The sequence below is a fragment of the Enterobacter chuandaensis genome, assembly GCF_039718975.1.
GTDB lineage: Bacteria > Pseudomonadota > Gammaproteobacteria > Enterobacterales > Enterobacteriaceae > Enterobacter > Enterobacter chuandaensis.
Map to the genome: position 1 here is coordinate 1541902 of NZ_CP097173.1, position 55802 is coordinate 1597703.

The following is a 55802-nucleotide window of genomic DNA, read 5'->3' on the forward strand; positions in this document are numbered from 1 at the left end:
AAAACCCTTCGAGGGCTTATTGAGTCGAAAGGGATCAGAGTCGTGTCGTTGGATTTACCTACAAGTCACCAGCTTTTAAATGTTCAGGACGAATTCACCGCCCGTATGTTTGAAGCAATGAATTCAATGATGCTGGATATGTTGGCTGCGATCAGCCGAAAAGACTACGAAGATCGCCGCAGACGGCAAATGCAGGGTATTGAAAAGGCCAAAAATGAGAAAAAGTATCGAGGCCGCCCGGTAGATGAGAGTCTGCACAGCAAAGTACAAGAGCTACTGTCTGACGGAAAAAGCTGGAACAAAATTCAGGCGTTAATCGGTTGTTCCAGAGCGACTATCGCGAAAGTGGCTAAAAATTCTTCTGCTACAGAAGGATGATAGTCAACGATAGGTGGAGAAGGTCAGTACTGGCCGTATTGAGGACGGATATAGCGGAAGGGGGGAGAGTAAGGGTTTGCCCAGAGTGTTGTATCCCGAATCCTTTCGATATCCAGATGCTACCTAAGAGCTTTTACTCTTCATCCGTAAAATGGATATCATAACGCCCATAGCCACCTTCATGCCCTGATGAACAGTAAGCCAAAAGAAGGACTATCAGCAAAATCACAATTGTATTACCGATGTTTCGTTTATCTTTCATTTTGGCTTACCCTGCGTACTTACCAACCCCAAGAAGTTGTTGTCTTATGGGGCCTATGTCTAGTGTGCTCTGTACGTGTCGCCGTAATAACTACTTTCCCTGTTTCCTTTGAAACAATGTCATAAACATCAATTTCAGTTTCACCCATTGATCCTTTAGTTCTACTGCTTTTATGAACGTAGTTGTACTGATCTTTCGGGTAGTCTCGCTCGAATTGTTCTTCAGTCATAGCCATTCACCTAATCCCCGCACACAAACTGTACAAGAGTATTTTATGGCTAGATTTACAAAAAAGTAACTTGGATTGCACATAAAAATGATGACTTAAGTTATTAAGATAAACAGCTGACTCAAGATGATGGTTAAAGGGTTGATGCGAATGAGATGTACGAGGTAATTACGATTGAGTATTAAAAATGTGACAGTGAACAAGTGATGCACAATATATTGTATCTATAATTGTGAATTGCACCATATGGTGTGTTTTGCACAGCAGGTAACTTGTATGGGTAAGAACCAACATGTTGTACCCCACAATGGGGCTTGGGCTGTCAGAGGGGCAGGAAATGGAAAAGTTACATCAACCCATAGCACACAGCAGGAGGCGATAGATGCTGGTCGTGCTATTGCCCGAAATCAAGGCAGTGAACTTGTGATTCATCGTCCCAATGGTCAAATTCGTGATAGTGATTCACACGGTAAAGATCCATTCCCTCCAAAGGGATGATGCTCAAGGGTAACAAAAAGAGGCCAATGGCCTCTTTTTCCATATATTTCAGTTAGTAAAGCAAGGCGTGTGTTTAGAGGGCATAATTTATTTTTTGATTTTTTGGGCAGCCCAGGGAGACGAAGCCGATTTTCGGCTGGTGCGTAACATTGCTCATAGGTTAAAAATTCATCAATAATGGAGTTATCAGGGCGGGATTTTACAGCGTATCGCGGGGGATTTATACACTCTTTGCAAGGCGGATGCGCCAGGCAGAGGTTGTAACATTGTAAATAATGTTAATCAGTTAAGAATAATTGATCTCAGGCATTAAACTGTACAAAAAATGACCTTATCCTGAATGTGCAACATGGCTGACAGAGGAGGAAATAGCATGACCGTTGACAGACTGAAACGCGATCTGCTTAACAAGCTGATCAATGCCCGAATCGACCTGGCCGCCTATTTACAGCTCAGGAAGGCAAAAGGCTATATGTCAGTCAGCGAAAGCGAACATCTGCGTGATAATCTGTTTGAACTGTGTAATTTCATGCGTGAAAAAGCACCGACCCTGAAGGCGGAATGCGGCGAAAGTGAGCTAATGGCGCTGCGTCGCTCCGCTGAGGTGCTCTCCATTGCAGGGGTATGTCTGATGAACGGACGCCACGACTGCCCGACGTTTATCGCTGTGAACGCGGAGAAGCTTGAAAACTGCCTGACAACGCTCTCTCTTTGCATCATGTGTCTGAACAAGCACGAGACGCTTGAACAGCACTGAGCCCGGGGGGAGGCAACTCCCCCTTCTGATTAAGCTTTTGTAAAAGTGCTAACGCGGCCGGAGCTTGTGGCTAATCTTTATGCCATATGCCGATAAAGGAGCGCGTTATGCCTCGATCCTCGCTGATTTTTCTGCCTGCTTTGTTCATTCCGTTTTCACTTCTTGCTGCGCCCGAGGCGGTGAAGGTCGAGGTGCTGCAAAACCGACTCGATCACCCCTGGTCGATGGCGTTTCTGCCGGACAATAAAGGGTTGCTGGTGACGCTGAGAGGCGGCCAGCTCAAACGCTGGCAGGCCGGGAAAGGGCTTTCCGATCCGATTGTCGGCGTGCCGAAGGTCTGGGCGAACGGCCAGGGAGGACTGCTGGACGTGGTGCTGGCACCGGATTTTGAAAAGTCGCGCCGCGTCTGGCTGAGCTACGCCGAAGCGGGGAATGACGGCAAAGCCGGAACGGCGGTGGGCTATGGCCGCCTGAGCGACGATCTTTCCCGCATTGAGGGATTCCAGGTGGTGTTCCGCCAGATGCCGAAACTCTCCACCGGGAATCATTTCGGCGGACGTATGGTCTTTGACGGCAAAGGCGCTCTTTTTATTGCTCTCGGCGAGAACAACCAGCGCCCGACGGCGCAGGATCTGGATAAGTTGCAGGGTAAAGTGGTGCGCCTCACCGAAGACGGCAAAGTGCCGCCGGACAACCCGTTTGTGAACACCTCTGGCGCGCGGCCTGAAATCTGGTCTTATGGCATTCGCAACCCGCAGGGGATGGCGATGAACCCGTGGAGCGACACGTTGTGGCTGAACGAGCACGGCCCGCGCGGCGGGGATGAGATCAACATCCCGGAGAAGGGCAAAAATTACGGTTGGCCGCTGGCGACGCACGGCATCAACTACAGTGGGCTGAAAATTCCGGAAGCCAAAGGCGAACACGTTGAGGGAACCGAGAAGCCGCTGTTTGTCTGGAAAGTGTCACCCGCGGTCAGCGGCATGGCGTTTTACAACAGCGACGTTTTCCCACAGTGGAAAAACAAGCTGTTTATTGGGGCGCTGAAGGAAAAGGACGTGATCGTACTGAGCGTGGACGGCAATAAGGTGACGGAAGACGGGCGAATCCTGGGCGACCGGAATCAACGTATTCGCGATGTGCGGGTGGGGCCGGATGGCTATCTGTATGTCCTGACCGACGAAACGGACGGGCAACTGTTAAAAGTCAGCCCGTCCGGTGCGTAATCAGGTGACCGGGATCATCACCACGTTACGGTACGCCGGGCGCTCGCTGAGCTGATTAAGCCAGCGGTCAAGGTTCGGGCGCGGCGTCCATTTCAGGCCGAGGTTGGTCAGGTTCCAGACAAACGGCGCCACGGCAATGTCGCCCACGCCGAATGCATCGCCGGAGAACCATTTATGCTTCGCCAGCTCATCGTCCATCATCGCAAACAGGTTTTCGCAGGCATCCTGAGCGGCATGAATGGCGGGGTAGTCGCGCTCGGCTTCAGGGGTTCTGACGAGCCCCATCAGGATCACGCGGTGGGTGGGTGACAGCGTCTGGTTCGCCCAGTCCATCCATTTCTCACCCTGCGCGCGCTGCGCCGGGTTTTCTACCCACAGGCGGCCAAGACCGTACTGGGCGGCGAGGTAACGCACAATGGTGTTGGACTCCCAAAGCGTCGCGTCGGTTTCATCATCGCGCAACAGCGGCACCAGGCCGTTCGGGTTCATCGCCAGATAGTCGGCCTCTTTGTTCACGCCAAACGACATGCCAGCCATGATTTGGTTGAACGGTAAATCCAGTTCCTCCAGCGTCCAGAGCACTTTCTTAACGTTGGTCGAATTATTCCTGCCCCACAGCGTAATCATATTTACTCCTGATGAGTGTGAATCCGGTTCAGCTTTTTGCCATGGTGAGATAAACCTAACAATTACGCAACAGAAGACAAAAAAATCGCCTGAATCAAAGCGTAAATGAATGTTATTGCATAAACTTTAATAACTTTACCCTCGTTGGGTTTCTTTAACCGTTTTAGTGCGCTATTACTCATCGCTTCTTGCGACACGGTGATGTGACGTAATTTTTGAATGGACACTCGGGTGGCATTTATGACGCGAAAAATGACTTCTCTGCGCAGCCTGGCGGCAGGCTCTGCGCTCTTTCTCCTGTTTGCACCAGCACTCCACGCAGCGGAACAGGCTGCGCCCGAAGCGCCCCCGGTGGATGCGCGCGCCTGGATCCTGATGGACTACTCCAGTGGTAAAGTGCTGGCGGAAGGCAATGCGGATGAGAAACTCGATCCGGCCAGCCTGACCAAAATCATGACCAGCTATGTGGTCGGCCAGGCGTTGAAAGCGGGCAAGATTAAGCTGGACGACATGGTCACCATCGGAAAGGACGCCTGGGCGACCGGCAACCCGGCGCTGCGGGGCTCGTCGGTAATGTTCCTGAAGCCTGGCGATCAGGTCTCCGTCTCCGATCTGAACAAAGGGGTAATCATTCAGTCGGGAAATGATGCGTGTATCGCGCTGGCCGACTACGTTGCCGGCAGTCAGGATTCTTTCATTGGTTTGATGAATGGCTATGCGCAGAAACTCGGCTTAACCAACACCACCTTCAAAACTGTCCACGGCCTGGATGCGCCGGGACAGTTCAGCACCGCGCGCGACATGGCGCTGCTGGGGAAAGCGCTAATCCACGACGTGCCGGATGAATACGCCATCCACAAAGAGAAAGAGTTTACCTTCAACAAAATTCGCCAGCCGAACCGCAACCGCCTGCTGTGGAGCAGCAACGTCAACGTGGACGGGATGAAGACCGGCACCACGGCGGGCGCGGGCTACAACCTGGTGGCCTCCGCAACGCAGGGCGACATGCGCCTGATCTCGGTGGTGCTGGGCACCAAAACCGACCGCATCCGCTTTAACGAGTCAGAAAAACTGCTGACCTGGGGCTTCCGCTTCTATGAAACCGTGACGCCGATTAAACCGGATGCCACGTTCGTCAGCCAGCGCGTCTGGTTTGGAGACAAGAGCGAGGTGAATCTGGGCGCGGGTGAAGCAGGCTCGGTGACCATTCCGCGCGGTCAGCTGAAAAACCTGAAGGCCAGCTATACCCTGACCGACCCGCAGCTCACCGCGCCGCTGAAAAAAGGCCAGGTGGTCGGGACGATTGATTTCCAGCTAAACGGTAAGTCGATTGAACAGCGTCCGCTGATTGTGATGGAAGCGGTGGAAGAGGGCGGCTTCTTCAGCCGGATGTGGGATTTCGTGTTGATGAAATTCCATAGCTGGTTTGGCAGCTGGTTTAGTTAAACCGGTTTTCTCCCTCTCCCTGTGGGAGAGGGCCGGGGTGAGGGCGTCAGGCCGCACCCCTCTTAATACATCAACTTCACCTGCTGCGCCTTTGCATGGGCCACAATCTCGTCGTCCGGGCGGCAATCGCTGACGATAGCGTCAAACTGCGCCAGCTCGCCCATTCTTGCCGAACGCACCTTACCAAACTTGCTGTGATCGACCACCAGCACATGATACTGCGCGGCGTTTAACGCCCAGTGCTTGACCGGCAGCTCCTCCAGGTTAAAGCAGGTTGCGCCCTGGCGCACGTTCACGCCTGCGGCAGAATAAAACGCGATGTCCGGGCAGAGATTGCTGAGCGTGTCCTGCAGGTTAAGCGGCTTAAAGATGGCGTTGCTGGCGTGAAACTCGCCGCCGCAGAGGATCACCCGGCACTCGGGTTTCTCCTGAAGCGCCAGAAAGGTGTTCAGGGAGTAGCACACGGCGGTAAAGGGGATGCTGCTGTCGATGGCTTCGATAATCCACGGCGTGGTAGTGCCGCAGTCAAAAAACAGCGTCTGGTGTGGCTGTACCAGCGATGCCGCAAGACGTGCGGCTTTGCGCTTCTCTTCCACCAGTCGCGTTTTCTGGTCGCTGATCAGATAATGGCTGGCGCTGCGCGGCTCAAGGACGATGTACCCGCCCAACAGCACCACGGGAGCGCTGTCGCTGTTTAGATCCCGACGAATGGTCATCTCTGAGACGCCGAGGAGGTTGGCGGCTTCCTTAAGATGCAGCTTATCGCTGCGCTTCAGCGCCTGTAGCAGCTGAGCAATGCGGTCATCGCGACGTGTTTCCATAGTTCCTCGGGATAAAAAAGTGAGCCCCCGCAGGGCGGGGGCTCAGTGTAACCTGTCCGGTTGGGGTTAGTCACGTATCCAGCCTTTGCGGATCGGGATGGCAAAAATGGCGCGATACAGCGAAGAGAGCCCCCGGTAGAGCGCCTCACCGAAGAGATTCCACAGGATAGCCGCGCTCACGCAGCCAATCAGCCCTACCAGGAAACCGCCGACCATATCCAGCGGCCAGTGGACGCCAAGATAGACGCGCGACCAGGCGATCGCCGCCGCGACCACCATCAGCACCGCACCCGACCACAGGCGATGCCAGAACAGGAAAGCCAGCGCAAAGGTGAAGATAACCGTACCGTGATCGCTCGGGAAGGAGTCATCCGGCGCGTGGTGCAGGAAGGTATAGCCAACGTGATCGACAAAAGGACGATCGTGCGGGAACGCGTGGCCGAGAATATAGCTGACCAGCACGCTTACCCCAAGCGCCATCGCGACTTTGATCACCAGCTGGCGCTGTGCCTTAACCTGGCTGCGCGGCCCCCACAGCCAGAGAATGGCGGCCAGCGCAGGCACGATGCTGATAAGGTCTTTCGCCAGAAAGGTGGCAAAATCAATCATCCACTCTGGCGAGGCCGGGGTGGCGTTGATCAGATAAAACAGCTGATAATTCAGATTCTCTAGCATAGCGTAATCACTCTTTTGCAAACCGGGTGGAAACCAGCCCGTAGACCGCCACCTGGGAAAACCAGACCCACCACCCGGCCCACAGGTTGTGAGAGAAAAAATGTGCCCCGCGCATCACCTGGCCGAAGCCCATCGCCAGACCCAGAAGCGCGCCAAGGACCACAAAGCTCCAGGCGAGACGCGGACGCTCGCGCCAGAAGGCAAAAAACAGCCCCATCACCATAAAACCGCTGGAGGAATGACCACCAGGGAAACAGCGCCCCGGGCCGCTGTCTGCCGGAACGGCACTGAACAGGGGGTAAGACACGGCCTTACCGCCATATTCCACCAGATCCCACGGGCAGCTGTGGTGGCTGATGCTTTTCAGCACGCCAACTACCAGCGCGCCAAGCCCCATCAGCAGCGCGGCGGTGACCAGCCTTGCGTTACGTTTATAAGCGCCGTAAAGCAGCGCCACGGCAGCCATGGCAATGGCAATGTACTTCGCCAGACGATGGTTCAGCAGATCCAGCAGGTGGTCTTTCTGCAGCGGGAAAGTCTGTGTCGCCGCGTCATACCAAAACCCGGTGATCCATCTGTCGAGCGCTTCATCGCGCGATAGCCACGTAAACACCACGGCAAGCGCTATCAGCACCAAAAGCTGATAACCATAAAAGCGGGACGGTAGGCGGTAAAGTTGTTTTGTCTTATTTGTCTGTAAGTTAGACAATTCTGAACGGCTGAAAGTGAGTGCCATAATTAGGGGTCATTGACGAGTAATCGCGCTATCATAAATCTGTCAACTTAAGGAAACCTTAAACGAAGACGATATGTGCTTTATTTCTGTTTCTCCTCGATAAATCACTATCTCGGGCTGCGGCATTTCATTACACTCGTCGCGATTTTGTCATTATAAAGAGATTGCATGTTAAACCGTTCTTCTTCTGGTTCACGTCTGGGTCGTCAGGCGTTGCTTTTCCCTCTGTGTCTGGTGCTCTACGAATTCTCTACCTATATCGGCAACGATATGATCCAGCCCGGTATGCTGGCCGTTGTGGAGCAGTACAACGCGGGAATTGAGTGGGTACCAACCTCCATGACCGCCTATCTGGCCGGCGGCATGTTTTTGCAGTGGCTGTTAGGCCCGCTGTCGGATCGTATTGGCCGCCGTCCGGTGATGCTGACGGGCGTGGTGTGGTTTATCGTCACCTGCCTCGCCACGCTGCTGGCGCAAAACATTGAACAATTTACTCTGCTGCGCTTCCTGCAGGGTGTGAGCCTGTGCTTTATCGGCGCCGTGGGGTATGCCGCTATTCAGGAGTCGTTTGAAGAGGCGGTGTGTATCAAAATCACCGCGCTGATGGCGAACGTAGCGCTGATCGCCCCCTTGCTCGGGCCGCTGGTGGGGGCCGCGTGGGTGCACGTTGCGCCGTGGGAAGGGATGTTTGTGCTCTTCGCCGTTTTCGCCGCCATCGCGTTCTTTGGTTTGCACCGCGCGATGCCGGAAACCGCTACCCGCATCGGCGAGAAACTTTCGCTCAAAGAGCTGGGTCGGGATTACAAAGAAGTGCTGAAGAATGGCCGCTTTGTGGCGGGTGCGCTGGCGACAGGATTCGTTAGCCTGCCGCTGCTGGCGTGGATCGCGCAGTCACCGGTTATTATCATCAGCGGTGAAAAGCTCAGCAGCTACGAATATGGCCTGCTGCAGGTGCCGATTTTCGGGGCGTTGATTATCGGTAACCTGGTGCTGGCCCGTCAGACGTCGCGCCGTACCGTACGTTCACTGATTATCATGGGCGGCTGGCCAATTGCGGCAGGGCTGATTCTGGCCGCGGTGGCGACCGTTGCGTCATCTCACGCCTACCTGTGGATGACGGCGGGGCTCAGCATTTATGCCTTCGGGATTGGCGTGGCGAACGCCGGGCTGGTGCGCCTGACGCTGTTTGCCAGCGAGATGAGCAAAGGTACGGTGTCCGCGGCGATGGGCATGCTGCAGATGCTGATTTTTACCGTCGGTATTGAAGTGAGCAAGCACGCTTACGCGATGGGCGGCAACGGGTTGTTCAGCCTGTTTAACCTCGCCAACGGCGTGCTGTGGGTTGGCTTGATGCTGGTGTTCCTGAAGGACAAACGCGTCGGCAACGCCCTGCAACCATAATCTTTTTTCCCTCTCCCCTTTGGGGAGAGGGTTAGGGTGAGGTCACCAGACGTTATCAATTAAACGGCGCTTCTCCCTCCAACACCTTCTCAATCACGTTTAAAACGCCTTCCTCGTTATTATGCGGCGCTTCAAAACGCGCCACCGCTTTAATATGCGGTTTGGCATTGGCCATCGCAAAACTAAACCCGGACTGACGCAGCATCTCCACGTCGTTGCCGCTGTCACCGAAGGCCACCACTTCGCTGTCCTCGATGCCCCAGCGCTTTTGCAGGATCCGCAGGCCGTTAGCCTTATGCACCCCGGGGATAATCAGGTCAATGCTGCCGTGACCGGTGGTGACGGGCACCATGATGTCACTCAGCTTTTCATGCAGCAGCGCCTGAATGCGCGGAATTTCGTCATCGGAAACGTTGAGCCCGAACTTGAAGAAAATGTCGTTCAGGTTGTCGAAATCCTGCACCCTTTCGAGGCGATGATAATATTTTGACGCGATATCGATGAACAAATCGTCATAGGCTTTTAACGTGTAGGCGCTGCCTTTCCCGCAGGCAATAATCTCTATACCGGGCACGTCGTTTAATACCGTCGCGACGGTATCAAAATGTTCTTTTGTCAGCTCGCCGTTGAACACATCTTCCCCGGCATCGACCACCCAACCGCCGTTTTCGGCGACGAACGCAATTTCATGCGCAATCTCCGGGAAAAAGGAGATCAGCTGGTAATACTGGTTGCCGCTGGCGACCACGAAGCGAATGCCTTGCGCCTTCATGCGCGCATACTGCGCCAGAAAGCGCGGGCGGTTATAGGTCTTGGCATCACTCAGGAATGTGCCATCCATGTCGACGGCGATCAGTTTAACGCTCATATCCCTTCTCCATTGACGTTTGTTCCGTTTCCGGCTTTGCCACCGCGCGCGCCACCAGCGCCGCGATAATCACTAACCCTAACACCACCAGCATGGCGCTGCGCAGCCCGTAGTGCTCACCCAGGAAACCGAGCAGCGGCGGCCCGACCAGGAAGGCGAGATAGCCCGTGGTTGCCACCACGCTGACGCGGGTCGGGGCATCCGGGCCGGTGTCGCTGGCGGCCGAAATAGTCAGCGGGAAGCCGAGCGAGGCACCCAGTCCCCAGAGGATCACCGAGACTCCGGCAATCCAGTCCACGTCCACAAAGATGATCATCGCAATGCCCAGGCCGCCGAGCAGGGCGCTGGCGCGCACCACCGCCACGCGGCTGTAGCGGTCGATAAACCAGCCACCGGTGAAGCGCCCAACGGTCATCCCCAGCGTAAACCCGGCGTAAATCAGCGAGCCGGAGGTCGGGCTAAAGCCGTGGCCGTCCACCATCAGCAGCGGCAGCCAGTCGTTGGCAGAACCCTCCGCGAACGCCATCGCCAGCACCACCACGCCAATCAGCATCAGCTGGAAATCGCGGTAGAAGGGCAGCCCTTTTTCGGCCGAATGGTGTTCATCAGAGGCGTTCTTGCCAGTACCGTTCGGGATCGCCCGGATGCAGGTCAGAATCGGAATGATGCACACCAGCGCCGCCAGCAGGATATGCAGATTTGCGCTCATGCCAAAGGCCGTCAGCGCCATCCCCACGCCCGCACCCGCGAGCGTGCCGAGGCTGTAAAAGCCGTGCATCATCGGCAGCACGGTTTTGTTCATCTCGCGCTCTACCGCCGCTCCTTCAACGTTGATAGCAACTTCAGCCGAACCGAAGCTGCCGCCAAATACCGTCAGCCCCATGGCAAACAGAACCGGCGAGGCAAACCACAGCGCCACGCTCAGCACCATCATCCCGAAGACCGCGCAGCACATGGTGGTGCGGATCACCGCCCGCGTGCCAAAGCGCTTCACCAGCCACGCGGAGCAGAGTATGCCGCTCATGGAGCCAATCGACAGGCCGAACAGCACGATGCCCATCTCCGCGGTAGAGACGGACAAAATATCGCGAATGGCCGGCGTACGCGTGGCCCAGGAGGCCATCAGCAGACCGGGAATAAAGAAGAACATAAACAATGCCCACATGCGTAATCGCAGGGCGTTGCGGGGAGAGGTCAGCGTCATTGGGGTAGCACCAGAAGTACAACAGTAGCGACAACACTAGCAAGTTTGTGTACATTTGTACACAAACCGGATGAGGAATTTATGAGCAGACCACCGAACGATCCGCATCGACGTGAAAAAATTCTTCAGGCGACGCTGGACGCCATTGCCGAACACGGGATTCACGCCGTCACGCACCGTAAAATCGCCAGCTGCGCGGGCGTGCCGCTGGGGTCAATGACCTACTATTTCGACGGTATGGAGCCGCTGCTGGAGGAGGCCTTCACGTGGTTTACCCGGCAGATGTCGCAGCAGTACCGGGATTTCTTCGCAGGTGTCACCGGTCCGGAAATGGCGTGTGAATCCATCACCACGCTGATCCACAGCTCGCAGGTGACCACGCCGCACAACATGGCGCTGATGTATCAGCTCTACGCTTTTATGCACCGCAGCGCAGCGCTCAAAACGGTGATGCAGGACTGGATGAAGATGAGCCAGACCACGCTGGAGCAGTGGTTCGACCCGGTCACCACCCGCGCGCTGGACGCGTTTATCGAAGGGATGACGCTGCACTATGTGACCGACCGCGAGCCGTTAAGCCGGGAGGAAATTCGGGCGATGGTGGGGAGAATTGCGGGCGAGGGGAACCCTTAGGGATCGCTCGCCCTGTCAGTTTACCTGCGTTCTATTTTTTTCCCGCTGGCGTCCACGACGGCTTCGCCATCCTCTTTGGTAAACGCTCCTTTCTGCGCGTCCGGCAGAATATCGAGGACGACTTCAGACGGGCGGCAGAGGCGGGTGCCCAGCGGCGTCACCACGATCGGACGGTTAATCAGGATCGGGTGTTGCAGCATGAAGTCGATAAGCTGGTCGTCTGTGAAGTTATCTTCAGCAAGGCCGAGCTGTTCATACGGCTCCACGTTTTTGCGCAGCAGATCCCGCACCGAAATGCCCATATCGGCAATCAGGGTGGTCAGCTTATCGCGCGACGGCGGGGTGTCCAGATAGAGGATAATCTCCGGCTCCGTGCCGCTGTTGCGGATCATCTCCAGCGTATTGCGCGAGGTGCCGCAGGTGGGGTTGTGATAAATGGTGATGTGGCTCATATCAGTGGCTCATTACTGTGTGAAGGAAAGACGTAGCGCCAGCGCGGCGAGCGTCACAAACAGGACCGGCAGCGTCATGATGATGCCCGTCCGGAAATAGTAGCCCCAGGTAATCGTCATGTTTTTCTGCGCCAGTACATGGAGCCAGAGCAGGGTGGCGAGGCTGCCGATAGGCGTGATTTTCGGTCCCAGATCGCAGCCAATCACGTTGGCGTAAATCATCGCGTCCTTGAGCAATCCTGTTGCCGTGCTGCCCTCAATGGAGAGCGCGCCAATCAGCACCGTGGGCATATTGTTCATTATGGATGACAGGAACGCGGTGATGAACCCGGTTCCCAGCGTGGTGGCCCACAGCCCGTGCCCGGCCAGGCTATTCAGCACGCCTGTGAGAGAGTCCGTCAGCCCGGCATTACGCAGGCCATACACCACCAGATACATCCCAAGCGAGAAGATAACAATTTGCCACGGTGCGCCGCGCAGCACTTTTCCGGTGTTTATTGCATGTCCCCGCTTTGCGACAGCGAATAAAATCAACGCGCCGACGGTGGCGATGGCGCTGACCGGAATGCCGAGAGGTTCAAGCACAAAGAAGCCGACGAGCAGAAGCAGCAGCACAACCCAGCCCGTTCTGAACGTTGGGAGATCGTGAATGGCCCGCGCGGGCTCATGTAGTTTCGCCAGGTCATATTCCGGAGGAATTTCCTTGCGGAAGAAGAGGTGCAGCATCACCAGCGTTGCGGCAATCGCGGCGATATCAACGGGGATCATCACCGAGGCGTATTCGCTGAACCCCAGCTTAAAGAAGTCTGCCGACACGATGTTGACCAGGTTCGACACAATCAGCGGCAGGCTGGCGGTATCGGCGATAAAACCTGCCGCCATCACAAACGCCAGCGTGGCCTGCTTGCTGAAACCCAGCGCCAGCAGCATGGCGATGACGATTGGCGTCAGGATCAGCGCCGCACCGTCATTGGCAAACAGCGCCGCCACTGCCGCACCCAGCAGCACGATATACGTAAACAGCAATCGCCCGTGACCATTTCCCCAGCGGGCGACGTGCAGCGCCGCCCACTTGAAAAAGCCGGACTCATCCAGCAGCAGGCTGATGATGATGACGGCGATAAACGTTGCCGTGGCGTTCCAGACGATATTCCACACCACAGGTATATCGTTAATGTGAATCACGCCGCTGACCAGCGCCAGCACGGCACCGATGGTCGCGCTCCAGCCGATACTGAGCCCCCTGGGCTGCCAGATGACCAGTACCAGCGTAAACAGAAAAATAGCCTCTGCCAGAAACATCGCTTACTCCGTTATATCTGTTTTTGTGAATGTGTTTTGTTTAGCACGAACCCGGAAGCCGGTTTTTCAGCTTCAAGCGCGTTTCTTCCCGCAGGCAGTTCCAGCTGGTGTCGATAACGGCTGCCGCCCACGCAGGCATGTTGGGAGAGAGACGGTAATGGACCCATTTTCCCTCGCGACGATCGATAACCAGCCCGGACTCGCGCAGCAGCGCCATATGGCGGGAGACTTTAGGCTGCGACTCGGAGATCGCGGAGCAGAGATCGCAGACGCACAGTTCGCCTGCTTCGCGAAGCAGCATGACGATGGCGAGCCGCGTTTCGTCGGAGAGGGTTTTGAAGAGCTGGAGGGGGTGGAGCATGATCAAACCTGCGAGTAGTTAATACATATTCGATAAATCATATATATTTGATGTGGGGGATGGAAGAGAGGATGAGACCAGGCTGCTGTTAAACAGAAAAAATCGTCTGGAATCGCTAATGAGCTTTGGTTATTCTTTGTGCGGGACAGGATGACTAAGGATGAGATATGGACGCTAAACAGGTTGCATTAGGGATTCTCGATGGGATCTCCTCCATACCAAATACCGCTTACCTGGGTGTTGTAAGAAGCTGGGAGGGAAGCGGATTTGCCGGGGATAGCGCTAAACAAAGAAACCAGGCTGAGACGGAGCGTTTTTTCTATATGCTCAAAAGTCTGGGTAATGCTGAGTCACCTTTACGCAGACTGATTACTATTGTTTTCACATCCTTCTATAAAAAACTCAATGATGAAGGTAAAGAGGCTGTAAACAATAAACTGGGTTATGGAGCCGGAAGTGTTGGTGGGCGAACCGCTGGACAAATCGTACTGGCACAGACAACCGCGAGTCTGATGTTGAATCGTCTGGCGATTGATCAGGCGTACAAACATTTTATCCGGTTTAGTGCTTCAGCAGCGTTAAACGTCGTGATGTTCCAGGGGATTATTGAAGAGTCAGCCAGAGCATCAAGAAGGATGCAAACCAAATATCCGACTACTTACGCCATGGTGTCAAAAGAGAACCTGGATATGGTCTACTTCCTCGTTGAACAACAGCTAGAGCCTTACCTCGTGTTTATTGAAGGGCATCCTCTTGATTGCAAAGGAATACAGAATGAAATTTGTAAAATCGTTAATGTCCCACGCAATTGAGGGAACCATCACCTTTCTGGCTGTGATTTTTGCGATGGGGTCTTTCTTCTGGTTTGAAAGTACATGGTTGAAGTTGGCTGGCTGTATAGGTGCATTAATCGTTGGTTATGTGCTTTCGTATGGAGCGGCAAAAATCAGAGGTGGATGATTTGTTGGCTCAACAACCAGCGCGGGAGCCATCCGGAGCACCGGAGCGAAAGCGGACACGCTGAACGGCAAATACTCTCCGGTGATTGGCAAATAAGCATTTAAAACATGAGCCCGCGCAAGCGGGTTTTTTATGCCCATCCCCCTGGCGGGAGTGTCTCTTCTCTATCCTCACAAATAGACTTTACCACGCGCAACCAGCACCGCTCTGGTGTGTTCTATCCTTTCAGGCAGTCAGCGCTACCCTTGAAGTAGATCGTACCCACAGCAGGGCGCTGGCGCGTAACAGCATGGCAAAAAAATCTTTCGCAGACAAAAATCGCACTACACCGCACCCACCTGCGGTTATAGATCATAAAAATTTTTCAGTTTTATTTTTCTACAAACCAGACCGCCAGACCGCGTCAATGCTAGCGGCTTTGCGGGAAGCCAGAACTGAAAAAAATTAAGTATTTCCCAGTTGGAAATAAATGCATACGTCAATAACAATTAACCCATTGATTTTTTTTGCTTAATTTTGGTTTTGCTTGTTAAGTGTTTATATTTCAAAACTACGTTTAGAATGATTTATAACCGCGCCACCAGCGCTGGCGCGGATAAAATTATTTAATAACAGTGCAGGCAACTGAACACTATGACAAAATTACAGTTTAAGTTAACTGCTAAGCGCAGAGTTCTTCACTGATTTTAGCAAGTAATTCAGCCCTTTCATCAATAAATTTCTCATAGTCGTCATTAAATAAAGACGCTGGAATTAGATGAGATTCTAAAATCTTTGAAACATCACCTGTCATTTTCTGTCTGTAAACACTTGGTCTTTCCCCGCCAATTAATCTATTGTTTGCCCTGGAAATGAAGCAGAAGTTTGCTAGGCAATTCTCATTATAGGCGTTTTGCGCACTGTCTCTTAAAAATGCTTTCGGCGTTAAGTGATGGAACTCCCTTCTATTACAGGTTCTAAGTTTTTCTTCAAGTCCAATATTAGTTCCATCAATAAAGTTTATCGGATTGTGTCTTGCTAGTATGAGAATGAATGTGCTTGTTAATACAGTCTTTAATGTAAACTTCTCTTTTTTAAATTTATCTGGACTAATTGCTACAGTAAAATCACCCAAATGGCTAGGCTGCCCATTTTTCAATTTGAGAATTTCTTCAATATCTTGGCCCAAGTTTCTCATCGTGCCATGACTATACCGTTGAGAAAAACTGACTCTCCAAAACCATCGAGAAAGGATTTTTCTTTGATCATTAGTATAGCTGTGTTCACGGTTGCCAGGTACAGCAAAGAAAGTGGCTAATGGAACAAGTATATATTGATAAGGAAGATTATCGATGGAGTGTACTTTTAACTCAGACTTTAGGAAATCTAGTGCTCCCTTTATGCCGTTAATGACTTCACTAAATCTCTCTCTTACAACAGCTCCATTCAAAGTGACTAAACTCTCAGGCTGACATGAGTTTGCAAGTACTGCTGCTGTACAACGAAGTAATAAACTGATGTTGTCTGATAACTCAGAAAATCCGTAGCTTTCTAATTCCTCGATAAGATCTTCAAATTGACTTTGTAATTGAAAATCTTCACTCCATGTCCATGCCGAAAGGAGTTGCAGAGTATCTAAAGGAATGCCTTGCCTATTGATACGCTCAAAAATAATAGCAACTTTTTCTTTTTCTTCTGTTCTAAAAGATTGGACAGGAATTCTAGCCTCTTTAAAAACGGATTGCATGGCATCTATTTTAACAGCTATAGCTTCTGGTAAATCTCTTGTTCTTTGCCTGTACTCAACAGTGGCGAATAAACAGTTGAGCGGGAAATGCTTTGTAAGATCTACTTCTTCTGGGGAAAGAGCCAAAAATTGACTTTCTTGTACATCTCCTTCTTGGGTGTAATCAAAATATATATCTTTCCAATCACTACCAGCATCTCTTGATAATTCTGTTTGGAAGACACCAAAAATTGAAGTGATTCGTTGTTGACCATCTAACACATAATCTATTGGAAAGTCAGCTGCTGGCTCTGGGAGAGTGAAGGGGCCTAAATTTCTCTCTGTCCTTAAGGCTTCTCTAGTTCTCCAATACAGTAAAGAGCCAAAAGGATATCCTTTATAAATACTATCTATAAGAAAAGAGACGCGATCAGGATCCCACACGAAGCCGCGTTGGAAAGCTGGAATTCGAATTTGCCCACGGCTAACTGCTTCAACAATTTCTCTAATCGTTTGATTTTCCATTACTTATCCTTAGTAAGTACACATGGTCAACTCGTAAACTATAACCATTGTGTATATTTGCTTGTGCAATCACTTTGTATGGACCAAAGAACAATCGAATCAGCATAAGCGAAACCGTGTCGCCATATTGTCGCCATATACTGGAGGGGAGGCTGCAAGCACTTAATCCATAAGTGATAAAGTAACAGACAACAAAAAACCCATCAACCTTGAACCAAAACGGCGGGGTTGATGGGCTCCACAAATTGGGGACATCAAAGAAAAGCAGTGGCACTAGTTATGACTGCCCCCTGCTAAAAAAGTTCTGCGCGTTACAAAAATTTTTTCATTACGCGCAAACTTAAGAGTTATCCGAGTCCAGGCCAGATGATGATAATCAGCGTACCCGCCAGCGTCAGCAGCACGTTGGCGATAGCGTAGGTGCCTGCATACCCCAGCGCCGGGATGTTGCTGCGCGCGGTATCGCTGATGATTTCCATTGCCGGGGCACAGGTACGCGCCCCCATCATCGCCCCGAAGAGCAGGGCGCGGTTCATGCGCAGCACGTAGGCGCCGAACAGGAAGCAGATAACGACCGGCACCAGGCTGACGATAAGGCCGGACACCAGCATCTGCCAGCCGACGGCGCCCAGGCTGTGGCCGATGCCGCTGCCCGCGCTCAGGCCGACGCCCGCCATAAACACCATCAGACCGAACTCTTTCACCATGTTCAGCGCGCCCTGCGGAATGTAGCCGAAGGTCGGATGATTGGCACGCAGGAAGCCCAACATGATCCCGGCGAACAGCAGACCGGCGGCGTTACCGATGCCGAAGCTGAAGTTGCTGAACTGGAAGGTGATCATCCCGATCATCAGGCCAACAATGAAGAAGGCGCAGAAGGCCAGCAGGTCGGTGACCTGGCTGTGAATGGAGATAAAGCCGATGCGATCGGCAACGGTTTTCACGCGTCGCGCGTCGCCGCTGACCTGCAGAACGTCGCCTTTGTTGAGCACGACGTTGTCGTCGATAGGCATTTCAATCTGGCTGCGGATCACGCGGTTGAGGAAGCAGCCGTGGTCGGTCAGCTTCAGCTGCGCCAGACGGCGGCCCACGGCGTTGTGGTTTTTCACCACAATCTCTTCGGTGACGATGCGCATGTCGAGCAGGTCGCGGTCGAACACCTCTTTGCCGTTACGGAAGCTCGGGTCGAGACGGGCGTGCGCGTCCGGGTAACCCACCAGCGCGATGTCGTCGCCCATCTGCAACACCGCGTCGCCATCCGGGTTCGCCAGAATGCCGTTGCGGCGGATGCGTTCGATGTAGCAGCCCGTCTGGCGGTAAATCCCCAGCTCGCGAAGATTTTTGCCGTCTGCCCATGCCACCAGCTCTGGCCCGACACGATAGGCGCGGATCACCGGGAGATAGACTTTACGTTTGGAATCGGTATCCAGGCCGCGCTCGCGGGCGATTTGCTGGGCGCTGGTCTGCAGATCCTGGTGCTGCAGTTTTGGCAGGTAGCGCGCGCCAACGATCAGGCTCACCAGACCAATCAGGTAGGTCAGGGCATAACCCAGGCTCAGGTGGTCGAGGGCGGTAGAGAGCTGTGCGCCCGCCATGCCGGAATGGCGCAGGGTATCACCGGCGCCCACGAGCACGGGGGTGGAGGTCATGGAGCCTGCCAGCATACCGGCCGTTAACCCGATATCCCAGCCAAACAGTTTGCCCAGCCCTAACGCGATCAGCAGCGCGCTGCCGACCATCACCAGCGCCAGCATCAGATAATTTTTGCCGTCGCGGAAGAAAATTGAAAAAAAGTTAGGTCCCGCTTCTACGCCAACGCAAAAAATAAACAGCATAAAACCTAAGTTCAGCGCGTCCGTGTTAATGCTGAAATGCTGCTGGCCTAATAATAAGGAGACGACTAAAACGCCAATGGAATTACCGAGTTGAACCGAACCCAGGCGCAATTTACCCAGGCAAAGACCCAGCGCCAGTACCACAAATAATAACAGGATGTAATTCCCATTTAACAAGTCTGCGACGTTTATATTCACGGAGGCTAACTTCTTGTTTACCAGTAAGTTGTTGAATGAAAGGACTTTTTGGGCTACTGTTTTCTGGGTCAGGGAATGGCGTTAACGCTCCCTGTTTCCTGCTTTATTCCCTAAAACATTAGCTGGCGTGTAGTTTAATCGCATTAGCTACTGACAGCTACTGATTATCGCATCACCCTGTGCGTACTTTGGCATGGATTGCCGCACTGCTTTATCTGACTGGGCGTCTACCCGACGAATGTGTATTTGATAGAGATAAGTCAGGAGGATAGTTTGAATATGAAACGAAACTGGGCGGGGGTGATCAGCTGTTTTTTGCTGTTCACGGTAGTTTGTATGTCGCTCGCATTTAATGTGAAGGGCGCGTTCAGGGCGTCCGGGCACCCGGAACTGGGGTTGCTCTTCTTCACGCTGCCGGGGGCTGCCGCCAGTTTTCTCTCCCGTAAAGGGGAGGTGGTGAAACCGCTGCTTGGCGCCATGCTCGCAGCGCCGCTGTGTCTGCTGATGATGCGCCTGATGTATATTTCAACGCGGAGTTTCTGGCAGGAGCTGGCGTGGTTGCTGAGCGGCGTATTCTGGTGCGCGCTTGGCGCGCTGTGCTACCTGTTTGTGCGCAGCCTGGTTCAGCACCGACGGCACCGCAAATAAAAACGCCCTCACGGTGAGGGCGTCTTTTTCATTACTGCTCGGCAAACAGGCCCAGATGTTCTTTGGCGTAGGCCTCAAAGTCTGTGCAACCGCCGATGTGTTTCTGATCGAGGAAGATCTGCGGCACGGTTTCAACCGGCTTACCGACGGTTTTTTCCAGATCGGCTTTGGTGATGCCTTCCGCGTGGATGTCTACATAGCGGAAGTTGAAGTCATCGCGCTCTGCGGTCAGTTTCTCAGCCAGCTCTTTCGCGCGCACACAGTAAGGGCACCCTGGACGACCAAAAATTACTGCAAACATTTCTCTCTCCTCAAAAAACAAGCCTGACGGCGAATGACACGTATAGTGCCCCATAACCCGCCGTCATTAAAGAAGGTTTCGCCTGTCGTTATAATATCTATGAGCTATGTTTCGCCAATTACACCGCGCATATCATTGCCTATACTGGCTGCCATACGTATTAAGCAAGACAAAGAGAGACAAGATGACGCCAACCATAGAACTGCTCCAGTCCCACCGCTTCATTCGCCACTTTACCGATGAGCCGATTACCGAGGCGCAGCGTAATGCGATTATCGACAGCGCAAGAGCCACCTCCAGTTCCAGCTTTTTGCAGTGCAGCTCGATTATCCGCATCACCGACCCTGCCATGCGCGAGCAGCTGGTCACGCTGACCGGCGGGCAGAAGCATGTGGCCCAGGCGGCAGAGTTCTGGGTGTTTTGCGCCGATTTTAACCGCCACCTGCAGATCTGCCCGGAAGCCGAGCTGGGGCTGGCGGAACAGCTGCTGCTGGGCGTGGTGGATACCGCGCTGATGGCGCAAAACGCCTTTACGGCGGCGGAGTCGCTGGGGTTAGGCGGTGTCTATATCGGCGGGCTGCGTAACAACATTCAAAGCGTGACTGACCTGCTGAAGCTGCCTAAACACGTGCTGCCGCTGTTTGGCCTGTGTCTTGGCTGGCCGGCGGATAACCCGGACCTGAAGCCGCGCATCCCTGCCGCGATGCTGGTGCACGAAAACCACTACCAGCCGGTCGACCAGGACGTTCTGAATCACTACGATGAAGAGCTGGCGAACTACTATATGACGCGCGGCAGCAATAACCGTCGCGACACCTGGACCGACCATATTCGCCGTACCATCATCAAAGAAAACCGCCCGTTTATTCTTGATTACCTGCACAAACAGGGCTGGGCAACGCGGTAGTCCATTCCTCCTGCGCCTCGTGTATGATATGCAGGCTTTTCCCATGTCTTTAGAGAGGTGCAGGGTGAAAATTGCCATATTGTCCCGGGATGGAACGCTCTATTCATGTAAGCGCCTGCGAGAAGCGGCGGCGAAACGCGGGCATCAGGTTGAGATCCTCGACCCGATGTCCTGCTATATGAACATCGACCCCGCTGCGTCGTCGATTCACTACAAAGGCCGCAAGCTGCCGCATTTTGATGCGGTGATCCCGCGCATAGGCTCCCAGATAACCTATTACGGCACCGCCGCGCTGCGCCAGTTCGAGATGCTGGGCAGCTACCCGCTCAACGAATCCGTTGCCATTTCCCGCGCCCGCGACAAGCTGCGCTCGCTGCAATTGCTCGCCCGCCAGGGGATCGATCTACCCGTCACGGGTATTGCCCATTCGCCGGACGACACCAGCGATCTTATCGATATGGTGGGCGGCGCGCCGCTGGTGATCAAACTGGTGGAAGGCACGCAGGGCATAGGCGTGGTGCTGGCAGAAACGCGTCAGGCGGCGGAGAGCGTGATTGACGCCTTTCGCGGCCTGAATGCGCATATACTGGTGCAGGAATATATTGAAGAGGCGAAAGGGCGCGACATTCGCTGCTTCGTGGTGGGTAACGAAGTGGTGGCGGCCATTGAGCGCCAGGCGAAAGAGGGCGACTTCCGCTCTAACCTTCACCGGGGCGGTGTTGCCAGAATTGCCGATATCAGCGAACGCGAACGGGAAATTGCCGTGAAAGCGGCGCAAACCCTGGGGCTGGACGTGGCGGGCGTAGACCTTCTGCGTGCGACGCGCGGGCCGCTGGTGATGGAGGTGAACGCCTCCCCGGGGCTGGAAGGCGTGGAAAAAACCACTGGGGTCGATATTGCAGGTAAAATGATCGCATGGATTGAGCGTCATGCCACGCCGGGCTACTGTCTTAAAACGGGTGGTTAAATGGATTACCGGGCGCTTTTTGAGTACCCTATGCGAAGTTTTTACTAAAGAGGCTGCACCGCGATGGATTTACAGGTCGTTCCTACACTGGATACGTTACGTCAATGGCTTGATGATGCCGGGATCACGTTCTTCGAATGCGATTCCTGCCAGGCGCTGCATCTGCCTCACATGCAGAATTTCGACGGCATTTTCGATGCCAAAATCGATCTGATTAACGACGTGATCCTTTTCTCCGCGCTGGCCGAAGTGAAGCCTTCTGCGCTGCTGGCGCTGGCCTCCGACCTGTCGGCGATCAACGCCAGTTCTTTGACGGTGAAAGCATTTCTCGATATACAGGACGATAATCTGCCAAAACTGGTCGTTTGCCAGTCTTTATTCTCCGGGGCAGGGCTCTCGTTCAAGCAGTTCGCCTGGTTTATGCGCTTGAGTGAAGAGCAAATTTCCATGGTGATGATGGAAGCCAATGCACATCATCTGCTGTACAGCGCGGAAGACGATGCAGAGAATAATGATGCATCTCCCAATTTTCTTCACTAAGCCTGTCTGACTTTTGCGCAGTCGCTGCCAGAGCGGCTGCAGAAGGCCATTTTTTCTGCTGCTTTTAACCTTTCTTTAAAGAATTTTTCACCTCCCTCAGGGCCATTTCGGCTTATCACGTAGACTTAACCTGCATAAAAAATTGATAAAAGGCGTTTTTTCGTCTGGGCTATAGCCGGAGACACGGGCTACAGTTATTCTTGCGATGCTTAAAAAAGCGAGCGGATCCTGCCGGGTAAAGAGGTTTCTTTTTATTTTGAGCAGAGCGACAAACTATGCATGATTTTTGCATATATCCAGATTGCACAGTTTAGTTCGTTTGTTAACGAGCTTTCAGAAGGAATAACACTATGATCGCCTTGAATAAAAAATGGTTATCGGGTCTGGTTGCGGGTGCTCTGATGGCCGTCTCTGCCGGCACGCTCGCTGCGGAACAAAAAACGCTGCACGTTTACAACTGGTCTGATTATATTGCGCCGGACACGGTCGCTAATTTTGAAAAAGAGACCGGCATTAAAGTGGTCTACGACGTCTTCGATTCCAACGAAGTGCTGGAAGGAAAGCTGATGGCGGGCAGCACCGGTTTTGACCTGGTCGTACCTTCCGCAAGCTTCCTGGAACGTCAGCTGACGGCGGGCGTCTTCCAGCCGCTGGACAAGAGCAAGTTATCGAACTGGAAAAACCTCGATCCGGAAGTGCTGAAGCTGGTGGCGAAGCACGACCCGGACAACAAATACGCGATGCCTTACCTGTGGGCGACCACCGGTATCGGCTACAACGTGGATAAAGTCAAAGCGGCGCTGGGCCCGGACGTCAAGCTGGACAGCTGGGACGTGGTGCTGAAGCCGGAAAACCTTGAGAAGCTGAAAAGCTGCGGCGTCTCCTTCCTCGATGCGCCGGAAGAGATTTTCGCCACCGTGCTGAACTACCTGGGCAAAGATCCGAACAGCAACAAGGCTAATGACTACACCGGCCCGGCGACCGATCTGCTGCTGAAGCTGCGTCCAAACATCCGCTACTTCCACTCGTCTCAGTATATTAACGACCTGGCGAACGGCGACATCTGCGTGGCGATCGGCTGGGCAGGGGACGTGTGGCAGGCGGCTAACCGCGCGAAGGAGGCGAAAAACGGCGTGAATGTCTCTTACTTCATTCCGAAAGAGGGCGCGCTGGCCTTCTTCGACGTCTTCGCGATGCCGGCTGATGCGAAGAACAAAGACGAAGCCTACCAGTTCCTCAACTACCTGATGCGTCCTGACGTGATCGCCCATATCAGCGACCACGTTTACTACGCCAACGGTAACAAGGCCTCCGTGCCGCTGGTAAGCGAAGAAATCCGTAACAACCCGGCTATCTACCCACCGGCGGACGTGTTCGCCAAGCTCTTCACCCTGAAGGTTCAGGATCCAAAAATTGACCGCGTGCGTACCCGCGCGTGGACTAAGGTGAAAAGCGGTAAATAACCCTTTGTCACAGGCCGGGCAAGCGTTAGCGCCCCCGGCAACAGGCGCACCGTTCTGGTGCGCCTGCACCATGATTTGATCTCTACCGGAGAACACCCCGTGAATGACGCGATCCCCCGCCCGCAGGCGAAAGTCCGTAAAGCGCTGACCCCGCTGCTTGAAATTCGTAACCTCACCAAATCTTTCGACGGCCAGCATGCCGTGGACGACGTCAGCCTGACGATTTACAAAGGCGAAATTTTTGCGCTCCTCGGGGCATCGGGCTGCGGCAAATCGACCTTGCTGCGTATGCTGGCCGGTTTTGAACAGCCCACCGCCGGGCAGATTATGCTCGATGGAGTCGATCTCTCCAGCGTGCCGCCGTATCAGCGCCCGATTAACATGATGTTCCAGTCCTACGCGCTGTTCCCGCACATGACGGTGGAGCAGAACATTGCCTTTGGCCTGAAGCAGGACAAACTGCCGAAAGCCGAAATCACCGCGCGCGTGGCCGAAATGCTGAGCCTGGTGCACATGCAGGAGTTCGCGAAGCGTAAGCCGCACCAGCTTTCCGGCGGCCAGCGTCAGCGTGTGGCGTTGGCCCGAAGCCTGGCGAAACGCCCGAAACTGCTGCTGCTCGACGAGCCGATGGGTGCCCTGGATAAAAAGCTGCGCGACCGTATGCAGCTGGAAGTGGTGGATATTCTCGAGCGCGTAGGGGTGACCTGCGTGATGGTTACCCACGACCAGGAAGAGGCGATGACCATGGCCGGACGCATTGCGATTATGAATCGCGGGAAGTTCGTGCAGATTGGCGAGCCGGAAGAGATTTACGAGCATCCGACCACCCGCTACAGCGCGGAGTTCATTGGCTCGGTTAACGTCTTTGAAGGGCTGCTGAAAGAACGTCAGGAGGATGGACTGGTCATCGAATCACCGGGGCTACAGCATCCGCTGAAGGTCGATCCGGATAACTCGGTGGTGGATAACGTGCCGGTCTACGTGGCGCTGCGTCCGGAGAAGATCATGCTCTGTGACGATCCGCCTGCCGATGGCTACAACTTTGCCGTCGGGGAAGTGGTGCATATTGCCTATCTGGGCGATCTCTCCATCTACCACGTGCGGCTGAAAAGCGGGCAGATGCTCAGCGCACAGCTGCAGAACGAACATCGCTACCGCAAGGGGCAGCCGACCTGGGGCGACGAAGTGCGCCTGTGCTGGGATGCGGACAGCTGCGTCGTGCTGACGGTATAAGGAGCGATCATGAGCACACTTGAACCTCCAGCCCGCGTCAAAAAACCGGGCGGCTTTGCCCACTGGCTGACGCGCCTTAAGATGAACCACGGCCGCAAGGTGGTGATCGCCATGCCGTACGTGTGGCTGATCCTGCTGTTCCTGCTGCCGTTCCTGATCGTCTTTAAGATCAGCCTGGCGGAAATGGCGCGGGCGATCCCGCCGTATACCGATCTGTGGGAGTGGGCCGACGGGCAGCTGACGCTGACCTTGAATCTGGGTAACTTCCTGCAGCTCACTGACGATCCGCTCTATTTCGAAGCTTACCTGCAGTCGCTGCAGGTGGCGGCAATCTCAACGCTCTGCTGTCTGGCGATGGGCTACCCGCTGGCGTGGGCGGTGGCGCACAGCAAACCGTCGACGCGCAACATCCTGCTGCTGCTGGTGATCCTGCCGTCGTGGACCTCGTTCCTGATCCGCGTTTACGCCTGGATGGGGATCCTGAAAAACAACGGCGTGCTGAATAACTTTCTGATGTGGCTCGGGGTTATCGATCAGCCGCTGACGATCCTGCACACTAACCTCGCGGTCTATATCGGCATTGTTTACGCCTATCTGCCGTTTATGGTGCTGCCGATCTACACGGCCCTGACGCGGATTGATTACTCGCTGGTGGAAGCCTCGCTCGATCTTGGCGCGCGTCCGCTGAAAACCTTCTTTAGCGTCATTGTCCCGCTGACCAAAGGCGGCATTATCGCCGGGTCAATGCTGGTCTTCATCCCGGCAGTGGGGGAGTTTGTGATCCCGGAACTGCTCGGCGGCCCGGACAGCATTATGATTGGCCGCGTGCTGTGGCAGGAGTTCTTCAATAACCGCGACTGGCCGGTGGCCTCGGCGGTGGCGATTATCATGCTCCTGCTGCTGATCGTGCCGATCATGTGGTTCCACAAACATCAGCAGAAACAGATGGGAGATCGCGGATGAACAACTTACCGGTAGTGCGCTCCCCGTGGCGAATTGCGATCCTGGTGATCGGCTTTACCTTCCTGTATGCGCCGATGCTGATGCTGGTGATCTACTCCTTCAACAGCTCTAAGCTGGTGACGGTCTGGGCGGGCTGGTCGACGCGCTGGTACAGCGAGCTGTTCCACGACGATGCGATGATGAGCGCGGTGGGGCTGAGCCTGACCATAGCCGCGCTGGCGGCCACGATGGCCTGCGTTCTGGGTACCATCGCCGCGCTGGTGATGGTGCGCTTCGGGCGTTTTCGCGGCTCGAACGGTTTCGCCTTTATGATCACCGCCCCGCTGGTGATGCCGGACGTCATCACCGGCCTGTCGCTGCTGCTGCTGTTCGTGGCCCTGGCACACGCCATCGGCTGGCCGGCAGATCGCGGTATGCTCACCATCTGGCTGGCGCACGTTACCTTCTGTACCGCCTACGTGGCGGTGGTGATCTCCTCGCGCCTGCGCGAGCTGGATCGCTCCATTGAAGAAGCGGCGATGGATCTCGGCGCCACGCCGCTAAAGGTCTTTTTCATCATTACCCTGCCAATGATTATGCCGGCGGTGATCTCCGGCTGGCTGCTGGCGTTCACGCTTTCTCTCGACGATCTGGTTATCGCCAGCTTTGTCTCCGGGCCGGGCGCGACGACGCTGCCGATGCTGGTCTTCTCCAGCGTGCGCATGGGGGTGAACCCGGAGATCAACGCCCTGGCCTCTATCATCCTCGGTGTGGTCGGAATTGTCGGATTTATCGCCTGGTATTTGATGGCGCGCGCGGAAAAACAGCGCGTGCGCGATATCCAGCGTGCAAGACGCGGCTGAAGGATTTAAAATTTCCGGTGATGTGCCGCGCGTGACGCGGCACTGTTTTTCAGGGAAGTAAAACATTGGGATTATTAAAAAAATCACGTCTTACGCACGCTCGTCCTAACGTCCCTGCGCTGGTGCAGGTGGCGGCGCTCGCCATTATTATGATCCGCTGTCTGGACGTGCTGATGATTCTGAACACCCTGGGCGCGCGCGGCATCGGTGAATTCATCCACCGCAGCGTGCAGACGTGGAGCCTCACGCTGGTCTTTTTAAGCAGCCTTGTGCTGGTGTTTATCGAGATCTACTGCGCGTTTTCGCTGGTCAAAGGGCGCAACTGGGCGCGCTGGGTCTATCTGCTCACGCAGGTGACCGCCGCCAGCTATCTGTGGGCCGCCTCGCTGGGCTATGGCTATCCGGAACTGTTCAGCATTCCCGGCGAGTCGCGACGTGAGATTTTCCATGCGCTGGTCATGCAAAAACTGCCGGATATGCTGGTGCTCTGCCTGCTATATATTCCGGTTTCCAGCCGGAGATTCTTCCGCCTGCAATAATGTGTATAATCGCAGCCCTCGTTTTCCTTAAGGTTTTCATATGCAGTGCGCACTCTATGACGCCGGACGCTGCCGCTCCTGTCAGTGGATAGAACAGCCGGTCTCTCAACAACTCACCGCCAAAATGGCCGACCTGCAACAGCTGCTGGCAGCGCACGCGGTGGGCGAGTGGTGCGTACCCGTCAGCGGCCCTGAGCAGGGCTTTCGCAACAAAGCCAAAATGGTGGTCAGCGGCAGCGTTGAAAAACCGCTGCTGGGGATGCTGCACCGCGACGGCACGCCGGAAGATTTAACCGACTGCCCTCTCTATCCCGCCTCGTTTGAGCCCGTCTTTGCCGCACTGAAACCGTTTATTGCGCGTGCAGGGTTAACGCCTTACAACGTCGCCCGCAGGCGCGGCGAGCTAAAGTACCTTTTGCTGACGGAAAGCCAGAAAGACGGCGGCATGATGCTGCGCTTCGTGCTGCGCTCAGAAGCCAAGCTGGAGCAGCTGCGCGCGGCGCTGCCGTGGCTACAGGAACAGCTTCCTCAGCTTAAGGTCATTACCGCAAACATTCAGCCGGTGCATATGGCGATCATGGAAGGGGAGAAAGAGATTTTCTTCACCGACCAGCACGCGCTGGCCGAGAATTTCAACGGCGTGCCGCTGTGGATCCGCCCGCAAAGCTTCTTCCAGACTAACCCGGCCGTGGCAAGCAGCCTGTACGCCACCGCCCGCGACTGGGTGAGCGCGTTAAACATCGCTCACATGTGGGATCTGTTCTGCGGCGTGGGCGGTTTTGGCCTGCACTGCGCCACGCCGGAGATGCAGCTCACTGGCATTGAGATCTCCGCCGAAGCGATTGCCTGCGCAAAGCAGTCCGCCGCCGAGCTGGGTCTGACGAACCTGCGCTTCCAGGCGCTGGACTCCACACAGTTTGCGACCGGCCAGGGCAACGTGCCGGAGCTGGTGCTGGTTAACCCGCCGCGCCGCGGAATTGGCAAATCCCTGTGCGACTACCTGAGCCAGATGGCGCCCGATTTCATTGTCTACTCCAGCTGCAACGCGCAGACCATGGCGAAAGATATCGCCAGCCTGCCGGGCTACCGCATTGAACGCGTGCAGCTTTTCGATATGTTCCCGCATACCGCGCATTATGAAGTGTTGACGCTGCTCGTGAAATCTTAAACAAAATGTGAACTCTGCCGGCCCACAAAATCAGGTAAGCTTACGTCATAAGACATGATTGAAGGCTTACCCATGAAGCAGATCCTGCTGGTGGAAGACGACCACGATATCGCGGCGCTTCTGCGACTCAATTTAGAAGACGAAGGCTACGCCATCACCCACGAGCCCGACGGGGGCAACGCCCTGCAGCGCCTTGAAAAACAGCCGTGGGATGCGGTGATCCTCGACCTGATGCTGCCCAACGTTGACGGCCTGGAGATTTGCCGCCGCATTCGTCAGATGACCCGCTACCTGCCGGTGATCATCATCAGCGCCCGCAGCAGCGAAACCGACCGCATCACCGGGCTGGAAACTGGCGCCGATGATTATCTGGCAAAGCCGTTTTCGGTACAGGAACTGATTGCCCGCATCAAAGCGCTGTTCCGCCGCCAGCAGGCGATGGGGCAGGCGCAGGTTGACGGGCAAATTCAGGCCCACGGCCTGACGATCGATCCCCTGGCGCGTAGCGTATTGCTCCACGGTCAGGTGGTGGATCTCACCCCGCGCGAATTCGAGCTGCTGTACTTTTTTGCCCGCCACCCAGGCGAGGTGTTTTCCCGTCTGGCGCTGCTGGAGCAGGTGTGGGGCTATCAGCACGAAGGCTACGAGCACACCGTCAACACCCATATCAACCGCCTGCGCATCAAAATTGAAAAAGATGCCGCCGAGCCGGAGATTATTCGCACCGTCTGGGGCAAAGGCTATAAATTTGCGGAGCCAAACCAAGATGCGCCGCTTTAGCCTGAGCCAGCGGCTGACGCTGTTATTCATTCTGCTTCTGATGCTCTGCGCCACCGTGGCCTGCGCGGTGCAGCTTTACAGCAGCACGCAGTACGGCAATGCGATGGTGCAGCGGCTCTCCGGTGGGCTGGCGCAGCAGATCGCCCAGCGTGAGCCGATTCTGGATGCGCAGGGCAGGGTCGACAGAACCTCACTCAAGCCGCTGTTTGACCGACTGATGACCTTTAATCCGAGCGTTGAGCTATACGTTATCTCTCCTGACGGCGATATCCTGGCGGACGCCGCGCCGGCGGGCCATATTCAGCGGCAAAAAATCGACCTTGTTCCGGTACAGAACTTCCTTAGCGGCGCGGCGATGCCGGTCTTCGGCGACGATCCGCGCAGCCAGAATAAAAAAGTCTTTAGCGCCACCCCGCTGCGTCAGGATGGTGAGCTAAAGGGGTATCTGTACATTATTTTGCAGGGCGAGGAGTCGAACGCGCTGGCGGAAATGGCCTGGCACAAGGCGCTGTGGAGTACCGTCCTGTGGTCACTGCTGTGGGTGGCGCTGTTTGGGCTGCTGGCGGGATTACTGGTCTGGTACTGGGTAACGCGTCCGGTTAAACGCCTGACGGAAGAGGTCACCGGGCTTGAGCAGGACAGCATCAGCGCCATCAAACAGCTGGCGGCGCAGCCGCTGGAGAGCACGGGGAATGACGAAGTGGCCGTGCTGCGTAACACCTTTATCGAGCTGGCGCGCAAAATCACCTCCCAGTGGGATCAGCTTTCCGACAGCGATCGCCAGCGCCGGGAGTTTATCGCCAATATTTCGCACGATCTGCGCACGCCGCTGACGTCGCTGCTGGGATATCTGGAGATGCTGTCGCTGAAATCCGCCACGCTCACGCCCGAGGAACACCAGCAGTACCTTGCCATTGCGCTGCGTCAGGGCCAAAAGATGCGCCACCTGGCGCAGCAGCTGTTCGAACTCGCACGCCTTGAACACGGCGGCATTAAACCGCAGCGCGAGCGTTTTGCCATGGGTGAGCTGGTGTCCGACGTTGCGCAAAAATTTGAGCTGGCGGCCCGCACGCGCGAGTTAAATCTGCATATTGATGTACCGGGTCCGCTGCCGCTGGTCTATGCCGACGTGTCGATGATTGAGCGGGTGGTGACCAATCTGCTGGATAACGCCATCCGTCATACGCCCGTTGGCGGTGAGATCCGTCTTGCCGTATGGCAGGAAGCACAGCAACTCCAGGTGGAAGTGGCAGACACCGGAACGGGCGTGGATGCCTCGCTGCGCGACGATCTGTTCCAGCGGCCTTCGGCGCTGAATACCCAGGCATCGCGTGAGAATCGGGGTGGATTAGGGCTGTTGATCGTTAATCGCATGCTGGAGCTGCACGGGGGCGGGATCAGGCTAATGGAGTCGGCGAGCGGGGCGCGGTTCAGGTTCTTTGTGCCGCTTTGAGAAATTGCCGGGTGGCGGCTTCGCCTTACCCGGCCTACAGACTACCCCCCCGTAGGCCAGGTCACCCGGCAAAAAAGGTTACTGCGGGAACCACTGGTCGCTGATTTTCTGATACGTGCCGTCCGCTTTAATCGCCTTCAGCGCGCCGTTCAGTTTTTCCAGCAGGGCTTTGTTATCCGGACGTACCGCGATGCCGAGGCCTGTACCAAAGTACTGCGGATCGGTGACTTTCTCGGTCGCCGTACCCAACTGCGGGTTGGTTTTCAGCCATTCGTTGACCACGGCGGTGTCGCCGAATACGCCGTCGATACGGCCATTTTTCAGGTCGATAATCGCGTTCTGGTAGCTGTCATAGGCCACGGTTTTTACTTCAGGATGCTTGTCCTGCAGGTATTTCTGGTGGGTGGTGCCGTTTTCCATCCCGATGCGTTTGCCTTTCAGCTGATCGAAAGAGGTATAAGCGCCTTTCTTCGCAATCACCACCGCCGAGTTGGCGTAGTACGGGTCGGTGAACGCCACCTGCTTGCTGCGCTCCGGCGTGATGTCCATTCCGGAGATCACCGCGTCGTATTTTTTAAATTTCAGCGACGGGATCAGGCTGTCGAACGCGTGGTTGGTAAAGGTGCAGTCGGCCTGCATCTGCTTGCACAGCGCTTTCGCCAGGTCGATGTCGAAACCGACGATCTGGTTGCTGGCATCCAGCGATTCAAACGGCGGATAGGTGGCGGAAACGCCAAAATTAATTTTATCAGCTGCGGATGCGCCAGCGGCGAAGGTTGCGAGTAGTGCGGCCAGAACTAACTTTTTCATTGTAATACTCCCGTCTGTAGGTCTTATGAAAGTACAATGCCATTTAATGAATTTATATTCAATATAAATGATTAAATATTTATTCTGGAATAAAAAAAAGCGGATAACCCATCAGGTTACCCGCTTTATCAATACCGTTTTATGCATTTACGTGATTAATTTCTGCGCTCAAACGCTAACGCTCTGCGCTCGATCAGGCGCATCATCAGCGTCAACAGACCGTTCACCACCAGGTAAACCACGCCCGCCGCGCCGAACACCATCACGTCATAGGTGCGTCCGTACAGCAGCTGTCCGTGGCCCATCACTTCCATCAGGGTGATGGTGTAGGCCAGAGAGGTACTCTTGAACACCAGCACCACTTCGTTGGAATAAGAGGAGAGCGCGCGCTTAAAGGCGTACGGCAGCAGGATCGCCAGCGTGTCTTTCTTGCTCATGCCCAGCGCCCCGCAGGACTGCCATTGCCCTTCCGGGATGGCACGGATCGCACCAAAGAACAGCTGGGTGGTATAGGCCGCACTGTTCAGCGAAAGGGCAATCAGGGCGCACAGCCATGGCTCAGAGAGCAGATGCCAGATAACCGGATACTCCTGCAGCGACGGGAACTGGCCCGGACCGTAGTAGATCAGGAAGATCTGCACCAGCAGCGGCGTACCGGTAAACAGGGTGATGTAGCCGCGCACGGTCCACACCAGCACCGGCGTTTTCAGCGTCAGGATGATGGTGAAGATCAGCGCCAGAATCAGCGCCACAATGATGGACGCCACGGTCAGCGTCAGGCTGGTGTGCAGCCCTTTCATCAACTCCGGGAAATATTCAAGCATCAGCCTGGTCTCCGTTCAAAGCGCGTCGCTCGCAGGTCAATACGCTTGAGGATGTACTGACTGAGCAACGTGATCACCAGGTAGATAGCCGCCGCCACGATGTACCAGGTAAACGGCTCCTGAGTACGGGTGGCGATGCTTTTGGTTTGCAGCATTAAATCGTTCACGCTGATCAGGCTCACCAGCGCGGTATCTTTCAGCAATACCAGCCACTGGTTGCCCAGCCCCGGCAGGGCGTGGCGCCACATCTGCGGCATCACCAGACGGAAGAAGATGGCTGCTTTCGACATGCCCAGCGCCTGGCCGGATTCCCACTGCCCCTGCGGTACCGCTTTCAGCGCACCGCGCAGGGTTTGCGACGCGTACGCGGAGTAGAGCAGGGAGAGGGCAATTACGCCGCACAGGAACGGGCTGACGTCGAAGTTCTCAATCTGCATCTGCACCGGGATTTGCGCAAAGCCGAGATTAATCGTGAAGCCGTCCGACAGCGTGAGCAGCAGCTGTGAGGAGCCGAAATAGATGAACAGGACCACCAGAATTTCCGGTAGCCCACGCAGCACGGTGACCAGCGCGGAGCCTGCCCAGGCGACGGGGAACCATTTCGCTGATTCCCACACCGCGAAGAACATCGCCAGCACAAGGCCGATTATCAGTGCGCAAACGGCAAGGCCGACGGTCATCCCGGCGGCGCTTGCTAAAGGTAAAAATTCATTCATCAGGAATTACTTCTGGAACCATTTTTTGTAGATGGTTTCGTAGGTGCCGTCTTTCTTCACTTTTTCCAGCGCAGCGTTGAATTTCTGCTGCAGCTCAGTGTTGCCCTGACGAACGGCAATCCCCAGACCGGTACCGAAGTAATCCTTATCGGTCACTTTGTCGCCCACTGGCGCCAGCTTATCGTTGGCTTTCAGCCACTCGGTCACGACAGCGGTATCACCAAACACGCCGTCGATACGGCCATTCTGCAGATCCAGCTTCGCGTTCTGGTAGCTGTCGTACGGAACGGTGGTGATTTCCGGATGCTTATCCATGATGAATTTCTGGTGCGTGGTACCGTTCTGCACGCCGACTTTCTTGCCTTTCAGCTGATCGACAGAGGTGAATTTCCCTTTCTGACCAATAAACAGGGCGGAGTTGTCGTAGTAAGGGGTGGTAAACAGCACCTGCTTTTCGCGCTCAGGCGTGATGTCCATACCGGCCATCACCGCGTCAATACGGCGGAACTTCAGGCTCGGGATCAGGCTGTCGAACGCCTGGTTGCTGAAGGTACAGGTTGCATCGATCTCTTTACACAGGGCGTTTGCCAGGTCTACGTCGAAGCCAACAATTTTGTTATTCGCATCAATGGACTCAAACGGAGGGTAAGAGGCTTCCGTGGCGAAACGAATGGTCTGGGCTGCGGTAGCGGAAAGGGTAACGCCAGCAAGCAGCACGGCAAGTAATACTTTTTTCATTATATTTCCCCTGACACAATCAATGAGATAAATAGTTTTTGAAGGCATCGGTTTGCGGGTTCGCGAAGCAACTCGCATCACCTTGCTCAACGATATACCCGTTTTCCATGTAAACCACACGGCTGGCGGTTTTACGCGCCACTTCCACTTCGTGGGTAACAATGACCTGCGTGATATTGGTTTCCGCCAGCTCGCGAATGATGCTCACGATCTGGGCGGTGATTTCCGGGTCCAGCGCTGCGGTCGGTTCATCAAACAGCAGTACCGCGGGCTCCATCATCAGCGCGCGGGCGATCGCCACGCGCTGCTGCTGCCCGCCAGAGAGGTGCAGCGGGTAGCGGTCGCTGTAGGGCTTAAGGCGCAGACGCTCCAGCAGCTTTTCGGCACGCGCGATGGCCTGATCTTTGCTTAATCCCAGCACGCGGCACGGGGCTTCAATCAGGTTTTGCAGGACGGTCAGATGCGGCCAGAGATTGTATTGCTGGAAGACCATGCCGACGTTTTGACGCAGTTCACGAATCGCTTTATCGGACGGCGTTTTCGCGAAATCAAAATGGTTACCGGCAATTGCCAGCGTACCTGAACGGGGCATTTCAAGCAGATTAAGGACGCGCAGAAGGGAGCTTTTGCCTGCACCGCTTGGGCCAAGCAAAACCAGCGTTTCGCCTTCCGGGCAGTTCAGCGTGATGTCAAACAGCGCCTGGTGTGCGCCGTAGAAGCAGTTAATGCCGTTTAGTTTAATACTCATCGGGGCAGTCTTTACTCATCCAGGCAATCTATAGCAATTGAGGCCGCAGATAGTACCGTTGACAGAATAGTTATGCAATATTTCTGCGTTAAAAGTTAAATATAACCCGCATTTCCTCTTAAACATAGCACAAAATAGCGAACGGCAAGGTCGGCGAGTATAAATGTCGGCATTCCGCATGAAATGCCGCACATTTTTCGGGGGTAACGCTTTTGCAATGGATGGTTTAGCGGTTCTCAACCGACTGGCGCAACGTGCCTGCCGGGGCATGAACGCTGCCGCCAATATAGCGCACGTCATCTATGGCCCAGCACTGGCCTTCACGGATCATCAGCACTTCATCCTGCCAGGTCTGGGTGCCCTGGGTCAGCTTCACGCGCAGCGGAATGTTTCGCGCATCGGTGTTCGGGATGGTTGATGCACTGGCTACCTCAGCGCTGTCCGGCAGCGTGGCGCGGCTGGAGAACGGATCGGATTTCAGCAGGGCGTTATGCTGTGGATCCCGGGTGGCATCGTTGAGCAGTTTTGCCAGATTATCGCTCAGGTATGGGCGCAGGGCGGTCAGATCGTTTCCGCGATGCTGAATACGGTAATTATAAAATTGTTGCGCCACGGCGTCCGGACCACCCTCGATACAAGGGCCGCTGCGGGTACCGATATCCTTAAAGGCTGGCGTGACCGTGGTAGTACAGGCGCTGAGCACCAGCGCGCAGGGCACTAAAAGCGTTAAAGCAGAGTAGCGCATGTTGATTTCCTTATTTATTAACTATCCTTTCAATCATAGCGTAACGAACCGATAATGCTGTTGCTAAGGCATTGAACGCTAAAGAAGGAGAGAAAGTATGCAGTTTTCAACAACGCCAACCCTGGAAGGGCAACCTATTACCGAGTACTGCGGCGTGGTCACCGGCGAAGCGATTCTGGGCGCGAATATTTTCCGGGATTTCTTTGCCGGCATTCGTGACATCGTCGGTGGACGTTCCGGCGCGTACGAAAAAGAGCTGCGTAAAGCGCGCGAAATTGCGTTTAAAGAGCTGGGCGAGCAGGCTAAAGCGCTGGGCGCGGATGCGGTGGTGGGCATTGATATCGACTACGAAACGGTCGGAAAAGATGCCAGCATGCTGATGGTGAGCGTAAGCGGCACGGCGGTGAAAACCCGTCGATGAAGCGTTCGCTTTCAACGCTCCTGCTGGCGATGTTGCTGGCAGGATGCGCCCAGGAAAAAGGCATTGTGGATAAAGGCACCTACGAGCTGGATACCCGTCATCAGGCGCAGGCGGCCTACCCGCGTATCAAGGTGCTGGTGATCCACTACACTGCCGATGACTTCGACACGTCGCTTGCGACCTTAACCGACAAAAACGTCAGCTCGCATTATCTGATCCCCGCGAAGCCCCCGTCGCCGGACGGTAAACCGCGCATCTGGCAGCTGGTGCCGGAGAGCGAGCTGGCCTGGCATGCGGGCATCAGCTTCTGGCGCGGCACTAACCGTATAAATGATACGTCTGTCGGCATTGAACTGGAAAATCGTGGCTGGCAGAAAACGGCCGGGGTGAAACATTTTACGCCGTTTGAGCCTGCGCAGATTGCAGCGCTGGTGCCGCTCGCGAAAGACATTATTGCCCGCTATCACATTAGGCCTGAAAACGTGGTGGCCCATTCGGACATTGCGCCTCAGCGCAAAGACGATCCTGGCCCGCTGTTCCCGTGGCGACAGCTGGCGCAGCAGGGGATAGGCGCATGGCCCGACCCCGCGCGCGTGGCTTTCTATATAAACGGACGGCCGCGCTTTCAGCAGGTAGATACCGCCGCGTTACTCGATTTACTCGCGCGCTACGGCTATGAGGTGCCGGTCAACAGCACCCCGGCGCAGCAGAAACGTATCATTATGGCATTCCAGATGCACTTCAGGCCTGAGCTGTGGAACGGCATCGCCGATGTTGAAACGATGGCTATTGCCGAAGCGCTCTTAGAGAAATACGGGCAGGGGTAATCCTTCGGAATACCCCCGAATAGGTAGTTTTCCCCTAATTTCTTCAGATTAATCTTAAGTACAAACTCAATTCATTTTTAGTTAATTGACTTAAAATTATCCGCATTTAAGATAGACACATAGCTTGCTAAGTAATGCAGCAGATGAATATATCGCATTTCGCTTTTATTTTTTCTCCATGAGAACATCTTCAGGAAAATATTCTGAGGTTAAGGCTTTTTTTTGCCTTATTTCTGTAAATTAAAATTTCACATCTTAAATCGGGTATAACAATGTTAAGCATCTACGCAAAAAAATTACGTCCGCAACATGAAATGGAAGCCATTATTTCTGCAACCTCAGGTTTTGAAGAGAAAACCTTAAAGAAGTGGCAAAAAATATCGACGTCTGACTCACAGTATATTCATATTATCGTCAGCGGCGAAGTGGAATTCCGACGCGAATCCGACGAGCTGTGCATGTTCACGGTAACGGGCCAGTGCATTTTTGGCCTCTCTTCAATGTACTATAACGCAACCCATATGTACGGCCTCGTTCGCGCCAACACCGTGGTGCGCTCGATCAAAAAAGAGGTCTTCGCGCAGCTGATGACCGACAACAATTTATGGCCTGAACTGACGAAAGTTCTCTCCTGGTACATCTGCATGCTGAGCAAACGCGACGATGTGCTGGTTGCCCGCAGTGCTTATTCGGTGGTACGTGAGTTTTTATATGAAATTAACGATCTGATTGTCCATCATCAGCGCGATATCAATATTTATGATTATATTCAGGAATACACCAACCTGGCTCGCAGCACCATAATTAAAATCCTCTCCGACCTGAAAAAAGGTCAATATATTGTTGTGGAAAAGGGTCGACTCCTTAACCTGACAACCTTGCCTGAAAAATATTAACTATTCCAGCCGATCTCCTTTCTCACTTAAAGGCGAACGTGGATCCGCTTTATGCAACACATCCTTCTGCGAAATATCCTGCGTCTCGTCAACCGGCGGCGCGGGAATTTTGCCTTGCGAATAATCCTGTTGCTGTTCTTTTAATGCCTGCTTAAATATCTCGGTTAGTGAGGCATCGTCACCCCCTCCGCTGGCAGGGACCGCATCGTGCGCTTCGGTTCCGGGTAACGTATCCCGCGATGTATCGTGCGGCACGCCGCCGTCAGGTGCCTGCTGCCAGTCAGCATCATCGCTGTTGATCGGCAGATCCTGCATGGCCGGAACATCAGCGTGCACCGGCGCGGGTTTAGGATGTGGATGCGGGAACGGCTTACTCACATACACATAATGCATATCTGAAAGCTGCGTTTCGGGTTTCGCGACGCTGGCTTTAACCGGTTCCGGCGCCGGATGGCACAGGTTCCAGTAAACGTGTGCGTACAGTCCCGCCATCATCATGGCGCACAGACCCAACGTCCATAAAAAAGTATGACTGAAGAATTTTCTCAGGCTGGGCAGGCGGTACGAAAACCAGACCGCCTCTCCGCTGGTATAGCTGCGCTGAGCCGCAAGACAGATAGTCGACATTAGGAATGCTTCTCCTGCGTTTTAGCGTCTGGTGTGTCATGAGTGGCCTGAAGCAGTACACTCGGCGTGGTATGCGTTTCACGCATCAGCTGCATCAGCGTATCTTCCCCGGGAATACCATCCACGTGCAGATGCATTTTTTGCTGGAACTCACGGGTGCGTTTCATCATCTCCGCCGTCCAGGTTTGTGAATGTGTTTCAGGCTGGGCAAGAGCCACGCTCAGCTGCTGATCCAGCCAGCCCATGTCCTTCGCATCGCTGGCGGCGCTGACGGCATCTTTGCCTTCCGGCGTCAGGCGATGGAGTTGGGTATAGTTCCCTGTCGCATGCTGGTTAAACCAGCTGCGGCTCACCTGCCAGGTGCGGTTATTCATCAGCAGGTCGATAGAGGTATCTCCGACACGGGCGACCACGGCGTAGTTAAGATGGTCACCGGTTTTGAGTTCACTCACCCACGGATAACCTTCCTTCGCGAGCGCATCCGGCGTGGCGCTACCCTGTTTACACATCAGATTCACCTTCGCGGCGTTCTGACACAGGGCATCGTCCGCCGAGGCGTCATATCCCCACATCAGGTAAAGCTGGTGCATCGCATCCGGCTGATTGACCATTTCGTTGTCGATAACCGGCACCACGGGTGCCGCAACTTTCGGTGCCTGCTGTTTCCAGCTGACGGGGACCGGCAGTTGAATCGGAAGTTTTGCGTTAATCGAAGAGGTCAAATACCAGCCGCAGGCGGCGAAAAGTACAGAGGCGAACAGTCCCACGGTTGCCAGGCGCTTACCGTGTTTTTTCGCAGGCAGGATCTCTCCCGCCGCCAGGCGTAAATGACGCGGGCTGACCTGCGCTGAACGTTCGGTCCAGGCAGCCAGCATCGACAGATGCGCCAGCTCATTCAGCTTGCAGATATTTCCTTTGGTCAGCGCGTGCATCTTGCGCACGCGCGCCGGGGTTAGCGGCGAATTCTCGCACCCGTTTTCTTCACACTGCGCCTGAACATAGCTGAGGAATTCCCGGCAGGTCAGGGGGCGTAACGTGTGGCGGGTATGTGCATATTCACGCAGTTGAGATTGCTGCATCAGAACGGCGTCCTGATCCGTCGTGCCCATCAGCACCACGGCCAGACGAAACTCCAGCTCCTGGGCGCGCGCAAGCAACATGCCCAGCACCTCATGGCAGCTCTCTTTCATGGCTTCGGTATGGGTAATGACCAGCACTTTTGTTCTGGTTTTCCCGCTCTGCCACTGCTGCAGCACGGCATCCACCGCCTGAACCCGGTTCTTGTTCTCTTTCGTTCCCGGGCTGAGCTTGTACAGCAGGCTACTGGCACTCAGTTTTGGAAACGCATTGATGGCAAGAACGCCAGGGATCGCCGATTTCAGCGCATGGCTGAACTGACCTGACAGCCGGGCATCGTCGCAAAAGAGACCGCTCACGCCCGCCTGTTGGCTTTTCTCTTTCAGCAGGTTGAACACGTCCTGATGATAAGGCACCAGAAAATCCCCGGATAAACGGGTGATTTCCCTGAACGGCGGGTTTTTAAATTTAAAGTGGCTCTGATACATAACGACTTACCGTCTCTGATTAGGAATAGCAACAGGACGAGAAAGTAAAGCAACGCTATAGGGTGGTCAATTTGCGCACAGGGTAAAAATATCCTGCTGATATCGCCTAACATCTGGATTTTATACGGTCAATATTTTTCTGTATGAAAGTTAGCGGCAAAGTCAGTGGTCGTATTTACAGCAGCTCATTACTATTTTCTCACATATTGGCGCAGCACGACGCTGCTTATTTTCGCTTTGCTAAAGGCCAGATGAAAAATGAGGTTCTCATTTCTGTCACGGTGGATAACCCCTTGCATTATGTTTGCGCTGTTAATTTTTTGCGGCCAGCAAGGGTATCTGACGTTTAAAGATTATAAAAAAGTTACGAATAAGTTGGCTAAATCTGATGAACAGCCGCTGAAAAGTCGTCGTGAAGAAAAGATATTCACCCTTTTCACGGCTGCGGCACGTCAGGACAGCTTACCGGCTGCGGCGAAAGCCCCGCTGGCCGCGGAGATCGAAGGTATCGTGCGCAGCGATGACGCCTGGCTATCCTTCGCGGTGATCAAAACGCCGGGGGGGCAGAAAAGCTATCGTGAAGGCGAGCCGCTGACCGGCTTTAACGATGCCTTTATTCAGGAAATTAACAAAGACAATGTGGTGGTTAATTACGAAGGTGCTACGCAGGTACTGGCATTAAATAAGCCTGACTATTTTAAGGGCGGCGTTGATAGCGGCCCGGTAACCAAATCGACGAAAGATGCAGGCGCGGAAAGCGTGCATCTGGATGATTATCTGGTGTTAAAACCGTTAATCGAAAAAGGCCAGCTGGAAGGCTACAACATCAATCCAAGGAATGCCTCCGCGTTTTATAGCCATTCTGGGCTACAAAAAGGCGACGTGGCAGTAGAAGTCAACTCTGTCGATATGACCGACGAAGCAAAGGCAAAAAGTATTATTGCCAACTGGTCGAAAATGAAAGAAGCGGAGGTCGTCGTCCGACGTCACGCTCACCTTGAAAATATTCGGGTTAATGTTCTAAACAATTAACAAGTGTACAGACATGAAGAAATTTCCTTGGGCGTGCGTGGCGCTGACCGCATTGTCGTTATATTCCAGTTCGCTGCTTGCAGCCAACTTTAGCGCGAGCTTTAAAAATACCGATATCCGCGAGTTTATCGATACGGTAGGCCGCAATCTCAACAAAACCATTCTGGTCGATCCGTCCGTCCAGGGAACCGTCTCGGTCAGAACGTACAACGTGCTGACGGAAGATGAGTATTACCAGTTCTTCCTGAGCGTGCTGGATCTGTACGGTCTGTCGGTCATCCCGATGGACAACGGTATGGTGAAAGTGGTGCGCTCAAGCGTAGCCCGCACCGCGGGTGCGCCGCTGGCCGACAGCAAAAACCCAGGCAAAGGCGATGAGATCATCACCCGCGTCGTGCGCATGGAAAATGTGCCGGTGCGCGAACTGGCTCCGCTGCTGCGCCAGCTTAACGATGCCACCGGTATCGGTAACGTGGTGCATTTCGAGCCGTCCAACGTGCTGCTGTTAACCGGCAAAGCGTCGGTGGTAAACCGCCTGGTGGATCTGGTTCAGCGCGTTGATAACAACGGCATCCAGCGCCGCGAGATCGTTCCGCTGCGCTTTGCCTCTGCCAAAGAGCTCTCCGACATGCTGAACAACCTCAGCAACGAGGAGCAGAAAGGGCAGAACGCGCCGCAGCTGGCCACCAAAGTGGTGGCCGATGACGAAACCAACAGCCTGGTGATCAGCGGCCCGGAAGATGCGCGCGCGCGTACCCGTTCCCTTATTCACCAGCTGGATCGCGAGCAGAATAACGAGGGGAATACCCGCGTCTTCTATCTCAAATATGCCAGCGCCACCAAAGTGGTTCCGGTCCTCACCGGGATTGGCGAGCAGCTGAAAGACAAGCCGGGCACCGCAAAAGCGAAAACTGCGAGTGCCTCGAAGGATCTGAATATTACCGCCGACGAATCAACTAACTCACTGGTAATCACCGCGCAGCCTAACGTGATGAACTCCCTTGAGAAGGTGATCGACAAGCTGGATATTCGTCGTCCGCAGGTGCTGGTGGAAGCGATTATTGCGGAAGTTCAGGACGGCAACGGCCTGGATCTCGGCGTGCAGTGGACCAGCAAGCACGGCGGCGTGCAGTTTGGCTCAACCGGCCTGCCGATAAGCCAGATCAAAAACGGCACCATGAAAGGGGCGAGCTTCACCGGCCTGGCGACCGGCTTCTTTAACGGCGATTTTGGCACCCTGATGACCGCCCTCTCTACCGACGGTAAAAACGACATTCTCTCCACGCCAAGCGTGGTCACGCTGGATAACAAAGAAGCGTCGTTTAACGTGGGTCAGGACGTGCCGGTGCTTTCCGGTTCGCAGACCACCAGCGGCGACAACGTCTTTAACTCCGTTGAGCGTAAGACGGTCGGTACCAAGCTGAAAATTGTGCCGCAAATCAACGACGGCGACATGATCCACCTGAAAATTGAGCAGGAAGTCTCCAGCGTCGACAACAGCGCGACGGAAGATGCCAGCCTCGGCCCAACCTTCAACACCCGCACCATCAATAACGAAGTGATGGTGCACAGCGGCCAGACGGTGGTGCTTGGCGGTCTGATGGAGAACGTGACCAAGCAGTCGGTTTCCAAAGTGCCGCTGCTGGGTGATATCCCGCTGGTGGGACAGCTGTTCCGCTACACCTCGCAGGATACGTCGAAACGCAACCTGATGGTGTTTATCCATACCACCGTCCTGCGCGACGACGACAACTACAGCGCGGCGTCGAAAGAGAAATATGACCAGATCCGCGCCCGCCAGCAGCAGCGCGTGGAGGAGAAAAAGCTCGGCATTATTGAACCCGCGGATAACGCCATTCTGCCCGCGTTTCCCGTCGATGCCGCCGCACCGGTGAAAACCAGCGCCAGCGCATCGCGTAATCCGTTCAAACACTAAGGCGGAGGGGATAACGTGGACGAACTGAGTAAAACGCTGTGCAGCAGCAGCTACGCAAAAGATAACGGCGTTCTGTTCTACAACAATGACGTCTATATCCGTAATGACACCCCGGCGTTTGCACTGCTGGAAGTGCGCCGGGTGCTGGGACGCGCGTTCGTCCCGGTCACCCTGACGCCGGAAGCCTTTGACGAGATGCTGGCTAAAATCTGGCAGCAGAGCAGCGGCGTGTCGCAGCAGCTGGTGGATGATATGGATGTGGACATCGACCTGATGGCGTTAACCGAGGAGATCCCGGATAACGAAGATCTGCTCGATAACGACGAAAACTCGCCGGTGATCCGCCTGATCAACGCCATTCTCGGTGAGGCGGTGAAGGACGGCGCGTCGGATATTCATATCGAAACCTTCGAGCGCACGCTGAGCATTCGCTTCCGCGTCGACGGCGTGCTGCGCCCGGTGCTGCAGCCGGCGCGTAAGCTCGCGCCGCTGCTGGTGTCACGTATTAAGGTTATGTCGAAGCTGGACATCGCCGAGAAACGACTGCCGCAGGATGGCCGTATCTCCCTGCGCATTGGCCGCAAGGCGATCGACGTCCGCGTCTCGACCATTCCGTCCCAGTACGGCGAGCGCGTGGTTATGCGTCTGCTCGACAAAAGTAACCTGAAGCCCGACATCAACAAGCTGGGGCTGATTGATGAAGAGCTGGAGAAGTTAAAAGGGCTGATTGACCGCCCGCACGGCATTATCCTGGTCACCGGGCCGACAGGTTCCGGTAAAAGTACCACCCTGTATGCCATTCTTTCGGCGCTGAACGGCCACGAGCGCAACATTCTGACCGTTGAAGACCCGATTGAATACGAGCTGGAAGGGGTGGGGCAGACGCAGGTTAACCCGCGCGTGGACATGACCTTTGCCCGCGGGCTGCGCGCCATTCTGCGTCAGGACCCGGACGTGGTGATGATCGGGGAAATTCGTGACGGCGAAACCGCGCAAATTGCGGTACAGGCGTCGCTTACCGGTCACCTGGTCATGTCTACGCTGCACACCAACAGTGCCGCAGGGGCGATAACCCGTCTGCGGGACATGGGGCTGGAGTCTTTTTTAATCGGTTCATCGTTACTCGGTGTCATTGCCCAGCGTCTGGTGCGTCGGCTGTGTACGCACTGCCGGACCACCAGTCCGCTGGACGCCAATGAAAAAGCGCTGTTCAGCTTTATGGACGCGCCGCCAAAAGCGATTTACCGCGCGGTGGGGTGTGAGCACTGCCGCCAGAGCGGCTATCAGGGCCGTGCCGGTATTCATGAATTCCTGGTGGTGGACAGCACCATGCGCCGCGCCATTCATGAAGATAAAGACGAAATGTCCATCGAAACGCAGCTCTTTAAGCAGGCCTACAGCCTGCGTGAAAACGGGTTGCTGAAGGTGATTAGCGGCGTGACCTCGCTGGAAGAGGTGATGCGCGTGACCGCCGAACGTGGGGGAGATGCGTAATGGCCTTCTACGCGTGGACGGCGACGGATGTCGCAGGCAAAACCCAGCGCGGCACGCTGCAGGCCGAGGGGCAAAAGCAGGTTCGCCAGATGTTGCGCGAACAAAAGCTGATGCCCGTCAGCATCACCGAAACCCGCGAGGCGGCGGCATCCGGGAAAGCCAAAACCGGGGCTAAGCTCTCCACGCCGGTGCTGTCGATGTTTACCCGTCAGCTCTCCACGCTGGTGAACGCCGCGCTACCGCTGGAGAGCGCGCTGAAGGCGATCTCGAAGCAGACGGAAGACAAAAAGCTGGCGGCAATGGTGGTGGAAATTCGCGAGAAGGTGGTGGAGGGGCACACGCTGTTCGACGCGTTTAGCCAGTTCCCGCGCACCTTCGACAAGCTCTACTGCACCCTGGTGATGGCCGGTGAAAAGACCGGCCACCTGGGCGACGTGCTGGAGAAGCTGGCCGAGTACAACGAGCAGCGCCAGAAGATGAAAAGCAAGCTGACGCAGGCGATGGTCTACCCGATCACCCTGACGGTGGTGGCCATCGCGGTGATCAGCATCCTGCTGGTGGCAGTCGTACCGCAGGTCATTGAGCAGTTCACCCACATGAAACAGCAGTTGCCGATCACCACCCGCACGCTGATTGCGGTGAGCGATTTCCTGCAGGCGTATGGGATTTATATTGTGGGCATCCTGGGCGGCGGCTTTATCGGCTTTAAAACCTGGCTCAGGAATGCCAAAAACCGTTTTCGCTGGCACAGCTGGCTGGTGAACGGCTCGCCGATCAAAAAGCTGGTGTGCGCCATCAACAGCGCCCGCTACATCCGCACCCTGAGCATTCTGCAGGCCAGCAGCGTGCCGCTGCTGGAGGGGATGTACATCGCAATGGACGGTATCGAAAACCTCTACGCCCGGCAGGTGCTGGAGCAGGCCGCTGATACCGTGCGCCAGGGGGCATCCCTGTATGCGGCGCTGGAGCAGGCGAAATTATTCCCGCCGACCATGCTGTATATGATTGCCTCCGGCGAAGAGAGCGGGGAATTAGGTAATTTAATGGACCGCGCGGCGGAAAACCAGGAATCGGCATTACAGCATCGAATTACATTAACGCTGTCGGTATTTGAACCGGCGCTGGTGGTATCCATGGCAACGATTGTTTTATTCATCGTACTGTCAATATTACAACCGCTTCTGCAACTTAATAATATGGTAGGTTAAATCATGGCTTTAAAACATAAAAACCTGGCTCGCCAGGCGGGCTTTACTTTGCTCGAATTAATGGTGGTTATCGTTATTCTCGGCGTTCTGGCGAGCATGGTGGTACCAAACTTAATGGGTAATAAAGAGAAAGCAGACGAACAAAAAGCGACCAGCGATATTGTCGCGCTCGAAGGCTCGCTGGATATGTATAAGCTGGATAACCACCGCTACCCGACTACCGAGCAGGGTTTGCAGGCGCTGGTGACCAAACCTGAAATCGCACCTATCCCGAACGGCTACCGCGCGGACGGCTATATCCGTCGCCTGCCACAGGATCCATGGGGCGGTGATTATATTCTGGTGAGCCCTGGCGAACACGGCGCGGTTGACGTTTTCTCAGCCGGTCCGGACGGTGAGGCCAATACCGCCGATGATATTACAAACTGGTCTCTGGATAAGAAAGAGAAATAATGAAAAAACAACGCGGCTTTACGTTGCTGGAAATTATTCTGGCGCTGGTGATATTTGCCAGCTGCGCCATGATGGTGGTGTCAACAATACCTTCGCGCAGCGGTGCGGATATATTTGGCCAGCAATTGAAAGCCCTCGTTGATTATGGTTCAGACCGCGCGGTGATGGACGGAAATATTGTCGGGCTGGTGATAACCACGGACAACTATCAGCTGGTGACAATCGACGATAAAAACGGTGAACGTCACTGGGTGCCGTTATCCGCGGGCCGAATTACCACCAAAGGTGATTTCCCGGAGGAGATGCACGTTTCGCTCTCGCCGCAGCGTCTGGCCGCCACGGTGGCGTCCGAGCCGCAGGTGATCTTTTTACCGGACGGTGAAATCAGCCGCTTCACGCTGACGCTGCAAAGCTACGACAAACAGCACCATTTCCGCGTGGTGTCGCAAGGGGCGGCCCCGGTATTGGTAGAAAACGATGGCTAACGGCAACAAAAAGCAAAAGGGGATGACGCTGCTGGAGGTGATTGTCGCCCTGGTGATCTTCTCCACCGCCGCGCTGGCGCTGATGAACTCGGTCTCCCTGAACGTGCGCTTTACCCACGGTCTGGCCGACACGCTCCAGGCCAGCTGGGTGGCGGAAAACCAGCTGGCGGAAGCGCAGCTCACGAAAACTGACTTCCCGGATGCTGAACAGCAGGGCGCGGAAATCATGGGCGGACGCAGCTGGGCCTGGCGCAAGCAGCGGATAAAAACCGCCGACGGCGTCTGGGCGAACGCGATCCGCGTTTACGCCGAAGGCGACGACAGCCAGCCGGTTATTTCGCTGCACATCATTCCGCCGGGAGAGGACAAGTGAAAAAAACGCGACGCCAGCGCGGCTTTACCCTGCTGGAGATCATGATTGCGCTGACCATCTTCGCGGTGATCAGCACCCTGGCCTGGCAAATTCTGGACGGCGCGATGCGTACCAGCTCGGCCACCGATGCCAGCGCTGCAAAGCTCAACCAGCTTCAGCGCGCCTGGAGCCTGATGGAGCGCGATTTTTTCCAGCTTCAGGCCCGCGCCCCGCGCAACGAGCCGGAGCTGTTTCGTCAGGAGGGCGACACCCTTGAACTGACCACCCTGAACGGGGTGAGCGGAACGGTCCAGCTGGAGCGCGTGCGCTGGCGGCTGGAAGAGGGGCGCTTGTATCGCGACATCTGGCCGGTGATAGACAGCCCGGTGGACGTTAAACCCGATGAAGTGCCGATTGTCGACGAGGTGAAATCCCTGCAATGGCGTTTTTACCGTCAGGGCTGGCAGAAAAGCTGGAGTGACGCGGGGCATCTGCCGGAGGGCGTGGAACTGACGCTGACCATGGAAAACGGCGACACCTGGCGCTGGGTCTTCACGACCCCGGGTGATATGCCTGAAGCGGCTGCACCAGCGCCCGCCGCCGCGCCGGAGACCGCGCCAGCACCGCCATCGCCACCGGAAGCAAAATCATGAGTGCATTACATAAACAGAAAGGGGTGGCGCTGCTGGTGGTGCTGATCCTGCTGGTGATGATGTCGGCGCTGGCCGCCAAAATCAGCCAGCAGTTCTGCCGCAACCTGCAGAAGACCCATTATCAGGTCAGTCAGCAGCAGCTGCGCTGGGCGATGCTGGCTCAGGAGAAGGTGGTGAAAGACCGCCTGCAGACCGATGCCAGCGGCGAAAGCAAGCCCCTGAATCCTGAAGGCGACTGGCAACAGCCGCTGGAGACCCAGGGCGAAGATTACACGGTGGTCAGCCAGGTTGAAGACGCGCAGGACTGTTTTAACGTCAACAATTTGCTGGCCGCTGAAAAAGTGACGCAGGGGCAAAACGCGCCTGCCGTGCCGGAAAAACCGCGTAACGAGCAGATTGTCGAGCAGATCCTGACGGAAAGCGGCCTCAGCCACACCACGGCGGAAGAGGTCTATCAACAGCTGGTGGATTATCTCGACGGCGACACGACGACGGCCAAAGAGGGGGCAGAGAGCGATGCCTGGGCCGGCGTCGTGCCAGCCCGCCAGCCGGCGAACCAGATGATGCGCGCGATAGCCGAGATCAGGCAGCTGCCTGCGTTCCCGGCAGCGGCCTACCCGAAGGTGAGCAAGCTGCTTTGCGCGCTGCCGGACTCCGCCAGCAAGGTCGATGTGAACACCCTGAAACCGGAGCAGGCCGCCTTACTGGCCGCCCTGTTCCCCGGAAAAATAACCGAAGATGATGCCCTTCGCCTGATTGATTCGCGTCCTGAAACTGGATGGGAAAATATGGAAACCTTCAGCAAGGCGCTGGAGCAGACCTTCCCGCAGTTGAAAGACGATCTCCCGCAGGTGGCTGAGCTTCTCTCCACCAGCAGCCGGTATTTCCGCGTGAACTATACCGGCAATACCGATGAATTAACGCTTCGCGTGGTTAGCCAGCTTCAGGTCAATAACGAAGCCGGTGAGATTGTGACGTGGCAACGTCGTTACCGAATGATTGAATAAGAAAAGTAGATCGCTATGAAACAGGTACTTTTTGTTCGTCCCGATAACCGCGAGGGCGGGAAAATAATGTGGTGTGTCTCCGGCAGCCAGCAGGTTGAGATGCTGGAGAGCCTGGACGCGCTGGCGGAACATCCACTGGCGGCCCGTGTGTGTCTGCTGTTGCCCGCCAGCAGCATGGTCTTTCGCCATTTTACGCTGCCGAAGAAAGTCGCCTCTCAGGCGACGGCATTCTCGTGGATGGCGGAAGAGACGCTGATTGGCGACATGGATAATCTCCACTGGACGGTGCTCAACAAAAAAGGCGCCGAGGTGGATGCGGTGGCGATAGACGCCGATCTGCTGCGCGGGTGGTTGAGCCGTTGTCAGGAGGCGGGGCTGAAGGTGATCCAGGCGCTGCCGGATGCCTGGCTGCTGCCCGTAACGGCAGGCGGCAGCACCCTTGTCGCCCAGGACGACAGCTACTGGCTGCGTTTATCACCGCATGTCGCCAGTGAAATGGAGGCGAGCCTGCTGCCGCTTCTGATGCAGAAGGCCGGAGAGGGCGAAGTGTGTTGTTACGGCGAAGCGCCTGCTGGTGTGGCCGTCGACATCGCCCAGCCCTGGCAGCATCCGCTGGTGCTGATCCAGCCCCAGTGGCAGGCCTGTCGCCTCACGCTCCTGCACGGTGATTTCAGTCCTAAAGCGGGTAACGGTAAAGCCTCGAAAGGCGTTAAAGCGGCGCTCGCCGCAGCGGGCCTGCTCTCTCTCGGCCTGTTGCTGGGCCCGCGCGTGGCCATGGCCTGGATGCTGGTGCAGCAGGAAAATCAGCTTCAGCAGGAGATCCTGCAGGTTTACCAGCACCATTTCCCCAGCATGCGTCAGCAGACCAATATCAAATACCACTTTGGTCAAAATATGAAAAAGCAGAGCAAAGGGGTGTTTCTGCAGCTGGAAGACCTGGAAAAAGCCAGGCAGGCCGTGCCCGCGCTGGAGATCACTCTCCTCGAATACGATGCTCAGCAAAACACACTGACGCTGAGCGCCAGTTCACAAAACCAATCCGCGTTGCAGACGTTTGTAAACCAGGCCGGTGAATATTTTGATTTCACCTTACAGCCGGTTTCGACCTCTGCACCTTATACCGCCATGATCGCAGGGAAATATAAATGAAAGAGCGAATCACGCAGCTTAAGTCTCGTTATCAGAATTACAGCGCCAGGGAAAAAGTTATTCTGAAAATATGTGCCGTCGCACTATTGGGGGCGGTCGTTTATTACGCGGGCATGATCCCGCTGGATAATATGATTCAAAATAGTAAAGCCACGCTGACCAGACAAAAAGAGACGCTAAACTGGATGCGCAGCGAAATAGATAAAAATCACCTCCAGGTTCAGATTGTCAAAACGGATAATCCACGCACGGTGGTAGAGAACAGCGCGCAGGAAATTCATCTGCCCCTGACGGATGTTCGTCAGGATGGGCAAACCTTATCGTTCGTGGTCAACCGCGTTAACGTCTATGAATTAAAGAACTGGCTGCGCGAAATTAACCAGACTTCCGGCGTTCGGCTGCAGAAAATGAACCTCACGCCGGTCGATCACCTCAGTGATGTGAAAGCGGAAGTCCAGCTCACCTGGAGCAAAACGGCATGAGTGCCTTCGCGCTGATGCGGGACGTTTACCAGATAGGGTTTCCGGTAATGAGTGCGATCTTCGGCGGTATTGTCGGGAGCTTTCTTGGGGTGGTCGCCGAACGCGTGCCGGGAATGGTGATGGAGGAGGATGGGAGCGGTAATCTGCTTTTCCCGGCCTCACACTGCCCGGTGTGCCAGCACACGCTGTCCGCCTGGGAGAATGTTCCGCTGGTCAGCTGGCTTTTATTGCGTGGCCGTTGCCGCCAGTGCAGAACGGCAATCCCCTTGCGGATATTTTTAATCGAACTTTTTTCCGCACTGTTTTGCGGCATCACCGCCTGGTGGATGCCGGACATTCAGTCCCTCTTTGCCGTGTGGCTACTGGCCGCCTTTTTGCTGCCCCTGGCGATGATCGACTGGCGGCACCAGCTCCTGCCGGACTGCCTGACTCAGCCGCTGTTATGGGCGGGATTACTGCTGCATGCGGTTGACCACCGGCTGCCGCTGAGCGATGCGCTGTTCGGTGCGGTAGCGGGCTATCTCTCGCTTTGGCTGCTCTACTGGGCCTTTCGCCTGCTGACCGGGCGGGAAGGGTTGGGATATGGCGATTTTAAACTGCTGGCGGCCTTAGGCGCCTGGTGCGGCTGGCAGGCGCTGCCTTCAATTGAGCTCGCCGCAGCGTTGAGCGGTATCGCAGGCTATTTCGCGTTAAATAATTTAAATAAAAATAACCTCACTATTTCTTTCGGACCCTATCTCTCATTTGCTGGAATAGTGGTGTTTATTGGACAGCAGTTTGCCTTCATATTTTAAATATACAGGTCAAGTTTTTTTATAAGTTTTTTTGACGGTGGAAGAGAAGGACGTCTCTTTGCGCTCAGTGTATCGTAAGGGATATAAGCTACACGGAATTTAGGCTTGTATCTTTTTATGGAGGAATACAACGCAGCAAAACGTTTTTTGTCACGGTTTTCAGGTTGGTTAAATACGCATTACGCAAATAGACTCCATGCTCTCAAGGAAGACATGGATTATTACGTTACGAATAAATTTATCAGGAAATAAAAATGAAATTTATGAAGCCTAAATATCTGGCGCTCTTTATTGCGGCGGCAACCAGCTCCGCATTTGCAGCGGCACCAGGCGCACCAACGATCGGCTATGGCAATGACAAATTTGCCCTGGTTGAAGTGGATCAGGCGGCTCAGGACTATAACAATCTGGTCAAAGTGCATAACGATGGCGTGGATGTCAAAGTGGAGTGGAATGTCTGGAGCGGTGATGCGCCGACTTCAGCTAAAGTTCTGCTGGACGGACAGACCGTATGGACCGGTGCAGGCGGCGCGACAGGCTCTGCAACGTTCAAGGTGAAAAAAGGCGGGCGTTATCAGGAACAGGTGGAAGTCTGTAACACCAGCGGCTGTGCGAAAAGCGCCAGCAAGCTGATTATCGTTGCTGATACCGACGGTAGCCACCTGCTGCCGCTGAATGCAGCACTGCAGGAGAACAACAAATCCTTCGCCAAACACACCGATAAAGTGGTTGCGGCCTACTTCCCGGAATGGGGTGTTTACGATCGCGCCTTCCCGGTAGATAAAATTCCTGCGGCTAACCTCAACCACATTCTGTACGGCTTCATTCCAATCTGCGGCGGTGACGGCATCAACGACGGCCTGAAAACCATTGAAGGCGGCAACAGCTTCCGTGTGCTTCAGAACGACTGTAAGGGCCGTCCTGACTATACCGTGGCAATCCACGATCCATGGGCTGCAATTCAAAAACCACAGGCTGGCGTCTCCAACTGGGATGACCCGTACAAAGGTAACTTTGGCCAGCTGATGGCGCTGAAAAAAGCGCATCCGGACCTGAAAGTGCTGCCATCCATCGGTGGCTGGACGCTCTCCGATCCGTTCTTCCACATGGGCGACCCGGCAATCCGTGCCCGCTTCGTCTCCTCTGTTAAAGAGTTCCTGCAGACCTGGAAATTCTTTGACGGTGTGGATATTGACTGGGAATTCCCTGGCGGCGGCGGTGTGAGCGAAACGCTGGGCAACCCGCAGCAGGATAAAGCGACTTATACCGTGCTGATGCATGACCTGCGCACCATGCTGAATGAGCTGTCTGCTCAGACTGGCCGTACCTATGAACTGACCAGCGCCATCGGTGCAGGCCGCGATAAGATTGAAGACGTGGATTACACTGCGGCTCAGCAGTACCTCGACCACATCTTCCTGATGAGCTACGACTTCTACGGCGGCTGGAGCAACACCGTTCTGGGCCACCAGGCTGCACTGCGTGCGCCAGCATGGCGTCCTGACACCGATTACACCACTGAAAACGGCGTAAATGCGCTGCTTTCCCAGGGTGTACAGCCAGGTAAGATCGTGGTGGGTGCGGGCATGTATGGCCGCGGCTGGACCGGCGTGCATGGCTACACCGGTAACAATCCATTCACTGGCACCGCAACCGGTATGGTGAAAGGCACCTGGGAACCAGGCGTGGTTGACTATCGTCAGATCGTCAACGAATACAAAGGCAAACCAGGCTGGGAATACGGCTACGATGCTGACGCGGAAGCGCCTTACATCTTTAACAAAACCACCGGCGACCTGATCACGTATGAAGATGCGCGCTCAACGACGGCGAAAGGTAAGTATGTTCTGGCGAATAAACTGGGCGGTCTGTTTGCATGGTCTATCGACTCTGATACCGGCGACATTCTGAACGCGATGAACGAAAGCCTTCTGGGCGGTGATTCTACTCCGGTTAACCCGGTCGTCACTAACCACGCGCCAATCGCGTCATCAGCGGATCAGAACGTATCTGGCCCGGCAACCGTCACGCTTGATGGTTCTGCTTCCAGCGATCCGGACGGCGATGCGATCACCTACAAATGGACCCAGGTTTCTGGCCCATCTGTAACCATCGCTAACAGCACCAAAGCGAAAGCAACCTTCAACGTTGCGGCAGCGACCACCGACCAGACCATGACGTTCCGCCTGACGGTAACGGATGCAAAAGGTCTGAGCAACGCGATTGATGTGCAGGTTGTGAACAAAGCGCCGAAAGCGAACCAGGCACCCGTTGTCAACCAGATGGAAGCGGTAACGCTGCAGGCAGGGGAAACCTATTCTCTGCATGCACAGGCTGCGGATCCAAACGGTGATGCGCTGACCTACGCCTGGAGCGTTCCTGCGGACATGCACGCTACCGGTACTGATACCGCTAACGTGAGCATCACTGCGCCAGACGTGGCTTCTACATCGACTTACACCCTGAGCGTGGTTGTCGGCGATGGTAAAACCAGCGTGCAGTCTAACGTGCAGGTGACTGTGAATCCGAAACCGGCTGACGTAACGCCATCGGCTGATGAAGTGATCCCACCAGCTGACGACGTGACTCCTCCGGCTGATGATGTTACTCCGCCATCTGACGAAGGTTCTGCAACCGGTAACTGCGACGCGCCTGTCGATGCTAACGCCAGCAAATATGCTGCGTGGGATGCCAGCAAAATCTACAACAATGGCGATACCGTAAGCTTCGACCATCTGGTGTGGAAAGCGAAGTACTGGACGCAGGGCAACCAGCCAGGCTTCGGTGTGGATGCATGGGAACTGGTGAGCAACGTGAAGATGAACTGGCGCTCTGACCTCGTCTACAACGGCGGCGAAACCACAACCTACCAGGGCAACGTTTACCGTGCCAAATGGTGGACCCGTGGTGATAACCCGGCTAACAGCGACGTATGGGTGAAAGAAGGTCCTTCAACAGACTGCAAATAATCTAGCCCGATAATCACTCACCATCCCCACCGGGGGTGGTGAGTGATTCAAAATTCATTTTACAGGATGTTGTTAAGGAGAAATCACTGACGCTTACAGCAGGTAATAATGAAAAAGTTAATGTTGTTTTTATTGATAATAAGCCAAAGCGCGCTGGCAAATTGTTGGGACAGAGCCGCGCATTATTATCATGTCGATCCCTATTTATTGTATGCCATAGCCAATGTTGAATCCGGTATGAATCCGTATGCGGTTGGGCAAAATCATGACGGCACGCGTGATGTCGGGTTGATGCAAATTAACAGCTCCCATTTTACAGAGCTGGAAAGCAGAGGAATTAACGAATATCGGCTGATGACCGAGCCCTGTACGTCCATCATGGTCGGCGCCTCCATCCTCTCCGGAATGATTAAGGTGTATGGCTATAACTGGGAAGCGGTAGGTGCTTATAACGCCGGGTTGAAAAAAGAGAATTATCCGCAGCGGATGAAATATGCCCATAAAGTCTGGGCGAAATATCAGCAGTTAAAATTAGCGGCGCAATATTAAGGTTTTTTATTTTTGAAGAATTCCAGAGGGTGTTCTTCGAAAAGTGAAAACAGCTGTCTGTGGTTTATTTATTAATGGATTAATACATAAGCCGGGATTTAACTTTAATTTTAACTTCAATTAACAGGAATACTGAAATGAATAAAAGGACGTTACTGAGTGTACTCGTTGCCGGCGCATGCGTAGCCCCGTTTATGGCGCAGGCTGCCTCGCTGCAAGCGACCACCAGTGAACCATACACCATGAAAGCCAGCGATCTGGCGAAGAAAGAGAAAGAGCTGACCAGCTTCCCGCTGATGGCCTCCGTGAAAGAGACCATCCAGACGCTGGACAATGCTCAGGTGGAAATGATTGAGCCAGGCCGCGCGGCTAACCCGGACAACGTTAAGCGCGTTGAAGGGATTGTGAAAGCCAGCGACTGGGAATATCTCTTCCCGCTGCGTGCCCAGGCATACACCTACAGCAACTTCCTGAAAGCGGTGGGTAAATTCCCGGCGCTGTGTAAGACCTATAACGACGGTCGTGACAGCGACGCGATCTGCCGCAAAGAGCTGGCAACCATGTTTGCCCACTTTGCTCAGGAAACCGGCGGTCACGAAAGCTGGCGTCCGGAAGCCGAATGGCGTCAGGCCCTGGTTCACGTGCGTGAAATGGGCTGGAGCGAAGGCCAGAAGGGCGGTTATAACGGCGAATGTAACCCGGACGTCTGGCAGGGTCAGACCTGGCCGTGCGGTAAAGATAAAGACGGCGACTTCCTGAGCTACTTCGGTCGCGGTGCGAAGCAGTTGTCTTATAACTACAACTACGGTCCTTTCTCTGAAGCGATGTACGGCGACGTGCGTACCCTGCTCGATAAACCTGAGCTGGTGGCGGACACCTGGCTGAACCTGGCGAGTGCGATCTTCTTCTTCGCCTACCCGCAGCCGCCAAAACCAAGCATGCTGCAAGTTATCGACGGCACGTGGCAGCCGAACGATCACGATAAAGCCAACGGTCTGGTCCCAGGCTTCGGCGTGACTACCCAGATCATCAACGGCGGCGTTGAGTGTGGTGGCCCGACTGAAATTGCTCAGTCTCAGAACCGTATCAAGTACTACAAAGAGTTTGCGAACTACCTGAAAGTGCCTGTTCCGGCGAATGAAGTGCTGGGCTGCGCCAACATGAAGCAGTTCGACGAAGGTGGTGCCGGTGCCCTGAAGATTTACTGGGAACAGGACTGGGGATGGAGCGCGGATACCCCAACTGGCCAGACCTACTCCTGCCAGCTGGTGGGTTACCAAACGCCGTTCAGCGCCTTTAAAGAGGGTGACTACAGCAAGTGCGTGCAGAAGTTCTTTAACGTGAATATCGTTAACGACGATGGTTCTTCCGTAACTCCGGACGAAACCCCGGTAACGCCAACCCCGGCTGAAGATGAAA

General features: G+C 54.9%; 62 protein-coding genes (2 of these 62 only partly in view). 40 read left to right on the plus strand and 22 right to left on the minus strand.

From position 1 onward, the window contains the following. Positions 1–378, plus strand: partial view of a recombinase family protein gene (locus MX657_RS07415; protein WP_346807891.1) — the 3' portion only. Its footprint begins 243 nt before the window's first position; the window shows 378 of its 621 coding nt (coding positions 244–621); the start codon falls outside the window, past its left edge; its stop codon occupies positions 376–378. 133 nt (positions 379–511) lie between these two features. Here MX657_RS07415 and MX657_RS07420 read toward each other — a convergent pair whose 3' ends face one another. Further along, complete coding sequence (locus MX657_RS07420) at positions 512–640, minus strand: hypothetical protein (RefSeq protein ID WP_259345741.1); 129 nt, start codon at positions 638–640, stop codon at positions 512–514. A 19-nt stretch (positions 641–659) separates the two neighbouring features. Further along, positions 660–875: a hypothetical protein gene (locus tag MX657_RS07425; protein ID WP_346807893.1), complete on the minus strand. Its 216-nt coding sequence runs from the start codon at positions 873–875 to the stop codon at positions 660–662. Positions 876–1145: 270 nt separating this feature from the next. Between MX657_RS07425 and MX657_RS07430 the strand changes: the two genes are divergently transcribed. The 3 genes from MX657_RS07430 (at position 1146) to MX657_RS07440 (ending at position 3350) form a co-directional block, all read left to right on the plus strand. After that, complete coding sequence (locus MX657_RS07430) at positions 1146–1367, plus strand: DUF2188 domain-containing protein (protein ID WP_111969869.1); 222 nt, start codon at positions 1146–1148, stop codon at positions 1365–1367. 373 nt (positions 1368–1740) lie between these two features. Continuing rightward, positions 1741–2124 carry a biofilm formation regulator BssR gene (gene bssR / locus MX657_RS07435; RefSeq protein WP_080327774.1) on the plus strand — a complete coding sequence of 128 codons (384 nt, stop codon included), beginning with the start codon at positions 1741–1743 and terminating at the stop codon, positions 2122–2124. Between the two features lie 107 nt (positions 2125–2231). After that, entirely contained in the window at positions 2232–3350 is a 1119-nt protein-coding gene (locus MX657_RS07440; protein WP_217479989.1) for a PQQ-dependent sugar dehydrogenase, read from the plus strand. Here MX657_RS07440 and MX657_RS07445 read toward each other — a convergent pair whose 3' ends face one another. Then, entirely contained in the window at positions 3351–3977 is a 627-nt protein-coding gene (locus MX657_RS07445; RefSeq protein WP_346807895.1) for a glutathione S-transferase family protein, read from the minus strand. A gap of 240 nt (positions 3978–4217) precedes the next feature. Between MX657_RS07445 and dacC the strand changes: the two genes are divergently transcribed. Then, a complete protein-coding gene (gene dacC / locus MX657_RS07450) occupies positions 4218–5423 on the plus strand; it encodes a serine-type D-Ala-D-Ala carboxypeptidase (protein ID WP_346807897.1) in 1206 nt (401 codons plus the stop codon). 62 nt (positions 5424–5485) lie between these two features. Here the strand turns inward: dacC and deoR are convergent, their stop codons facing one another. The 3 genes from deoR to MX657_RS07465 form a co-directional block, all read right to left on the minus strand. Continuing rightward, a complete protein-coding gene (deoR, locus tag MX657_RS07455; RefSeq protein ID WP_119915019.1) occupies positions 5486–6244 on the minus strand; it encodes a DNA-binding transcriptional repressor DeoR in 759 nt (252 codons plus the stop codon). Between the two features lie 66 nt (positions 6245–6310). Continuing rightward, positions 6311–6919: an undecaprenyl-diphosphate phosphatase gene (gene ybjG / locus MX657_RS07460; RefSeq protein ID WP_119915018.1), complete on the minus strand. Its 609-nt coding sequence runs from the start codon at positions 6917–6919 to the stop codon at positions 6311–6313. A gap of 7 nt (positions 6920–6926) precedes the next feature. Next, positions 6927–7655, minus strand: a complete 729-nt coding sequence (locus tag MX657_RS07465) for a phosphatase PAP2 family protein (protein ID WP_217479985.1) — start codon at positions 7653–7655, stop codon at positions 6927–6929. Between the two features lie 168 nt (positions 7656–7823). Between MX657_RS07465 and MX657_RS07470 the strand changes: the two genes are divergently transcribed. Then, on the plus strand, positions 7824–9056 hold the full coding sequence (locus MX657_RS07470; protein ID WP_346807900.1) for an MFS transporter: 1233 nt from the start codon (positions 7824–7826) through the stop codon (positions 9054–9056). 55 nt (positions 9057–9111) lie between these two features. Here MX657_RS07470 and MX657_RS07475 read toward each other — a convergent pair whose 3' ends face one another. Together MX657_RS07475 and MX657_RS07480 are read right to left on the minus strand one after the other, a co-directional pair. Further along, the gene (locus MX657_RS07475) at positions 9112–9924 is read right to left on the minus strand and encodes a Cof-type HAD-IIB family hydrolase (protein ID WP_080327767.1); all 813 of its coding nucleotides are present in this window, start codon (positions 9922–9924) and stop codon (positions 9112–9114) included. After that, positions 9914–11128 carry an MFS transporter gene (locus MX657_RS07480; RefSeq protein ID WP_346807902.1) on the minus strand — a complete coding sequence of 405 codons (1215 nt, stop codon included), beginning with the start codon at positions 11126–11128 and terminating at the stop codon, positions 9914–9916. Before MX657_RS07480 ends, MX657_RS07475 begins: the two co-directional genes overlap by 11 nt. Positions 11129–11209: 81 nt before the next feature. Between MX657_RS07480 and MX657_RS07485 the strand changes: the two genes are divergently transcribed. After that, positions 11210–11761 (plus strand): TetR/AcrR family transcriptional regulator, encoded by a 552-nt coding sequence (locus MX657_RS07485; protein ID WP_217479981.1) that lies wholly within the window; start codon positions 11210–11212, stop codon positions 11759–11761. A 20-nt stretch (positions 11762–11781) separates the two neighbouring features. On the opposite strand, the gene arsC is transcribed toward MX657_RS07485, so the two are convergent. From arsC to MX657_RS07500, 3 genes are read right to left on the minus strand one after another with little or no spacing between them, the layout of a single operon-like run. Next, entirely contained in the window at positions 11782–12213 is a 432-nt protein-coding gene (arsC, locus tag MX657_RS07490) for a glutaredoxin-dependent arsenate reductase (protein ID WP_346807904.1), read from the minus strand. 12 nt (positions 12214–12225) lie between these two features. Further along, positions 12226–13515 carry an arsenic transporter gene (locus MX657_RS07495; RefSeq protein ID WP_346807906.1) on the minus strand — a complete coding sequence of 430 codons (1290 nt, stop codon included), beginning with the start codon at positions 13513–13515 and terminating at the stop codon, positions 12226–12228. A gap of 40 nt (positions 13516–13555) precedes the next feature. Then, complete coding sequence (locus MX657_RS07500) at positions 13556–13876, minus strand: metalloregulator ArsR/SmtB family transcription factor (RefSeq protein ID WP_252002671.1); 321 nt, start codon at positions 13874–13876, stop codon at positions 13556–13558. Positions 13877–14043: 167 nt separating this feature from the next. Between MX657_RS07500 and MX657_RS07505 the strand changes: the two genes are divergently transcribed. From MX657_RS07505 to MX657_RS07515, 3 genes are all read left to right on the plus strand, one after another. Next, positions 14044–14688, plus strand: a complete 645-nt coding sequence (locus MX657_RS07505; protein WP_217479978.1) for a hypothetical protein — start codon at positions 14044–14046, stop codon at positions 14686–14688. Further along, on the plus strand, positions 14651–14836 hold the full coding sequence (locus MX657_RS07510) for a hypothetical protein (RefSeq protein ID WP_346807909.1): 186 nt from the start codon (positions 14651–14653) through the stop codon (positions 14834–14836). The genes MX657_RS07505 and MX657_RS07510 overlap by 38 nt, the downstream gene beginning before the upstream one ends. A 289-nt stretch (positions 14837–15125) precedes the next feature. Continuing rightward, on the plus strand, positions 15126–15284 hold the full coding sequence (locus MX657_RS07515) for a hypothetical protein (protein ID WP_346807911.1): 159 nt from the start codon (positions 15126–15128) through the stop codon (positions 15282–15284). Positions 15285–15497: 213 nt separating this feature from the next. Here the strand turns inward: MX657_RS07515 and MX657_RS07520 are convergent, their stop codons facing one another. After that, positions 15498–17066, minus strand: a complete 1569-nt coding sequence (locus MX657_RS07520; protein WP_346807912.1) for a GmrSD restriction endonuclease domain-containing protein — start codon at positions 17064–17066, stop codon at positions 15498–15500. Between the two features lie 347 nt (positions 17067–17413). Beyond that, positions 17414–19099 carry an aspartate:alanine antiporter gene (locus MX657_RS07525; protein ID WP_014169303.1) on the minus strand — a complete coding sequence of 562 codons (1686 nt, stop codon included), beginning with the start codon at positions 19097–19099 and terminating at the stop codon, positions 17414–17416. Between the two features lie 279 nt (positions 19100–19378). On the opposite strand from MX657_RS07525, the gene MX657_RS07530 reads away from it, so the two are divergent. Then, on the plus strand, positions 19379–19747 hold the full coding sequence (locus MX657_RS07530; RefSeq protein ID WP_088204913.1) for an inner membrane protein YbjM: 369 nt from the start codon (positions 19379–19381) through the stop codon (positions 19745–19747). Between the two features lie 31 nt (positions 19748–19778). Here MX657_RS07530 and MX657_RS07535 read toward each other — a convergent pair whose 3' ends face one another. Further along, positions 19779–20048: a GrxA family glutaredoxin gene (locus tag MX657_RS07535; protein WP_014883149.1), complete on the minus strand. Its 270-nt coding sequence runs from the start codon at positions 20046–20048 to the stop codon at positions 19779–19781. 184 nt (positions 20049–20232) lie between these two features. On the opposite strand from MX657_RS07535, the gene nfsA reads away from it, so the two are divergent. The 11 genes from nfsA to MX657_RS07590 all read left to right on the plus strand — a co-directional run bounded on the left by nfsA (position 20233) and on the right by MX657_RS07590 (position 30903). After that, entirely contained in the window at positions 20233–20955 is a 723-nt protein-coding gene (gene nfsA, locus MX657_RS07540) for a nitroreductase NfsA (protein ID WP_346807915.1), read from the plus strand. Positions 20956–21019: 64 nt separating this feature from the next. Further along, positions 21020–21922, plus strand: a complete 903-nt coding sequence (gene rimK / locus MX657_RS07545) for a 30S ribosomal protein S6--L-glutamate ligase (RefSeq protein ID WP_119915006.1) — start codon at positions 21020–21022, stop codon at positions 21920–21922. Between the two features lie 63 nt (positions 21923–21985). Next, a complete protein-coding gene (locus MX657_RS07550; RefSeq protein ID WP_003858385.1) occupies positions 21986–22462 on the plus strand; it encodes a YbjN domain-containing protein in 477 nt (158 codons plus the stop codon). Between the two features lie 350 nt (positions 22463–22812). Beyond that, positions 22813–23925: a spermidine/putrescine ABC transporter substrate-binding protein PotF gene (gene potF, locus MX657_RS07555; protein ID WP_010429062.1), complete on the plus strand. Its 1113-nt coding sequence runs from the start codon at positions 22813–22815 to the stop codon at positions 23923–23925. 99 nt (positions 23926–24024) lie between these two features. After that, the gene (gene potG / locus MX657_RS07560) at positions 24025–25158 is read left to right on the plus strand and encodes a putrescine ABC transporter ATP-binding subunit PotG (protein ID WP_139784153.1); all 1134 of its coding nucleotides are present in this window, start codon (positions 24025–24027) and stop codon (positions 25156–25158) included. 9 nt (positions 25159–25167) lie between these two features. Beyond that, positions 25168–26121 carry a putrescine ABC transporter permease PotH gene (gene potH, locus MX657_RS07565; RefSeq protein ID WP_080327753.1) on the plus strand — a complete coding sequence of 318 codons (954 nt, stop codon included), beginning with the start codon at positions 25168–25170 and terminating at the stop codon, positions 26119–26121. Then, positions 26118–26963 carry a putrescine ABC transporter permease PotI gene (gene potI / locus MX657_RS07570; RefSeq protein WP_042716350.1) on the plus strand — a complete coding sequence of 282 codons (846 nt, stop codon included), beginning with the start codon at positions 26118–26120 and terminating at the stop codon, positions 26961–26963. Before potH ends, potI begins: the two co-directional genes overlap by 4 nt. Before the next feature lie 65 nt (positions 26964–27028). After that, positions 27029–27502: a YbjO family protein gene (locus MX657_RS07575; protein ID WP_080327752.1), complete on the plus strand. Its 474-nt coding sequence runs from the start codon at positions 27029–27031 to the stop codon at positions 27500–27502. Positions 27503–27542: 40 nt separating this feature from the next. Then, positions 27543–28670, plus strand: coding sequence for a 23S rRNA (uracil(747)-C(5))-methyltransferase RlmC (gene rlmC / locus MX657_RS07580; protein ID WP_346807920.1), 1128 nt, complete (start codon positions 27543–27545; stop codon positions 28668–28670). Between the two features lie 72 nt (positions 28671–28742). Next, positions 28743–29450, plus strand: coding sequence for a response regulator transcription factor (locus MX657_RS07585; RefSeq protein ID WP_346807922.1), 708 nt, complete (start codon positions 28743–28745; stop codon positions 29448–29450). After that, positions 29437–30903 carry a sensor histidine kinase gene (locus MX657_RS07590; protein ID WP_119915002.1) on the plus strand — a complete coding sequence of 489 codons (1467 nt, stop codon included), beginning with the start codon at positions 29437–29439 and terminating at the stop codon, positions 30901–30903. The genes MX657_RS07585 and MX657_RS07590 overlap by 14 nt, the downstream gene beginning before the upstream one ends. Before the next feature lie 78 nt (positions 30904–30981). Here the strand turns inward: MX657_RS07590 and artJ are convergent, their stop codons facing one another. The 6 genes from artJ to MX657_RS07620 all read right to left on the minus strand — a co-directional run bounded on the left by artJ (position 30982) and on the right by MX657_RS07620 (position 35484). Further along, positions 30982–31713 carry an arginine ABC transporter substrate-binding protein ArtJ gene (gene artJ, locus MX657_RS07595; RefSeq protein WP_033145047.1) on the minus strand — a complete coding sequence of 244 codons (732 nt, stop codon included), beginning with the start codon at positions 31711–31713 and terminating at the stop codon, positions 30982–30984. 155 nt (positions 31714–31868) lie between these two features. Then, positions 31869–32537 carry an arginine ABC transporter permease ArtM gene (gene artM, locus MX657_RS07600; RefSeq protein WP_119915001.1) on the minus strand — a complete coding sequence of 223 codons (669 nt, stop codon included), beginning with the start codon at positions 32535–32537 and terminating at the stop codon, positions 31869–31871. After that, positions 32537–33253 (minus strand): arginine ABC transporter permease ArtQ, encoded by a 717-nt coding sequence (gene artQ, locus MX657_RS07605; protein ID WP_080327747.1) that lies wholly within the window; start codon positions 33251–33253, stop codon positions 32537–32539. The genes artM and artQ overlap by 1 nt, the downstream gene beginning before the upstream one ends. A gap of 6 nt (positions 33254–33259) precedes the next feature. Beyond that, complete coding sequence (artI, locus tag MX657_RS07610; RefSeq protein WP_008500032.1) at positions 33260–33991, minus strand: arginine ABC transporter substrate-binding protein ArtI; 732 nt, start codon at positions 33989–33991, stop codon at positions 33260–33262. Positions 33992–34010: 19 nt separating this feature from the next. Then, positions 34011–34739 carry an arginine ABC transporter ATP-binding protein ArtP gene (artP, locus tag MX657_RS07615; RefSeq protein WP_008500030.1) on the minus strand — a complete coding sequence of 243 codons (729 nt, stop codon included), beginning with the start codon at positions 34737–34739 and terminating at the stop codon, positions 34011–34013. A 226-nt stretch (positions 34740–34965) separates the two neighbouring features. Next, positions 34966–35484 (minus strand): lipoprotein, encoded by a 519-nt coding sequence (locus tag MX657_RS07620; RefSeq protein WP_346807925.1) that lies wholly within the window; start codon positions 35482–35484, stop codon positions 34966–34968. Between the two features lie 97 nt (positions 35485–35581). Between MX657_RS07620 and MX657_RS07625 the strand changes: the two genes are divergently transcribed. The 3 genes from MX657_RS07625 (at position 35582) to MX657_RS07635 (ending at position 37628) form a co-directional block, all read left to right on the plus strand. Next, on the plus strand, positions 35582–35905 hold the full coding sequence (locus MX657_RS07625) for a heavy metal-binding domain-containing protein (protein ID WP_006174327.1): 324 nt from the start codon (positions 35582–35584) through the stop codon (positions 35903–35905). Then, positions 35902–36732 carry an N-acetylmuramoyl-L-alanine amidase gene (locus MX657_RS07630; RefSeq protein WP_252001268.1) on the plus strand — a complete coding sequence of 277 codons (831 nt, stop codon included), beginning with the start codon at positions 35902–35904 and terminating at the stop codon, positions 36730–36732. Before MX657_RS07625 ends, MX657_RS07630 begins: the two co-directional genes overlap by 4 nt. Positions 36733–37004: 272 nt before the next feature. Beyond that, the gene (locus tag MX657_RS07635; RefSeq protein WP_080327744.1) at positions 37005–37628 is read left to right on the plus strand and encodes a helix-turn-helix domain-containing protein; all 624 of its coding nucleotides are present in this window, start codon (positions 37005–37007) and stop codon (positions 37626–37628) included. Here the strand turns inward: MX657_RS07635 and MX657_RS07640 are convergent, their stop codons facing one another. Both MX657_RS07640 and MX657_RS07645 read right to left on the minus strand, forming a co-directional pair. Further along, complete coding sequence (locus MX657_RS07640; RefSeq protein ID WP_346807928.1) at positions 37629–38255, minus strand: hypothetical protein; 627 nt, start codon at positions 38253–38255, stop codon at positions 37629–37631. Continuing rightward, on the minus strand, positions 38255–39820 hold the full coding sequence (locus tag MX657_RS07645; RefSeq protein WP_346807930.1) for an ExeA family protein: 1566 nt from the start codon (positions 39818–39820) through the stop codon (positions 38255–38257). Before MX657_RS07645 ends, MX657_RS07640 begins: the two co-directional genes overlap by 1 nt. 300 nt (positions 39821–40120) lie before the next feature. Here MX657_RS07645 and gspC point away from each other — a divergent pair, with 300 nt between their 5' ends. The 15 genes from gspC to MX657_RS07720 form a co-directional block, all read left to right on the plus strand. Beyond that, the gene (gspC, locus tag MX657_RS07650) at positions 40121–40852 is read left to right on the plus strand and encodes a type II secretion system protein GspC (protein WP_080327741.1); all 732 of its coding nucleotides are present in this window, start codon (positions 40121–40123) and stop codon (positions 40850–40852) included. A 13-nt stretch (positions 40853–40865) separates the two neighbouring features. Continuing rightward, positions 40866–42788 carry a type II secretion system secretin GspD gene (gene gspD / locus MX657_RS07655; RefSeq protein WP_346807932.1) on the plus strand — a complete coding sequence of 641 codons (1923 nt, stop codon included), beginning with the start codon at positions 40866–40868 and terminating at the stop codon, positions 42786–42788. A 15-nt stretch (positions 42789–42803) separates the two neighbouring features. Continuing rightward, positions 42804–44282, plus strand: coding sequence for a type II secretion system ATPase GspE (gene gspE / locus MX657_RS07660; RefSeq protein WP_346807933.1), 1479 nt, complete (start codon positions 42804–42806; stop codon positions 44280–44282). Next, on the plus strand, positions 44282–45490 hold the full coding sequence (gene gspF / locus MX657_RS07665) for a type II secretion system inner membrane protein GspF (protein ID WP_346807935.1): 1209 nt from the start codon (positions 44282–44284) through the stop codon (positions 45488–45490). Before gspE ends, gspF begins: the two co-directional genes overlap by 1 nt. 3 nt (positions 45491–45493) lie before the next feature. Further along, positions 45494–45943 carry a type II secretion system major pseudopilin GspG gene (gspG, locus tag MX657_RS07670; protein WP_346807936.1) on the plus strand — a complete coding sequence of 150 codons (450 nt, stop codon included), beginning with the start codon at positions 45494–45496 and terminating at the stop codon, positions 45941–45943. Continuing rightward, entirely contained in the window at positions 45943–46428 is a 486-nt protein-coding gene (gene gspH / locus MX657_RS07675; protein ID WP_346807938.1) for a type II secretion system minor pseudopilin GspH, read from the plus strand. The genes gspG and gspH overlap by 1 nt, the downstream gene beginning before the upstream one ends. Beyond that, positions 46421–46801 carry a type II secretion system minor pseudopilin GspI gene (gene gspI / locus MX657_RS07680; RefSeq protein WP_346807940.1) on the plus strand — a complete coding sequence of 127 codons (381 nt, stop codon included), beginning with the start codon at positions 46421–46423 and terminating at the stop codon, positions 46799–46801. Before gspH ends, gspI begins: the two co-directional genes overlap by 8 nt. Beyond that, on the plus strand, positions 46798–47433 hold the full coding sequence (gspJ, locus tag MX657_RS07685; protein WP_119914991.1) for a type II secretion system minor pseudopilin GspJ: 636 nt from the start codon (positions 46798–46800) through the stop codon (positions 47431–47433). The genes gspI and gspJ overlap by 4 nt, the downstream gene beginning before the upstream one ends. Next, the gene (gene gspK, locus MX657_RS07690; protein ID WP_346807941.1) at positions 47430–48440 is read left to right on the plus strand and encodes a type II secretion system minor pseudopilin GspK; all 1011 of its coding nucleotides are present in this window, start codon (positions 47430–47432) and stop codon (positions 48438–48440) included. The genes gspJ and gspK overlap by 4 nt, the downstream gene beginning before the upstream one ends. A gap of 15 nt (positions 48441–48455) precedes the next feature. Further along, entirely contained in the window at positions 48456–49589 is a 1134-nt protein-coding gene (gspL, locus tag MX657_RS07695) for a type II secretion system protein GspL (protein ID WP_346807943.1), read from the plus strand. Beyond that, positions 49586–50071, plus strand: coding sequence for a type II secretion system protein GspM (gene gspM, locus MX657_RS07700; protein WP_218728799.1), 486 nt, complete (start codon positions 49586–49588; stop codon positions 50069–50071). Before gspL ends, gspM begins: the two co-directional genes overlap by 4 nt. Continuing rightward, a complete protein-coding gene (locus MX657_RS07705; protein ID WP_346807945.1) occupies positions 50068–50865 on the plus strand; it encodes a prepilin peptidase in 798 nt (265 codons plus the stop codon). The genes gspM and MX657_RS07705 overlap by 4 nt, the downstream gene beginning before the upstream one ends. Before the next feature lie 254 nt (positions 50866–51119). Beyond that, on the plus strand, positions 51120–53834 hold the full coding sequence (locus MX657_RS07710) for a glycosyl hydrolase family 18 protein (protein WP_346807947.1): 2715 nt from the start codon (positions 51120–51122) through the stop codon (positions 53832–53834). A gap of 108 nt (positions 53835–53942) precedes the next feature. Continuing rightward, a complete protein-coding gene (gene iagB, locus MX657_RS07715; protein ID WP_119914985.1) occupies positions 53943–54383 on the plus strand; it encodes a type III secretion system invasion protein IagB in 441 nt (146 codons plus the stop codon). 137 nt (positions 54384–54520) lie between these two features. Then, positions 54521–55802: the 5' portion of a glycoside hydrolase family 19 protein gene (locus tag MX657_RS07720; protein ID WP_119914984.1), read on the plus strand. It continues 539 nt past the right edge of the window; the window shows 1282 of its 1821 coding nt (coding positions 1–1282); its start codon is at positions 54521–54523; its stop codon lies off the right edge, out of view.

What these genes read in the sequence shown, in the direction of transcription:
- MX657_RS07705 (WP_346807945.1), top strand. Translation starts at nt 50,068, where the DNA reads ATGAGTGCCTTCGCGCTGATGCGGGACGTTTACCAGATAGGGTTTCCG.
- MX657_RS07640 (WP_346807928.1), bottom strand. Translation starts at nt 38,255, where the DNA reads ATGTCGACTATCTGTCTTGCGGCTCAGCGCAGCTATACCAGCGGAGAG.
- MX657_RS07425 (WP_346807893.1), bottom strand. Translation starts at nt 875, where the DNA reads ATGGCTATGACTGAAGAACAATTCGAGCGAGACTACCCGAAAGATCAG.
- MX657_RS07510 (WP_346807909.1), top strand. Translation starts at nt 14,651, where the DNA reads ATGAAATTTGTAAAATCGTTAATGTCCCACGCAATTGAGGGAACCATC.
- arsC (WP_346807904.1), bottom strand. Translation starts at nt 12,213, where the DNA reads ATGAGCCACATCACCATTTATCACAACCCCACCTGCGGCACCTCGCGC.
- MX657_RS07485 (WP_217479981.1), top strand. Translation starts at nt 11,210, where the DNA reads ATGAGCAGACCACCGAACGATCCGCATCGACGTGAAAAAATTCTTCAG.
- dacC (WP_346807897.1), top strand. Translation starts at nt 4,218, where the DNA reads ATGACGCGAAAAATGACTTCTCTGCGCAGCCTGGCGGCAGGCTCTGCG.
- potF (WP_010429062.1), top strand. Translation starts at nt 22,813, where the DNA reads ATGATCGCCTTGAATAAAAAATGGTTATCGGGTCTGGTTGCGGGTGCT.
- ybjG (WP_119915018.1), bottom strand. Translation starts at nt 6,919, where the DNA reads ATGCTAGAGAATCTGAATTATCAGCTGTTTTATCTGATCAACGCCACC.
- artQ (WP_080327747.1), bottom strand. Translation starts at nt 33,253, where the DNA reads ATGAATGAATTTTTACCTTTAGCAAGCGCCGCCGGGATGACCGTCGGC.
- rlmC (WP_346807920.1), top strand. Translation starts at nt 27,543, where the DNA reads ATGCAGTGCGCACTCTATGACGCCGGACGCTGCCGCTCCTGTCAGTGG.
- MX657_RS07465 (WP_217479985.1), bottom strand. Translation starts at nt 7,655, where the DNA reads ATGGCACTCACTTTCAGCCGTTCAGAATTGTCTAACTTACAGACAAAT.
- MX657_RS07585 (WP_346807922.1), top strand. Translation starts at nt 28,743, where the DNA reads ATGAAGCAGATCCTGCTGGTGGAAGACGACCACGATATCGCGGCGCTT.
- MX657_RS07625 (WP_006174327.1), top strand. Translation starts at nt 35,582, where the DNA reads ATGCAGTTTTCAACAACGCCAACCCTGGAAGGGCAACCTATTACCGAG.
- MX657_RS07430 (WP_111969869.1), top strand. Translation starts at nt 1,146, where the DNA reads ATGGGTAAGAACCAACATGTTGTACCCCACAATGGGGCTTGGGCTGTC.
- MX657_RS07520 (WP_346807912.1), bottom strand. Translation starts at nt 17,066, where the DNA reads ATGGAAAATCAAACGATTAGAGAAATTGTTGAAGCAGTTAGCCGTGGG.
- artP (WP_008500030.1), bottom strand. Translation starts at nt 34,739, where the DNA reads ATGAGTATTAAACTAAACGGCATTAACTGCTTCTACGGCGCACACCAG.
- MX657_RS07505 (WP_217479978.1), top strand. Translation starts at nt 14,044, where the DNA reads ATGGACGCTAAACAGGTTGCATTAGGGATTCTCGATGGGATCTCCTCC.
- artJ (WP_033145047.1), bottom strand. Translation starts at nt 31,713, where the DNA reads ATGAAAAAGTTAGTTCTGGCCGCACTACTCGCAACCTTCGCCGCTGGC.
- gspH (WP_346807938.1), top strand. Translation starts at nt 45,943, where the DNA reads ATGAAAAAACAACGCGGCTTTACGTTGCTGGAAATTATTCTGGCGCTG.
- gspI (WP_346807940.1), top strand. Translation starts at nt 46,421, where the DNA reads ATGGCTAACGGCAACAAAAAGCAAAAGGGGATGACGCTGCTGGAGGTG.
- MX657_RS07620 (WP_346807925.1), bottom strand. Translation starts at nt 35,484, where the DNA reads ATGCGCTACTCTGCTTTAACGCTTTTAGTGCCCTGCGCGCTGGTGCTC.
- gspD (WP_346807932.1), top strand. Translation starts at nt 40,866, where the DNA reads ATGAAGAAATTTCCTTGGGCGTGCGTGGCGCTGACCGCATTGTCGTTA.
- MX657_RS07550 (WP_003858385.1), top strand. Translation starts at nt 21,986, where the DNA reads ATGGATTTACAGGTCGTTCCTACACTGGATACGTTACGTCAATGGCTT.
- MX657_RS07530 (WP_088204913.1), top strand. Translation starts at nt 19,379, where the DNA reads ATGAAACGAAACTGGGCGGGGGTGATCAGCTGTTTTTTGCTGTTCACG.
- MX657_RS07710 (WP_346807947.1), top strand. Translation starts at nt 51,120, where the DNA reads ATGAAATTTATGAAGCCTAAATATCTGGCGCTCTTTATTGCGGCGGCA.
- gspF (WP_346807935.1), top strand. Translation starts at nt 44,282, where the DNA reads ATGGCCTTCTACGCGTGGACGGCGACGGATGTCGCAGGCAAAACCCAG.
- bssR (WP_080327774.1), top strand. Translation starts at nt 1,741, where the DNA reads ATGACCGTTGACAGACTGAAACGCGATCTGCTTAACAAGCTGATCAAT.
- artM (WP_119915001.1), bottom strand. Translation starts at nt 32,537, where the DNA reads ATGCTTGAATATTTCCCGGAGTTGATGAAAGGGCTGCACACCAGCCTG.
- deoR (WP_119915019.1), bottom strand. Translation starts at nt 6,244, where the DNA reads ATGGAAACACGTCGCGATGACCGCATTGCTCAGCTGCTACAGGCGCTG.
- potH (WP_080327753.1), top strand. Translation starts at nt 25,168, where the DNA reads ATGAGCACACTTGAACCTCCAGCCCGCGTCAAAAAACCGGGCGGCTTT.
- iagB (WP_119914985.1), top strand. Translation starts at nt 53,943, where the DNA reads ATGAAAAAGTTAATGTTGTTTTTATTGATAATAAGCCAAAGCGCGCTG.
- MX657_RS07500 (WP_252002671.1), bottom strand. Translation starts at nt 13,876, where the DNA reads ATGCTCCACCCCCTCCAGCTCTTCAAAACCCTCTCCGACGAAACGCGG.
- MX657_RS07420 (WP_259345741.1), bottom strand. Translation starts at nt 640, where the DNA reads ATGAAAGATAAACGAAACATCGGTAATACAATTGTGATTTTGCTGATA.
- MX657_RS07645 (WP_346807930.1), bottom strand. Translation starts at nt 39,820, where the DNA reads ATGTATCAGAGCCACTTTAAATTTAAAAACCCGCCGTTCAGGGAAATC.
- MX657_RS07445 (WP_346807895.1), bottom strand. Translation starts at nt 3,977, where the DNA reads ATGATTACGCTGTGGGGCAGGAATAATTCGACCAACGTTAAGAAAGTG.
- MX657_RS07590 (WP_119915002.1), top strand. Translation starts at nt 29,437, where the DNA reads ATGCGCCGCTTTAGCCTGAGCCAGCGGCTGACGCTGTTATTCATTCTG.
- gspL (WP_346807943.1), top strand. Translation starts at nt 48,456, where the DNA reads ATGAAACAGGTACTTTTTGTTCGTCCCGATAACCGCGAGGGCGGGAAA.
- artI (WP_008500032.1), bottom strand. Translation starts at nt 33,991, where the DNA reads ATGAAAAAAGTATTACTTGCCGTGCTGCTTGCTGGCGTTACCCTTTCC.
- MX657_RS07440 (WP_217479989.1), top strand. Translation starts at nt 2,232, where the DNA reads ATGCCTCGATCCTCGCTGATTTTTCTGCCTGCTTTGTTCATTCCGTTT.
- MX657_RS07475 (WP_080327767.1), bottom strand. Translation starts at nt 9,924, where the DNA reads ATGAGCGTTAAACTGATCGCCGTCGACATGGATGGCACATTCCTGAGT.
- MX657_RS07635 (WP_080327744.1), top strand. Translation starts at nt 37,005, where the DNA reads ATGTTAAGCATCTACGCAAAAAAATTACGTCCGCAACATGAAATGGAA.
- MX657_RS07470 (WP_346807900.1), top strand. Translation starts at nt 7,824, where the DNA reads ATGTTAAACCGTTCTTCTTCTGGTTCACGTCTGGGTCGTCAGGCGTTG.
- gspK (WP_346807941.1), top strand. Translation starts at nt 47,430, where the DNA reads ATGAGTGCATTACATAAACAGAAAGGGGTGGCGCTGCTGGTGGTGCTG.
- potI (WP_042716350.1), top strand. Translation starts at nt 26,118, where the DNA reads ATGAACAACTTACCGGTAGTGCGCTCCCCGTGGCGAATTGCGATCCTG.
- MX657_RS07630 (WP_252001268.1), top strand. Translation starts at nt 35,902, where the DNA reads ATGAAGCGTTCGCTTTCAACGCTCCTGCTGGCGATGTTGCTGGCAGGA.
- MX657_RS07515 (WP_346807911.1), top strand. Translation starts at nt 15,126, where the DNA reads ATGGCAAAAAAATCTTTCGCAGACAAAAATCGCACTACACCGCACCCA.
- gspC (WP_080327741.1), top strand. Translation starts at nt 40,121, where the DNA reads ATGTTTGCGCTGTTAATTTTTTGCGGCCAGCAAGGGTATCTGACGTTT.
- MX657_RS07535 (WP_014883149.1), bottom strand. Translation starts at nt 20,048, where the DNA reads ATGTTTGCAGTAATTTTTGGTCGTCCAGGGTGCCCTTACTGTGTGCGC.
- gspG (WP_346807936.1), top strand. Translation starts at nt 45,494, where the DNA reads ATGGCTTTAAAACATAAAAACCTGGCTCGCCAGGCGGGCTTTACTTTG.
- nfsA (WP_346807915.1), top strand. Translation starts at nt 20,233, where the DNA reads ATGACGCCAACCATAGAACTGCTCCAGTCCCACCGCTTCATTCGCCAC.
- MX657_RS07480 (WP_346807902.1), bottom strand. Translation starts at nt 11,128, where the DNA reads ATGACGCTGACCTCTCCCCGCAACGCCCTGCGATTACGCATGTGGGCA.
- gspM (WP_218728799.1), top strand. Translation starts at nt 49,586, where the DNA reads ATGAAAGAGCGAATCACGCAGCTTAAGTCTCGTTATCAGAATTACAGC.
- MX657_RS07495 (WP_346807906.1), bottom strand. Translation starts at nt 13,515, where the DNA reads ATGTTTCTGGCAGAGGCTATTTTTCTGTTTACGCTGGTACTGGTCATC.